Source organism: Citrobacter amalonaticus, assembly GCF_037053465.1.
GTDB lineage: Bacteria > Pseudomonadota > Gammaproteobacteria > Enterobacterales > Enterobacteriaceae > Citrobacter_A > Citrobacter_A amalonaticus_H.
In genome coordinates this window covers 1-52344 of sequence record NZ_JBALIF010000021.1, presented here as the reverse complement: position 1 = coordinate 52344, position 52344 = coordinate 1, and the positions used below count along the sequence as shown (strand labels likewise).

Here is a 52344-nt window from a genome sequence, read left to right as displayed (position 1 = left end):
TACGGAGCAGGCGATGCCGCCCTGGCTGCCGATCAGCACGGTACGTGAACCCTGCACAATCTGACCATTCGCCACGCCGTCGCTTATCCGGCTCGCGGGTTTTCCACTCATGGCTCAATTCCTTTTAATATAATTCATCAGTCCGGTATTGTTTGCAGCGGCAAGAATAACAGGCACGGTTATTTATGAACCGGAATACGCCTTTTTTGAATTATTTTTTTTGATGAATATCAATGAGTCAGATGAACAGACAGAATATTCAGTAAAGTATAACTGGCGTCACTCCCGATATATATTTAAATAAAATAAACAGTCTCTCAGTATTCATGCCGTCACTGTATTTAATCTGCATAATGATTATATTCCGTGCCGTCACACGCCAGGTTACTTGCGGTGAGTCGCTGCCGGATATGGGAGAATGAATGCCGCTCACTCAAAGCAGATTAAGCGGACGGTATTATGTCTGGACGTTTTTTTACTTTGCAATCAGAAGATAAAAACGCGAAAAATCTCATTTACGCGCTGCGTTTCACTTCCGGTGACGGCAACACACGTGAAAAATTCTGTGACCTCCCCCCGCAATCCTGACGGAAAGCATTTCATTGATAATTTATAGGGAAAAACTTTAGCTATCCTTATCTGACATGTTTACGGGAGATCCGACAGATGATGACAACGCTTGCTCCACCATCTGTACTTTCAGCTCCCCAGCGCCGTTGCCAGATCTTGCTGACACTTTTTCAGCCGGGGCAAACTGCCACCGCAGAAACGTTCAGTTCGCTCAATGGCGTCGATGATGCTATTGCCCGTGAAGATATCCTTGAGACGGGACAGGAGATCCAGCGCTATCATCGACTGAGCATTAGCCCTGGTGCGAACGGGTGCTACCGGATTGAAGGTACAGCGCTTGACCAACGCCTCTGTCTGCTGCACTGGCTCAGGCGCGGCATACGGCTGTGCCCGACATTTATTACCCAGCAGTTTGCCCCCGCGTTAAAAACCGAGCTGAAGCAGCGGGGAGTCCTGCGCACGCTCTACGATGATACCAATCTGCATGCGCTGATTAACCTGTGCGCGCGCCGTCTGCAAAAACCGTTTGAGTGCCGCGACGTTCAGTTTTTGCGCCTGTATCTGCAATATTGCCTCTGGCAGCATCACGCGGGTATCTCCCCGGAATTTAACCCTGTTCAGCAGCGCTGGGCACAGTCCTGCGCCGAATACCCGTTGGCCCAGGAGATTGGCCGCCACTGGCAGCGGCGGGTAATGCAAAACGCGCCGCTTACGGAATCGCTGTTTATGGCGCTGCTGTTTTCGATGATCCGCATCCCGGATCCAGTACGCGATAACCATCAACAAAACCGGCGATTGCGTCTGGCGATTGCCCGCCTGATCCTGCGTTTTCGGGAACTGGGCGCGGTGCGATTCAATGACGAACCTGGACTTAACGCCCAGCTTTATATCCATCTTGCTCAGGCGCTGAACCGCAGCCTGTTTTCTATCGGCATTGATAACACGCTCCCGGAAGAGTTCGCACGCCTCTATCCGCGCCTGATGCGCACCACCCGTGACGCCTTACGCGGTTTTGAGGCCGAGTATGACGTGGTGTTTTCTGAAGAAGAAACGGGTCTGGTGGCGGTGATTTTCGGTGCGTGGTTGATGCAGGATAATGACCTGCATGAGAAACAGATTGTCTTACTGACCGGGGATAATCCGCAGCGGGAACGGGAAATAGAGCAGCAACTGCGCGAACTGACGCTGCTGCCGCTGAATATCAAACCGTTACCGATGCAGACTTTTCAGCAGGAAGGTTCGCCGCGCGGCGTGGCGCTGATTGTCACGCCCTACGCCACGCTTCTGCCGCTGTTTTCACCGCCGTTAATTCACGCCGATCGGGCACTGACCGCGCATCAACAGCAACAGATCCGTAAAATGCTGGAATCAGGTTGAGGCGGTCACTTTTGGCCGCAATACTATCGCCGGTAACGCCACCAGCGCCATCACCCAGAAGACGCCGTTGCCGAGATGCTGATAGAGGAAACCGGCAAATACGGTCATGATGGCAATGCTGCCGCCCATCGCCACCGCGGAATAGACCGCCTGCAAACGAATGACTTCACTGCCCTGACGCGCCGCGATATAGCGCATCGCCGCCAGGTGGCAGACGGTAAACGTGCCGCAATGCAGGATCTGCACCACAATCAGCCACGGTAGCGCCGTCGTCCAGCCCATCAGCCCCCAGCGAATCACCCCGCAAACGGCGGAAAGGAGTAACAGATCGCGCGCGCTGAAACGACGAAACAGCTTATGGCTCAGGGCAAAAATGATCACTTCCGCCACCACGCCCAACGACCAGAGATAACCCACCGCCGAGGCGGAGTAACCCGCCCCTTGCCAGTAAATCGCACTAAAGCCGTAGTACGCGGCATGCGCGCCCTGCAGCAGGCAGACGCAGGCCAAAAAGCGCCAGCTCTGGGTGACGAGCGCACGCCAGGCGGGCCATCCTGAGCTCTCCTGATGTCGGCTTTCCCCCTGGGGCAATATGCTGGGACGAATCAGCATCCCCAGCAGCATCGACGCCACGCCAAGCGTCAGCAGCACCAGAATCGCCCGGTAATCAAACAGGCTGACCAGCTTTCCGGTCAATGCGGAACCAATGACGAATGCGACCGATCCCCACAGCCGCACCCGGCCGTAGTCCATCGTGATCTGCTTTTGCCAGGTATTCGCCAGCGCATCCGTCAGCGGAACCAGCGGTGAGAAAAAGAGGTTAAATCCAACCATTACCACCATCAGCCAGGCGACGTGGGTTCCGGCCCAGAAAGCGAGCGCGAAGACAAGCGTCAGTAGCGCCAGAATGCGCAGTGCGTTAATCAGACGTGAGGGATCGCTTACCCGAGGGGCAATCATTAAACTGCCGAGAAAACGCGCGACCAGACCGGCGCCGAGTAGCAGGCCGATCGTTTCCGGCGTCAGGCCAAGCCCTTTCAGCCAGACGCTCCAGAAGGGAAGAAAAATCCCGTAGCTAAAAAAGTAGGTGAAGTAACCGAGCGCCAGCCAGCGCGTGGAATACAAAGACATGTTTCCCTCCCGTGTGGAGGCGATAGTCTGGCGATAAACGCAGGCTGGCGCAAGTGAACATTAACAGAGACATAACATGTTATTGCCGCTAATCCACACGGATTTGCATCGCAAAATGGCATGATTCCTCAGCGCCTAACAGACGTAATCCCGGCTGCCCCGGCATGTGGTGGGCGTTCACCGGATGGGTCTGTGGTTCGAGGCACAGGAATGACTGACCCGACATTCTGAAAAGCATCAGCCAGGGAGTTTGCGCAGAAATCGTGACATTCATCACATCATGCCGGATAACCGCCTGCCCGCTCCAGCCGGAATACCCCACGTTCAGCCAGCGATCCGCGCCATATTGCGCATGGGTAAAATCCGCCTCTTCCGGAATATCACGCTGCCAGGCGAGCGGTAAATGATCTTCACCTTCCGGCCAGTAGCCGCTGGCAGAGAACTGTACGGTGCTGTTGGCAGCAAACGCAAAAAAGGGATGAAATCCGCAGCCGTACAGCATTGGGCGGTTACCCATATGCGTTATCGAGAGCGATACCCTGAGCACAGAGGCGTCCAGTTCATACCGAAGCTGCGCGAGATAGTCATAGCCACAGGCGTGCTGGCTACGCAGGCGTAACCGGCAGCTTTCGTCGGTGACAGCCTCCACCGCCCAGCGTTTCAGCCACCCGTCACCGTGCAGGAAAAACTGCGCATCGGCATGGTGATTCGGCAACAGCACCTCGGTATCGCGCTGGCTGAAGCGATTGCCCGCCACGCGATTTGCCACCGGTAGCATCGGAAACAGCCCGCAATCACCGGCGGTGTTCCCCTCACCTTCGCGCAACACCGGCTGTTGATGCGCTAATGAAAACAGCGCCAGCAGCGCCCCGCCCTGAGGATCCACGCGCATCCGCAGATGCGCGTTATGCAGCGTCAGTGGCGCGGTCATCAGCGGATACTACGCTGCTGTGCTGACGGAGCGGTTTTCAGATGTCGGGCAGCCAGTTGCTCCTCAAGCGCTTCCAGCGTGACGCCTTTGGTTTCCGGAACATTGCGTAGCACGTACAGGTAGCCCATCGCGCAAATCACGCCATAAAGCAGGAAACTCCCGGCAGCTCCCAGCCCGGCATTGAGCAACGGGAAAGTGTAGGTCAGCAGGAAACAGGCAATCCACAGCGCCAGCGTCCCTAATGACATCGCCAGTCCGCGCACGCGGTTAGGGAAAATTTCCGACAACAGCACCCAGGTCACCGGCGCCAGAGTCAGGGCATAAATCGCAATCGCCGCCAGCACCAGGACCAGCACCGGCCACCCCATAATCCCCATGCCGTAGGCAGCGGCAATCAATACATAAATCACCGTCAGCCCGGATGCGCCGAACAGCATCAGCTTGCGGCGGCCAATTTTGTCCACCAGCGGCAGCGCGGCAAGGGTAAAGACAAGGTTGATGATGCCGGTGGCGACGATGGATTTCAGCGTCCCGTTAATGTCGAAACCGGCGGAGGCGAAAATCTCCTGTGCATAGTTAAAGATCACGTTGATCCCACACCACTGCTGGAAGACCGCCAGCACCATGCCGATTATCACGATCGGTTTGATCTGCGGTTGCAGCAGCGTTGACCACGCCACCTTGTGATTATCTTTGAGCAGCGTGTGCTCGATCTCTTTCAGCGTCTGACCGGCGTACTGCGCAGAACCAATGCGTTGCAGCATGGCGCGCGCACGTTCCGGCTTTCCGGCCTTCACCAGCCAGCGCGGGGATTCCGGCACAAAAAACATCAGCACCAGGAACGCCAGCGCGGGGACCAGTTCTGCGCCAAACATCCAGCGCCAGCCCATTTGCCCGTTCCAGCTCTCCACAATCGCCTGCTGAGTGGCTCCGGTGGCAACGGGTTCGGCAATCATCAGGTTGATTAACTGTGCCGCCAGAACGCCAATGACGATGGTCAACTGGTTCACCGCCACGAAACGCCCGCGTTTTTCGGCCGGACTGACTTCTGCGATGTACAGCGGACTGAGCGCGGAGGCCAGGCCAATCCCGACGCCGCCGACGATACGATAAATGACAAACATGTCGAAGTGAGTCGCGACAGCGGTTCCCCATGCCGAGGCGCTGAACAGAATAGCCGAGAGGATCAGCGGCACCTTTCGACCAAATTTATCCGCACACCAACCGGAAATCAGCGCGCCAAAAATACACCCTACCAGCGCCGAGCTCATCGCCCAGCCCGACTGCGCCGGATCGGTGATCGAGAAGTACGCTTCATAAAAGGGTTTTGCCCCGCCAATCACCACCCAGTCATAGCCAAACAGTAAACCACCACAGGCCGCCACCAGACAGATGGTCCAGACATAGCCAATTTTCAAGTGTGTCTGCGCGTTATTCATTATGATTCCTCTTTCAGGGAAACGCAGGGAACATCAGGTTTCCGGCAGCGTTTCCGCCACCGGTTCAGGGTTTAGTGCAAGAGATCCCGTTTGATGACATGACGCAGCAACAGGGCTTTGTCATGCGCCGGATTTTGTTGCAAAAGTGCGTCAAGCGCCTGCTGGCAGGCAGGAAGATCTCCCTGCCCCAGATGGCCTAACGCCGTGATAAACAGACAGTGTTGTTGATGCTTTGCCTCGGCCGGGGTGTCCAGGACCACCAGATCCGGTAACGAAACGGCAAAGAAATCCACTTCCGGTACGTTGTCGCCCTGCGACGCTACCCATTGCAGGAAGCTGCGGAAAAGTTGTTCCGCTTCGCCCTTTTCGCCCAGCGCTTTCAGCGCCATTCCCTGCCAGAAGAGATAATCCACGGGTTGATCGTTGTAGTAACGTCCGGCATCAAGCGTACTTTCGCCACGCGTGGCCCGGGCAAAGTAGCGCTGCGCCTCATCGTGATATCCCTGACGCTGTGCGCAATAGCCCAACAGATACCAGATATCGTTATCGGTTTGTCCCGGCAGACGTCCTTCGCCGAGGTTGTGCGGATAGCTCAGCGCCTGCTGCAACAGGCTGACTGCCTGGTGGAAATCCGCCTTCCCTATCGCGTCCAGCGCCCGATGCATCTGGTTTAGCAAATATTGCCCGGTCGCTTTCCCCTCGCCGCCTTCCCAGGGATGGAACATGCGCGCCTCCAGTACCCCGGCGGCTTCAGCGTAATGGCCCAGACCGTTCCATAAACTGAGCAGTTCTACCGTCAAATCGTCACGCAGTAATACCACCGCTTTGCGTGATTCAAGCTGGCGTAGACGCTGTTCGGTCGGCGTCGCCAGCAGCTTATTGAGATAGTCCAGTTCAAACAGGAAGCGCGCATTTTGGGGTTCCAGCGCCACCGCCTGCGACAGATACTGCCGCGCCTGCAATCCATCCTGCTGTTTATTCCACGCATAAATCCCCAGCAGACGATGCACTGGCGCAAATTCAGGCTCCTGTTCAAGGGTGAACTGCCAGCAGGAGAGCGCATCTTCGTAGCGACGTTTGCTGTACCAGAAACAGCCCAACAAATAGCGGGCATAGGCGCTATCCGGCAGTATTTGCAGCATCTGCACTTCATCGAGGGTATTCGGGAAACGCACCCGGTTATGCAGACAGGCACGCGCCTGGTCGATAAGCGGCTGCGAGTTGTCGCAAAGCGACGCCCGCCACAGCAGCGGTAGCGTTTCCTGGCTGTCCAGCAGTTCCAGTAGTTCGCGTGCCGCCGCTTTCTGACCGAAAGAGAGTAACCAGCCCGCCAGTTCGCAGGCGTTGGTGCCGCGTCGCCCGGTGATGGCGATCAGCGCCTCTTTTGCCACATCATCCCTGCGGACCGCCCAGCGAGCGTAATGCAGCGCGTAGCTGAGAGGATAATCCACAAGTTGCTGTTCAATGTACTTCAGCGCCTCGGCTGTGCGCCCCAGTGTCGCCAGCACCAGCGCTTTCAGCCCCATCGCCAGGTTGTTGCTACCGTTAAAGCGCAAACTCTGCGTCACTTTTTCCAGTGCATCGGCACAATCGCCACGCGCCATCGCAATCCGGGCCAGCGCCCAAAATGCCGCATCGCGACAGTTTCCGCTCCAGCTTGCTTTGTAATAACTATCCCAGGCGCGCTCACGATCGCCCTGACGCTCCAGCGCCGCGCCAAGCAGCATACTGGCTTCTCCGTCACGCGGATTTTTGTTCAGCGAGTGTGCCCGCTCCAGTGCCGCCCGCGCGCAACGCTCAGCCAGCGGCCAGTCAGCGCGATTCAGCGCCAGGGTTCCCAGCGCGACATTATTACGGTAATCCCGTGGATCAAGTTCCAGCGCCCGGCGGTAGTAATCCTCGGCGTAGCGGCTGGCATGGTTGTACTGCTCCAGATGTTGCCCAATAAAATAGAGTTCATCCGTATTGGATAACTGTGCCGGGAGCGCTGGCGCCGTTGCCGCCGAAGGCAGAGGAAGATCCTCAGCGATATGCTCTTTGTACTTCAGCAACGGCTGTCCGTCATGGCGCATGACCGTCATGGTGATCCGCGCATAGCCTGTATCGGCAAGCGTGGTCAGCCAGCTTTGACCCGGCGTTAGCGTCAACGTCGTTTCAAAGAAAGGCTCGCCGCCAGCACTCAGTGTGACCTGAACATCATTGAGCGGCGCTATCGCATAGACACCCACGGAGAGTTGGTTTTCATCCCGCACCAGACGCAGCGCCAGTTCGGTACTGGCGTTTTGCACCATCCCTAATTCGCTGTAAGGCAGGAAATTCTGCACGAACACTTTCTCTTCATAGGGCGCAAGCCAGGTGAAATCCGGCTGGTTGTCAGTAAACACGCCGGTCATTAATTCGATGTACGGACCATTTTCATCAGTCAGGTTGCGATCCCAGGCGACGCCAAAATCGCCATAGCCCCAGCTCCACTGTTTTTTCCCCGGCGAGATGTGGTGGTCGGCGACGTGCAGCAGTCCGCCGCGTTCGCCATGATGCCAGGCGCCGACAAAGTCGTAGTCTGATTTTTCCGCCATGTATGAGGTCGGTACGGGGACGTTTTTATAACGGGAGATATCAACGCCCGCCGAGTAATCGACTTTGTAATAGGTGCCGGTGGCGATCGGGAAAGCCGACACATCACGCTTGCCATGATCGAATACCGCCGTGACATCGGGAGGGAAGACACTTTGATGATCGTCGCCGCCCTTCACCGCCGGGTTAGCCCACCATAAGAAGTGGCGCGGCGTGGCGTTGCCGTTGAACACTTTACCGGTGATTTCAATCAACGCACGATCCGGGTAGAGCGTAAACCCGGTCATTACCTGCAGGCCCCGCATCGGCTCCACTTCACCCATCCAGACGGTTTGTTCGCCGTGCTCCCCTGCCCGCTGCGTAAAATCCACGGGCATAAACGTGGTTGGGCGATGGTGCTGCGGCCAGTTGAACTCGATTCCACCGGATATCCAGGGCCCCAACAGCCCGACCAGCGCAGGTTTGACCACGTCGTTGTAATAGACAAAATCGCGCTGTTTGACCTTGTCGTAGGCGCGATGAATACGTCCACCCAGTTCCGGCAGCAGCATGACGCGGATAAAATCATTTTCCATCCACACCGCCTGATACTCACGCATTTCACGTTTGCCGGTGAGGGTGTCAATCACACCATAAGGGTAAACCGCGCCAGAAGAACCCTGATAAACCCGCTTTTCCAGGAACATCGGGTTGGGATCTTCCTCGCCTGCCGTCCAGGTCGGAAGTGAGAGGGTTTCCTGCCAGACCTTAACTGAACCGTACATGCTGCCTCCACTCAATAAACAAAAGTAAAACTTCAGTAAGGAGCTATTGTGCGGGACTTAACTGGCGGTAAAATGCGCAATGCTCACGCAATATAGTTAAGGGAGTTAAGTGTATGCAGCGTACAGGATTCAATAACGCCCGGGTCAGACAGGCCAATAAACAGATTTTCCTGGCGCATTTATGGCGTGAGAAGCAGCTTAGTAAATCGCAACTGGCGCAGCTTACGGGGTTGTCGATTCCGGCAGTGAGCAACATTCTGCAGGAATTGCTTGATGAGGGACGGATTTGCCACTCCAGAGAGACATTGAGCCAGCGTGGGCTCAGTAGCGGTAGCTTTCATCTGCCGGAACGGGGCGCGTGGACGCTGTGTATGAACGTCACGCCCACCAGCCTGACCAGCCAACTGGCGGATGCCCGGCTGGTCGCCGTTGGCGACTGGCAGCATGAGACGATTAACGCCGCGACGCCAAAAGCGCTTCTCACGGCGTTAGCCCGGCACTGGCGCAACTACCGGCAGCGCTATCCCGACATCACGCTCAACCTGGCGTTGGGTGTACATGGTCAGGTTGATCCCATTACCGGTGCGTCGAAAACCATGCCGCAGGCGCCGTGGAAAACCCCGGTGGAGATAAAGTATCTGCTGGAAGAGATGCTTGGCGTGCAGGTTCGCCTGGACAACGACTGCGTTATGCTGGCGCTGGCGGAAAAGTGGCAAAACCCGCACGCCAGCGACGATTTTTGCGTCATCAATGTCGACTATGGCATAGGTTCATCGTTTGTCATTAATGACAGCATCTGGCGCGGTAGTCTGTACGGCAGCGGTCAGATAGGCCATACCATCATCAACCCGGACGGCATTGCCTGTGACTGTGGCCGCTACGGCTGTCTGGAAACCGTCGCCTCGCTGAGCGCGCTGAAAAAGCAGGCCAGAATCTGGCTGAAAGCACAGCCGGTGCCGGGAATGAACCCGGAAACACTGACCACTGACGCGTTGATTGCCGCCTGGAAACAGGGCGATGTACGCATTCAGGCATGGGTGGAACATGCCGCCAGCGCAATTGGCTTAAGTCTGTATAATTTTCTCAATATCTTGAATATTAACCAGATATGGCTGTACGGTCGCAGTTGCGCCTTTGGCGAATCCTGGCTTAATACGTTACGCCAGCAGTCAGGATTTAATCCTTTCGATCACGGCGATAATCCGCGGGCAAAAGCGACACAAATTAACGTCGGGACCCTCAGTCGTACTCAGCAATTGATGGGGATCGGTTATCTGTATGTGGAGTCGCAGCTCAACGAAATTTAAGCGCAGTCAGCAAATGGCGAGGTGAATCACGCCATCTGTTTTTATTCAATCTCTCCAGGCCCGATAAGCTTGCGCCATCGGGCATCTCAGGTCTTGCCGGATGGCGGCTGACGCCTTATCCGGCCTACGAACGACCGTAATATCAATTCGTTATTCAACCTTGTAGGCCCGATAAGCTTGCGCCATCGGGCATTTCAGGTCTTGCGGATGGCGGCTGACGCCTTATCCGGCCTACAACGACCTTTTGTTTACTGTCGTACCTGACTTACGCGTAAACCGGGAAGCGTGCGCAGATATCCAGAACTTTACCTTTGACGCGCTCGATTACCGCTTCGTCATTGATGTTGTCGAGGATGTCACACATCCAGCCTGCCAACTCTTTCACTTCCGCTTCTTTGAAGCCACGACGCGTCACTGCCGGAGAACCGATACGAATACCGGAGGTCACAAACGGGCTCTTCGGATCGTTTGGTACGCTGTTTTTGTTCACGGTGATGTTGGCGCGGCCCAGGGCGGCGTCAGCCTCTTTACCGGTCAGGTTTTTATCCACCAGATCCAGCAGGAACAGGTGGTTTTCCGTGCCGCCAGACACCACTTTGTAACCACGGTTCAGGAACACTTCCACCATCGCTTTGGCGTTTTTCGCAACCTGCTGTTGGTAGACTTTGAATTCTGGCTCCATCGCTTCTTTCAGCGCAACCGCTTTACCCGCGATAACGTGCATCAGCGGACCACCCTGAGCGCATGGGAAAACGGCAGAGTTCAGTTTTTTGTACAGCTCTTCGCTACCGCCTTTCGCCAGAATCAGGCCGCCACGCGGACCTGCCAGCGTTTTGTGCGTGGTGGTGGTGACAACGTGCGCATGCGGAACCGGGTTCGGATAAACACCTGCGGCAATCAGACCGGCAACGTGCGCCATATCAACGAACAGATATGCACCGATGCTGTCTGCAATTTCACGCATTTTGGCCCAGTCAACCACGCCAGAGTAAGCGGAGAAACCACCGATGATCATCTTCGGTTTGTGGGTCTGCGCCTGCTTCGCCATATCGTCGTAGTCGATTTTGCCAGACTCATCGATACCGTAAGGGATGATGTTGTACAGTTTGCCAGAGAAGTTAACCGGAGAGCCGTGAGTCAGGTGTCCGCCTTGCGCCAGGTTCATCCCCAGAACGGTATCACCCGGTTGCAGCAGCGCGGTGTAGACGGCGAAGTTAGCCTGAGAGCCAGAGTGCGGCTGCACGTTAGCGTAGTCTGCGCCAAACAGTTCTTTCGCGCGATCAATCGCCAGTTGTTCAACGATATCAACGTATTCGCAACCGCCGTAGTAGCGCTTGCCCGGGTAACCTTCAGCGTATTTGTTGGTCAGCTGAGAGCCCTGCGCCTGCATAACGCGCGGGCTGGTGTAGTTTTCGGAGGCGATCAGTTCGATGTGCTCTTCCTGACGTACTTTTTCCTGCTCCATAGCCTGCCACAGTTCGGCATCATAATCGGCAATGTTCATTTCACGCTTTAACATCCGCATCTCCTGACTCAGCTAACGATAGAATTTTTGGCCTTTTAAGGCGGTCCTGTTGGACAACGGGCAACAGTATAACTGAATCATTCTGCGATAACAGGTCTTGACAAAGGAATTTACGCAAACGATTACCTTCACACCACGTAAGGGTTCGCTGAATTAAGACCTTACGAATTTCAACGGATTTCTTTTCAGGTTTGTGATGCAGATTTTTCACGTTGTAACGGTTAAGACGCAAAGCGACAAGGAACCATTTACAACGCGGGGGTATTTTTTATAAGATGCATTTGAAATACACCATTAAAGATTCACATAAAGGAAGACCGTATGCTTGACGCCCAAACCATCGCCACTGTAAAAGCCACCATCCCTCTGCTGGTTGAAACGGGTCCAAAACTGACCGCCCATTTTTACGATCGTATGTTTGCTCATAACCCTGAGCTCAAAGAAATTTTTAACATGAGCAATCAGCGAAATGACTCTCAGCGTGAGGCGCTGTTCAATGCCATTGCCGCTTATGCCAGCAACATTGAGAATCTCCCTGCCCTGCTGCCTGCGGTGGAAAAAATCGCCCAGAAGCACACCAGCTTCCTGATAAAACCCGAACAGTACAACATCGTGGGAACCCATTTGCTGGCGACGCTCGACGAAATGTTCAGTCCAGGCCAGGAGGTGCTGGATGCGTGGGGCAAAGCGTATGGCGTGCTGGCAAACGTCTTTATCAACCGTGAAGCGCAAATTTACCACGATAACGCCAGTAAGACCGGCGGCTGGGAAGGCACACGTCCGTTCCGCATCGTGGCGAAAACGCCGCGCAGCCAGCTTATTACCAGCTTTGAATTTGAGCCGGTTGACGGCGGTTCCGTAGCCGAATACCAGCCAGGCCAGTATCTGGGGGTCTGGATGAAGCCGGAAGGCTTTCCGCATCAGGAGATTCGTCAGTATTCTCTGACCCGTAAAGCGGATGGAAAAGGCTACCGTATTGCCGTTAAACGTGAAGACGGCGGTCAGGTATCAAACTGGCTGCATGACCATGCAAACGTCGGAGATGTGGTGCATTTAGCGGCGCCAGCGGGGGATTTCTTCCTGGATGTTTCCCGCGATACGCCGGTGTCGCTGATTTCTGCTGGCGTTGGGCAAACGCCGATGCTGGCGATGCTCGATTCGCTGGTTAACGCGGATCATACGGCGCAGGTCAACTGGTTCCACGCCGCGGAAAATGGCGATGTCCATGCGTTCGCCGATGAGGTGAGCGAACTGGGTAAAGCGCTGCCGCGATTTACGTCGCATACCTGGTATCGTGAACCGAGTGAGACAGATCGCGTGAACGATACCTTTGACAGCGAAGGTCTGATGAATTTGAAGGCAATGGAAGCGGCTATCTCGATGCCGGGAATGCAGTTCTATCTGTGCGGCCCGGTAGGATTTATGCAGTTCGTTGCGAAGCAGCTTGTTGAGCTGGGTGTGAAAAACGACAACATTCATTACGAATGTTTCGGCCCGCACAAGGTCTTGTAATTACGTCATGCCTGATGGCGCTGCACTTATCAGTGGGGATGCTGTAGGCCGGATAAGGCGTTTACGCCGCCATCCGGCAAGCACGGCGCGGCTTAAATTGCCGCGTCGTCTTCTTCACCGGTACGGATACGCACCACGCGCGCCACATCAAAGACGAAAATCTTACCGTCACCGATTTTGCCGGTTTGCGCCGTGCGGATAATGGTATCCACGCAGGTCTCAACGATGTCGTCCGGCACGACGATTTCAATTTTCACCTTCGGCAGAAAGTCCACCATGTACTCCGCGCCGCGATACAGCTCGGTATGCCCTTTCTGACGACCAAAGCCTTTCACTTCGGTCACCGTCATCCCGGTAATACCAACTTCCGCCAGCGCTTCACGCACATCATCGAGTTTGAAGGGTTTAATAATCGCATCAATCTTTTTCATGCTAGTCCTTGAAAAGGTCGCCTGTCTTTGAATCGGATAAACGTAACATATTACGCAAAGTTATTCTTTGAAATCGTTTGCATCGAGCTCATGACGTGAAAGCAACTTATAGAATTCCGTCCGGTTGCGCCCGGCCATTCTTGCCGCATGGGTGACATTCCCTTTGGTGATTTGCAGCAGTTTTCGCAGATAGTTCAGTTCAAACTGATTACGCGCTTCGACAAACGTGGGCAAGGCGGTGTTTTCCCCTTCCAGCGCCTGCTCGACCAGCGCGTCGCTGATCACTGGCGAAGAGGTCAATGCCACGCACTGCTCAATGACGTTGACAAGCTGACGCACGTTGCCCGGCCAACTGGCTGTCATCAGCCGCTTCATTGCATCTGTCGAAAACGCCCGCACAAACGGTTTATGCCGTTCCGCTGACTGGCGTAACAGATGATTCGCCAGTAGCGGAATATCCTCTGTGCGCTCCGCAAGCGTCGGGATCTTCAGGCTCACCACATTGAGACGGTAGTATAAATCTTCGCGAAATTCGCCGCGCGACATCGCTTTGGGCAGATCACGGTGCGTTGCCGAGATAATGCGGACATCAATGTCGAGATCGCGGTTACTGCCCAACGGCCTGACTTTGCGCTCCTGCAACACGCGCAGCAGTTTGACCTGCAGCGGCGCGGGCATGTCGCCAATCTCGTCGAGAAACAGCGTCCCGCCTTGCGCGGCCTGAAACAGACCTTCACGGTTACTCACCGCGCCGGTAAACGCGCCGCGTGAGTGACCGAAAAGCTCCGACTCCAGCAGTTGCTCTGGTAACGCCCCGCAGTTGATAGCGATAAACGGCTTGCTGCTGCGCGGGCTGGCATTGTGAATAGCCTGAGCGAAAATCTCTTTCCCTGTGCCGCTCTGACCATTGATCAACACGCTGACGTCGGACTGCGCCACCATACGCGCCTGCTCCAGCAAACGCAGCATCAGCGGGCTACGGGTGACAATGGCTTCACGCCAGCTATCATCCGTGGCCGGCGCCGACTGCTCAAGGGCTTCATCAATTGCCTGATACAGCGCGTCTTTATCCACCGGTTTGGTGAGAAAGCTAAAGACGCCTTTTTGCGTGGCGGCGACCGCATCCGGAATCGAACCGTGGGCGGTCAAAATGATGACCGGCATTCCTGGCTGAACCTTCTGGATTTCACTAAACAGTTGCATCCCATCCATTTCATCCATGCGCAGATCGCTAATGACCAGATCGACTTTTTCGCGATTCAGTACGCGCAAACCTTCGGCCCCACTTTCTGCGGTGACCACGCTAAAACCTTCACTGGTCAGGCGCATACCCAGCAGTTTCAGCAGGCCCGGATCGTCATCAACGAGCAGTAAATGCGCCGGTTTACGACTCATTATGGCGTCACCTCATCTTGTGATGGCACAGGCGCTTGTCCGTCAGACTTGCCATCGCCGTGCGTCGCATCCGGGTTGTAATTGCCCGCCGGTTTACGTGTCGAAAGCTGGCGCTCGATATCCGTCAGGTTTTCCAGCTTGCGCGTAGTAAGATCAAGCTGCGCCTGCATAGACTGATGTTGCTGGCGCAGGGTATCGAGTTCACTGTCGCTGGTCTGTTGCAATTTGCTGTAGCGCTGGCGTTCTTCGGCAAGCTGGAGCTGTAAGCTCTGGCCGTCTCGCCAGACCTGATACAGCGGTCGCACCTGCGCCGGAATTTGCAGACTGAACGTATCTAATCGGGAAACATTGTCGCGACGCTCAAGCGGGGTGATTTTGGCATTCGCCAGCAAGATGCCGCGTTTGAATGCATTCTGCCAGGTGTCATCACGCAATGTGCGCGCCTCAGTGCGTGACTGCACCGGTGAAAGACGGTCTGCACAGTCAATCGCCCGCAGCCAGTACAGCGGGTTAGTGTCAGTTGATTGCCCCTGCAGTGCCCAGATATCGGAACACTCAACGGACAGATAGTCTGCCAGTTGGTGTGTCGGAATTTTATCCTGGGGCGCATTGCCCGGGGCGTGTTTAACCGCATGTGGCGCACAGCCCATCAGCGCCAGACAGGGCATTCCCGCCAGCATGACCTGACGGGAGAATAAACGTTGAAAAATGTGGACAAAAACGTGTGGCATTATTCACCAGACTTAGTGTTATTTAGTCGTGTTTCGATGCTGATAGCGGCAGCTCTATGCGAAAGCAAACCTCTTGCGGGTTTTCATCGACAAGATACAGTTCCCCCTGCATACGGCGGATGCCATCTCTGGCGATGCTTAACCCCAGCCCGCTGCCCTTCACCGCCCCTTTTCGTTGATGACTTCCCTGGAAGAAAGGCTCAAAAATCATGGTCCTTTCTGCTTCAGGAATGGGCGTTCCGGTATTGATAACATCGATGCAGACCGTTGTTCCCCGTAAACGACTATGAATACGGATGTTACCGGATTCAGCCCCGTAGTGCACCGCATTGGAATAAAGATTGTCCAGGACGCTCATCAACAGCATCGGTTCAGCCAGACAACTTTCCGCCTCAAGGGCAACGTCGGTATGCATCATTTTAGCGCGAGCCGGTAGACTGTGAGCGGAAATCACCATATCCACCAGCGGCGCAATCTCCACCCTCTCCATTTCAATAGCGCTGTCAGCCAGTTTGCGGTTGTAATCAAGCAGTTGCTCAATCAACTTTTGCAGATTGCGGCTGCTGTCATCCAGAATATCAACCACCTCTTTTTGTTCCGGCGTCAGCGGTCCCACCACCTGATCCGCCAGCAGTTCAGTGCCTTCACGCATGCTGGCCAGCGGGGTTTTCAGCTCATGAGAAAGATGGCGTAAAAATTGATGGCGCTGGGCTTCCAGCCAGGAGAGACGCTCGCTCAGCCAGATGATCCGCTGCCCGACAGAGCGCAATTCTCGCGGTCCGGTAAACGTCACGGTATTGCCCAGTGAACGTCCTTCCCCCAGACGGTTAATCATACGCTCAATCCCTTTCACCGGGCCGATAATCATCCGGGTGAATAACAGTACCATTGCCAGACTGACCAGAAACAGCACCAGCGCCTGCCAGCCAAAGAACTGCCCGCGTTCGGCAATTTCCTGCTGCAACTGCTGTCCGCGCGAGAAAACCACCGTGCGCGTCGCTTGCACCATTTCGGTATTGGCGCTGGCAAATGCTTCCAGCCGCGCGGCGGCAGCCGTGTCAGGACCGCTGTTGTGGCATTGCAGTTGCGCCAGATCGTTTAAATCCTGACGCAACGCCTGGTAGAGTTTATCGTCCGGCAAGACGCCCGCGTGGGCGTCCAGCATTTCGCTATAGCGCTTGCGTTGGCTCTGGTACACCTTCGCGAGCGTGGGATCGTCAAGCACGCAATACTGTCGATAGCTGCGCTCCATCTCCAGGGCGGCGTTGGTCATCGCCTCACTACGACGCGCGTCAATGAGTGTGGTTCGGTTGGTCATCGCCGCCTGCGCGCTGAGCGCATTCAGGCTCTGCCACGCCTGCCAGGCAAGCACCAGAAGCGGCAACAGGATCAGCAGGAATGCCAACATAACCAGTTGTCGTAACGAGCGGGGAAAAACAGACCAGCGCTTCAAAGCGTGACTCTCACATAACAAGAATAGAAAGATGCTAACTGAGGGGGACGCCAGATACAACAAAGCCGGGCTTAACCCGGCTTTGTTATGGAATAAGGCGGTGCCTAACTCGACGTTTCGCCCGATGGTTGATAAAGCAACGCTGTTATCAGAAGTTGGACGGCAGGCACCTTGTTGTGCGTCATTCGAAGTTTATGTAGCACGTCCCGAAGGGGCTGACATAAGAAGGTGAATGAGCCACTGCCGGTTATTATGCAGTAACTATGCCAACTTGCAAAACACTTTATTAATTCGTTGAATTAAAGAGATTTTATTATCATTCCACACTATAAATCGATTGAATGCTTTTTAATCAGAGTGTCGCTAATTAGCAACACCATAAAAGAAACATTGTTATATTACATAAAATCAATAAGTTAAATGTCTCCTTTTGGAGACACTTATAACAGATCTTTGTCGCACTTTCCCGACACCAAAAAAAAGCCCGGTGAACATCACCAGGCTTTTTAGCGTCAGGGGGATTAACCCAATTGCTTACGCGCGTTACGGAAGATACGCATCCACGGACTGTCCTCGCCCCAGTTTTCCGGATGCCAGGAGTTACTGACGGTACGGAACACACGCTCCGGATGCGGCATCATAATCGTTACCCGGCCATTTTCTGTGGTAACGGCGGTAATGCCGTTCGGTGAACCGTTCGGGTTAGCCGGGTAGGTTTGCGTCACGTTGCCAAAGTTATCGACAAAACGCAGCGCCACCAGGCCTTTGCTTTCCAGCGCAGCCAGATGCGCGGCATCGCGAACTTCCACACGCCCTTCCCCGTGGGAAACGGCAATCGGCATATGTGACCCCACCATGCCCTGCAACAGCAGGGACGGGCTCTGGGTCACTTCAACCAGGCTGAAGCGCGCTTCAAAGCGATCCGAATGGTTACGCACAAAGCGTGGCCACAGGTTACTGCCCGGGATCAGTTCACGCAGGTTCGACATCATCTGGCAGCCGTTACACACGCCGAGTGACAGCGTTTGCGGACGGTGGAAGAAAGTTTCGAACTCATCGCGCACGCGGTTGTTGAACAGAATCGATTTCGCCCAGCCTTCACCCGCGCCCAGCACGTCCCCATAAGAGAAGCCGCCACAGGCCACCAGCGCCTGGAAATTCCCCAGACCGGTACGTCCTCCCAGTAGATCGCTCATGTGCACATCGATGGCGTCAAAGCCCGCACGCTGGAACGCTGCTGCCATTTCCACGTGGGAGTTAACGCCCTGCTCACGCAGTACGGCAACTTTCGGACGCGCCCCGGTCGCAATGTAAGGTGCCGCAATATCTTCGTTGATATCAAAGGTCAGCTTAACGTTGAGGCCCGGATCGGCATCGTTGGTTTTGGCGTCGTGTTCCTGATCGGCACACTCCGGGTTGTCACGCAGACGCTGCATCTGCCAGGTGGTTTCCGCCCACCAGATTCGCAGCGTGGTGCGGCTTTCGCTGAAGACAGCCTGACCGTCGGCTTCGATAACAAAGCGATCGCCTGCCACAGCCTGCCCCAGATAATGTACGCAGTCGCCCAGACCGTATTGCGCCAGCAGCGCTTCCACCGCCTCACGATCTGCCGCACGCACCTGAATAACCGCGCCCAGCTCTTCGTTAAACAGCGCCGCCAGACGATCGTCACCCAGTGTGGCGATATCCGCCTGAATACCGCAGTGACCGGTAAAGGCCATTTCCGCCAGCGTGACCAACAGGCCGCCGTCAGAGCGGTCGTGGTAAGCCAGCAGTTTGCGTTGAGCCACCAGCGCCTGAATCGCGTCGTAGAAGCCTTTCAGTTGTGCAACATCACGAACGTCTGCTGGTTTGTCGCCAAGTTGACGGTACACCTGCGCCAGCGCGGTGGCGCCCAGCGCGTTGTGTCCTTTGCCCAAATCGATCAACAGCAGCGCGTTCTCTTCAGTAGAAAGCTGCGGGGTGATGGTATGGCGCACATCTTCCACACGGGCAAAGGCGGAGATCACCAGCGACAGCGGTGACGTCATTTCGCGCTGCTCATTACCTTCCTGCCAGCGGGTTTTCATCGACATAGAGTCTTTGCCCACCGGAATGGTCAGGCCCAGCGCCGGACAGAGTTCTTCACCTACCGCTTTCACCGCTTCGTACAGACCCGCGTCTTCACCCGGGTGACCCGCTGCCGCCATCCAGTTTGCGGAAAGCTTAATGCGTTTGATATCGCCGATCTGCGTAGCGGCGATGTTGGTCAGCGCTTCGCCAACGGCCAGACGGGCGGAGGCGGAGAAGTCGAGTAAGGCCACCGGCGCACGTTCGCCAATCGACATTGCTTCACCGTAGTAGCTGTCGAGGCTGGAGGTGGTCACGGCACAGTTAGCCACGGGTACCTGCCACGGCCCCACCATCTGATCGCGGGAAACCATTCCGGTTACCGTACGGTCGCCAATGGTCACCAGGAAGGTTTTCTCTGCGACTGTCGGCAGATGCAGAACGCGTTTCACGGCATCAGCAAGGGTGATATCCGCGCGATTGAGCGCATCGCCTTTCGCTTTCAGCGTTTGCACGTCGCGGGTCATTTTCGGCGTTTTACCGAGCAGTACGTCCAGCGGCAGGTCAATCGGCTGATTATCGAAATGGCGATCGTTGAGTGACAGGTGCATTTCTTCCGTCGCCTCGCCAATGACCGCATAGGGTGCGCGCTCACGCTTACACAGCTCGTCAAATAACGGCAGTTGATCCGCCGCCACGGCCAGTACGTAACGCTCCTGGGATTCGTTGCACCAGATCTCAAGCGGGCTCATACCCGGCTCATCACTGAGAATATCGCGCAATTCAAATTTGCCGCCGCGCCCGCCGTCACTCACCAGCTCAGGCATGGCGTTGGATAAACCGCCCGCGCCCACATCATGAATAAACAGGATCGGGTTGGCATCGCCCAACTGCCAGCAGCGGTCAATCACTTCCTGGCAGCGGCGTTCCATCTCCGGGTTATCACGCTGTACGGAAGCAAAATCGAGATCGGCATCAGACTGACCCGACGCCATCGAAGACGCCGCGCCGCCGCCCAGCCCAATATTCATCGCCGGGCCGCCGAGAACGATCAGTTTCGCGCCAACCACAATCTCGCCTTTCTGTACGTGATCGGCACGGATATTACCGATCCCCCCCGCCAGCATGATCGGCTTGTGGTAACCGCGCAGTTCTTCGCCGTTGTGGCTGTTCACTTTTTCTTCGTAAGTACGGAAATACCCGTTCAGCGCCGGGCGACCAAATTCGTTGTTGAACGCCGCGCCACCCAGCGGGCCTTCGGTCATGATATCCAGCGCCGTGACAATACGCTCCGGCTTGCCGAAGTCCTCTTCCCACGGCTGTTCAAAGCCCGGAATACGCAGGTTAGAAACGGAGAAGCCCACCAGACCCGCTTTCGGTTTCGCGCCGCGTCCGGTTGCCCCTTCATCACGGATTTCACCGCCAGAACCGGTGGCTGCGCCTGGCCACGGCGAGATCGCCGTCGGGTGGTTATGGGTTTCCACCTTCATCAGAATATGCGCGGGCTCCTGGTGGAAGTCATAACGACCGGTCGCATGATCAGCAAAGTAACGTCCCACTTCCGATCCTTCCATCACCGCCGCGTTGTCTTTATAGGCAGAAAGTACGTGGTCCGGGGTGGTTTCGAAGGTATTTTTGATCATTTTAAACAGCGACTTCGGCTGCGGTTTACCGTCAATCACCCAGTCGGCGTTGAAAATTTTATGACGGCAGTGCTCCGAGTTCGCCTGCGCAAACATGTAGAGTTCGATGTCATTCGGGTTGCGCCCCAGCCGGGTGAACGCCTCCTGGAGGTAATCAATTTCGTCTTCCGCCAGCGCCAGGCCAAGACGCAGGTTAGCATCAATCAGCGCCTGGCGGCCTTCACCGAGCAGGTCCACACTGGAAACCGGTGCGGGCTGGTGATGAACGAACAGTTTTTCCGCGTCGGTTAATGAAGAGAACACCGTCTCCATCATCCGATCGTGTAATTCAGCAGCCACCTGCTGCCACTGATCAGCGGTCAGCGTGGAGGCCTCAACGTAATATGCAACGCCGCGCTCAAGACGATCAATCTGCTTAAGACCGCAGTTATGCGCGATATCTGTCGCTTTGGAAGACCAGGGGGAGATGGTGCCTGGACGAGGCGTCACCAGCAGTAGCTTTCCTTGCGGGGTATGGCTACTCAGGCTCGGGCCATATTTCAGCAGACGGGCAAGCTGCGCGTGCTCATCCTCGTTCAATGGTGCGTTCAGGTCAGCGAAATGGACGTACTCGGCGTAAATATTGCTTACCTGGAGGTTGGCAGCCTGAAAACGTGCCAGCAGTTTGTTAATACGGAATGCGGACAGTGCAGGCGAACCACGCAGAATTTCCATCATAAGTCTCTCGTCTTCTAAGCTTTCGGTGTGCCCAAGTGGGGAAACGGGCGTCATTATAAAGAATCTGGGCCGCTGACGAAACCGTTTGCGTCGAAATAAAATCACGCCGCATTGTTGTCCTGCGATGCGGTCAATTGCTCTAATTAGTTGCCAACTGGCGCAAGTTTAAGCAAAATGCCGCTCACTAAAGAACATTCCTGGTTTATCTGTTTCTATTCCCATCCTGAGACAACGCACGGTACAGAGAATTAACTAATTGAAAAAATTAAAGATTAATTATCTGTTTATCGGCATATTGACCCTGCTGCTGGCGGCGGCGCTTTGGCCCTCAATCCCCTGGTTCGATAAAGCCGACAATCGTATCGCCGCGATCCAGTCGCGGGGAGAGCTGCGCGTCAGTACTATCGAATCGCCGCTCACTTTCGCCACGCTCAACGGTAAACCCTCCGGCCTCGATTATGAACTGGCGCAACAGTTCGCCAGTTATCTGGGTGTGAAGCTGAAAGTGACCGTGCGTCAGAACATCAGCCAGTTGTTTGACGATCTGGATAACGGTGACGCCGACCTGCTGGCGGCAGGCCTGGTCTACAACAGCGAACGGGTGAAAAGCTATCAGCCGGGGCCGACCTATTATTCGGTGTCGCAACAACTGGTCTATAAAGTGGGCCAGTATCGCCCCCGGACACTGGGTAGCGTAACGGAAAGTCAGCTCACCATCGCACCAGGCCATGTTGTGGCAAACGATCTGCAAACGCTGAAAGAGACAAAGTACCCGGATCTCACCTGGCGAATCGACGAGAAAAAAGGCTCGACTGAGCTGCTTGACGCGGTGATTGCCGGCAAACTGGATTACACCGTCGCTGACTCTGTGGCCATCAGTCTGTACCAGCGCGTGCATCCTGAACTGGCCGTTGCGCTGGATATCACTGACGAACAGCCCGTGACCTGGTTTAGTCCGCTGGATAACGACAACACGCTTTCCGCCGCGCTGCTCGATTTCTTCAACCGTATGAATGAAGACGGCTCGCTGGCACGCCTGGAAGAGAAGTATCTCGGGCATGGCGATGACTTTGACTATGTGGATACCCGCACGTTCCTGCGCGCGGTGGATGCCATGCTTCCGGAGCTAAAACCGCTGTTCGAAAAATACGCCGAGGAGATTGACTGGCAACTGCTGGCCGCCATCGCCTGGCAGGAGTCGCACTGGGATCCGCAGGCCACCTCGCCGACCGGCGTGCGCGGCATGATGATGCTCACCAAAAACACCGCCCAAAGCCTGGGGCTGACTGACCGGACCGATCCGGAACAGAGTATCAGTGGCGGGGCGCGTTATTTGCAGGACATGATGAGTAAAGTCCCGGAAACCGTTCCGCAAGATGAGCGCATCTGGTTTGCACTGGCGGCTTACAACATGGGGTATGCACATATGCTGGATGCGCGAGTGCTGACAGCTAAAACGAAGGGGAACCCGGACAGTTGGGCGGATGTCAAACAACGTCTGCCACTACTCAGCCAAAAACAGTATTACAGCAACTTGACCTACGGCTATGCCCGTGGGCACGAAGCCTACGCTTACGTTGAGAACATCCGTAAATATCAGATCAGTCTGCTCGGCTATTTGCAGGAGAAAGAAAAACAGATGGCAGAAGAGATGAAGCTGGCGGAAGAGTACCCGGTCGTCTCACCAAAAGACTTTCACAAGCAGCGCCTGCCGCTCGCCTCCTTCCTGTCGCAATCATCGTCCGGGTATCTGACACACTCGCCGTCGCTGACGCGCTTGCCGCAAAAGAAAGACAAAGAGTAAAACTACTGGCTCGCCGCTTTCTTTAACGCTTTGATTTCCTGACGCCGCATACGGAAGAAATCGCTGAGCAGCGTCGCGCACTCCTCACGTAAAACCCCTTCCGTTATCTCCACCCGGTGATTCATGCCCGGATGATGCAAAACATCGATCAGTGAACCGGCGGCGCCGGTTTTGGCATCGCGCGCGCCAAATACGACATGACGGATGCGGCTGTGCACCATTGCACCGGCGCACATCACGCACGGCTCAAGCGTTACGTACAACGTGGCGTCAATCAGACGATAGTTTTGCAGGACAAGGCCGCCCTGGCGCAATGCCATGATCTCGGCGTGGGCGGTCGGATCGTGATGACCAATCGGGCGGTTCCACCCTTCGCCTATCACACGGTTGTTATGCACCAGTACCGCTCCAACCGGGACTTCACGCTCATCCCACGCGCGCTTCGCCAGCGTTAACGCATGACGCATCCAGTATTCGTGGCTAAATTCAACATCTGACAAAGGGGATACTCCGGTAATCATAGCGAGCGCATTATACAATGCTTTCAACTATTCCAGTTGCTGAAGTTCTCCCTGTGGTGTTACCCGCCAGCGATGCTGGCAAAAGTAGAGCAGCGGATTGTCCTGGTTGCTGTCGCTGTAGCCGCTGTATAAACGCAGCGGTGTGCCGATTTTACGTTCAAGCTGCGCCACTTTTTCATGTCCCAGACAGCGCAGCGTCAAAACCCATCCGCCATAACCCCGCGCCATCTGGCTGGCGATCAGATTCACGCGCGGCAGCCACGGGGTATCAAAATAGACCTGTTCCACCAGCGACTGCGGAGAACCGGTGATAAGCCAGATGTCAGCATCAGAACTTAACAGATAAGTGGTCAATCGCTCCTGCACCTGCGGAAACGCCGTGACGCTCTGGCGAAACCAGCGAACAAAATCGGCCTGCTTTGCCTGCAAACTGGCTTCGCTGTGACCAAACGTACATCCCCACAGCAACAGGCTCATCGGCCAGCGCGCGGCGCGCCCTTTGATGAGCAGCGCACCAATAATCACCGGCAATAATGGCAGCACGAGCAGCGCATTCAGCGGCTGGCGACGCAACAGGTAGCGCAGAAAACTGCCGAACATATCCTGCTGATGTAACGTACCGTCCAAATCAAAAAATACGACACGACGCGCGTGATGGGTCAAACCTTACTCCTCGGGATCGTTGAATCCTAACAGCCAGGTAAAAAGGAACCCGGCAATAACCGCTACTAAATAGCCTAACAGATAGAACATCACTTTTCCGGCAACGATCGTTAATGCCAGCGGCAATCCGGAAATACCAAAGGTGATGACCGTGGCGACTTTCCAGTAACAGATTAGCGCCCCACCGACCGCACCGCCCAGACAAGCGCCGATAAACGGCTTGCCCAGCGGCAATGTGACGCCAAAGATCAACGGTTCGCCAACCCCGAGCAAACCAACCGGTAGCGCCCCTTTAATCACTTTTTTCAACCGTGCGTTACGGGTTTTCATCAGCACGGCAATTGCCGCGCCGATCTGCCCGACCCCGGCCATCGCCAGAACGGGAAAGAGCGCGTTATACCCGTGCGCCTGTACCAGCTCAACGTGGATAGGCACCAGCCCCTGATGCAACCCGGTCAGCACCAGCGGCAGGAAGGTTCCTGCCAGTACAGCCCCTACCAGGAAACCACCGCGATCGATAGCCCACGTCGCGCCCTGGGCGATGGATTCCGAAATCCAGCCCCCCAACGGTTGCAGCGCCACAATCGCTATCGTCCCGGTGATGATCGTCGTCAGGAGAGGGTTGAGGATAAGCTCCAGCGAGCCGGGTAAAATGTCGCGGAATTTGCGCTCAATCCAGCACATCAGCGCTACCACCAACAACACCGCAATTACCCCGCCGCGCCCTGGCTGTAGCGCCTCGCCGAAGAGGGTAATTTGCGCCAGTTGCGGGCTCGACAGAATCCCCGCCATCACGCCGCCCATCGCCAGCGAACCGCCGAAGACCTTAGCGGTATTCACCCCAACCAGGATGTTCATGATGGCAAAGACCGCGCTGCCGAAGATCCCCATGAGTCCCAGCATATTAGGGTAATGGGTCGCAAAATCGCCCACGATGTCCGGGCGCTTGAGGATGTTAATGATGCCGGTTATCAGCCCTGAAGCGATAAATGCCGGGATCAGGGGAATAAACACATTCGCCAGCTTACGCAGCGCATCGCTCATCGGCGCTTTATATTTCGCTTTCACCTGCGACGTTGTGCGCGCAATGTCATCGTCCACGGATTGCGCTGCGCCCTGCGCCAGTAATGACCGCATCGAATCTACAACCTTTGCCGCCTTACCGGGACCCACGATAAGCTGATGCTGCGCTCCCTGCTTCACGTAGCCACTGATGCCGGAAAGCTGTTTCAGACGCGGGATATCCAGCGCCGCGTCGTCTTTTACCTCAACCCGGACGCGCGTCATGCAATTTTCCAGGCGCAGAATATTGTGCTCTCCGCCTATCCCCAGCAAGATATTGCTGGCAAGCTCCACCGTTTTATCCATCGCTACCTCGTTGAATCAGCCAACGCCGCGCGCAGGAATCCCTGATGAGCGGACAGTCTCTCCCGTGCCGCGCCGGCGTCAATCCCGGTTAGCGCCATTAAAATCGCAGGTTTCACTTCAAAATCAGTCTGTTTTAGCAACGCTTCTGCTTGCGCTCGCGCAATCCCCGTCGCTTCAACGACCATCCGGCACGCGCGATCGATCAGTTTGATATTGGTGGCTTTCATATCTACCATCAGGTTCTGGTAAACCTTGCCAAATTTCACCATCGCCCCGGTAGAGATCATGTTGAGCACCAGCTTTTGCGCAGTGCCGGATTTCAGGCGGGTGGAACCTGTCAGCGCCTCTGGCCCCACTACGGGTGAAATGGCAATATCTGCGGCCTGCGCAATGGGAGAATCCGGATTACAGGAAATAGCCACCGTGGTGCATCCGGTTTTACGGGCATATCTCAACCCGCCAATAACGTATGGCGTACGCCCTGACGCCGCCAGACCCACAACCAGATCCTGCGGTTTGAGGCTGAGAGCGATCAGATCGTCTTCACCGAATTGCGCATTATCTTCCGCCCCTTCAATGGCTTTCAGCAGCGCGCCCGGCCCCCCGGCGATGAGCCCCACCACCAGTCCATGAGGAACGCCAAACGTCGGTGGACATTCAGAGGCATCCAGTACGCCGAGTCGCCCGCTGGTTCCCGCCCCCATGTAAATAATACGTCCGCCGGATTTTAACGCTTCAGCCGCAGCATCAACGGCGCTCGCAACATCGGGCAATGTGGCTTTTACTGCTTCCGCTACCAGCGTATCCTGTTGATTAAAACGGTGAACCAGTTCAAGCGTGGACAACGCATCGAGGTCCATCGTTTGTGGATTACGGGTTTCTGACACTAATGCGCCGAGATTCATAACTGCTCCTCAGGAATTTTTAATTCATCTTAGTTGCCAATAATGGAATATAATATTCGCACAGGCGAGTGAAATTTCGTTTTGCAGCCGCTATCACGTTTTCGTCGGGAGAGACCATGAACTGTTTGATTCGCATTCGTCAGCGTTACCAGGGATTTGCGCAGAGCGATAAAAAACTTGCGGACTACCTGCTCGCTCATCCCGATGAAGCCCGTCATCTCAGCTCTCAGCAACTGGCGGCTGAAGCGGGCGTCAGCCAGTCAAGCGTGGTGAAATTCGCGCAAAAGCTCGGTTATAAAGGCTTTCCGGCGCTGAAACTGGCCATGAGTGAAGCACTGGTCAGCCGCCCGAATCCGCACTCTGTGCCGGTGCATAATCAGATCCGTGGTGACGACCCCTTGCGCCTTGTCGGTGAGAAATTGATCAAAGAAAACGTGGCAGCCCTGCATGCCACGCTGGATATCAACGCGGAAGAGAAGTTAATCGACAGCGTGACGATGCTGCGCAACGCCCGCCGGATCGTGGTAACCGGGATAGGCGCCTCGGGACTGGTGGCGCAGAATTTCGCCTGGAAGCTGATGAAAATTGGCCTGAATGCTATTGTTGAGCGCGATATGCATGCGCTGCTGGCGACGGTTCAGGCGCTGACGCCGGACGATCTGCTGCTGGCAATTTCATACAGCGGTGAACGTCGGGAGCTGAATCTGGCGGCAGATGAAACATTACGCGTTGGCGGGCAGATCCTGGCCATCACCGGGTTTACCCCTAATGCGCTACAGCAACGCGCCAGCCACTGTCTGTATACCATCGCCGAGGAGCAGGCGACGCGCAGCGCGGCGATCTCCTCGACCCACGCGCAAATGATGCTGACCGACCTGCTGTTTATGGCGCTGGTACAGCAGGATCTGGAACACGCGCCTGAACGTATTCGCCACAGTGAGGCGCTGGTAAAAAAACTGGTCTGAGCAAAGAATGCGCGTATAATGCCCGCCCGGTTTGTGTTGTTTTGAGAGTTTCCTGATGGCCCTGTTAATCACTAAAAAATGTATCAATTGTGATATGTGCGAACCCGAATGCCCTAATGAGGCGATTTCAATGGGTGACAGCATTTATGAGATTAACAGCGACAAGTGCACCGAGTGCGTGGGCCATTACGAAACCCCGACCTGTCAGAAGGTGTGCCCGATCCCGAATACTATTCTGAAGGATCCGGCACATGTGGAAACGGAAGAACAGCTTTGGGACAAGTTTGTCCAGATGCACCACGCCGATAAGATTTAACTTTCGATAATCACCGTGGCGCAGGCGTAGTGACGTTCATCAGCCAGTGTCACGTGCAGATGGGCAACGCCCAGTTTTTCCGCCAGCGCTAACGCCTCCCCCCATAACCGCAGGCGCGGTTTCCCGAGTTCGTCGTTAAACACTTCAAACTGATTAAACGCCAGCCCATTGCGAATACCTGTGCCAAAGGCTTTGGCGGCGGCTTCTTTGACGGCAAAACGTTTCGCCAGAAAACGCACCGGCTGCTGGTGCGTTTCCCAGATGGCCCACTCGTTGTCGCTGAGCACGCGTCTGGCGAGACGGTCACCGGAGCGCGAAATCACCGCGTCAATGCGCGCGATCTCCACGATGTCAGTGCCTAACCCCAGAATCGCCATTAGCCACGCGCTTCCAGCATCAGGCGCTTCATTTCCGCCACGGCCTCTTTCAGGCCACTCATCACCGCACGCCCGATAATCGCATGACCGATATTCAACTCATGCATCTCTGGCAGCGCTGCGATAGCTTTGACGTTATGGTAAGTCAGACCGTGCCCCGCATTCACCTTCAATCCCAGGCTCGCGGCAAAGGTCGCGGCTTTGGCAATGCGTGCCAGCTCCTGCGCCTGTTCAGCGTCGGTTTTTGCATCGGCGTAGCAGCCGGTATGAATTTCAATGTACGGTGCGCCAACGTCAGCCGCCGCTTTGATTTGCGCATCATCGGCATCGATAAACAGCGACACGAGGATCCCGGCATCCGCCAGACGTTTACAGGCATCGCGCATTTTGTCGCGCTGCCCCGCTACATCCAGACCGCCTTCTGTCGTCACTTCCTGACGCTTTTCCGGCACCAGGCAGCAGAAATGCGGCTTCGTATCAACGGCAATCGCCAGCATCTCTTCCGTTACCGCCATTTCCAGATTCATGCGGGTGTCCAGAGTCTGGCGCAAAATACGGACGTCGCGGTCGGTAATATGACGACGATCTTCACGCAAGTGGACCGTGATGCCATCGGCACCCGCCTGCTCTGCGATGAACGCCGCCTGCACCGGATCCGGGTACGCTGTACCGCGGGCATTACGTAATGTCGCAATGTGGTCAATGTTGACGCCTAACAGTAATTCAGCCATGACAATCCTCGTTATTTTATGTTCGCTTCGGCATAAACTGCCGGAATAATTCGCGGCTCTTTAAGGGCTTACCACCAAGATACGGCTTTAGGGCTATGCGGGTAAAGCGTTTCGCCGCGCGTAGTGTATCTCCATCGGGAAAGTCGCGCTCGGCAAGCGCCCGCAGATGACGGCCGGTAAAGGTATTGTTGTCGATTACCACGCTGGCGATAAAGCCTTTCTCTTCACGGTAACGGTAGGTCATGGTGTCCTCCACCGGCTCGCCACTCCCGGCGCAATGCAGGAAATCGACCCCGTATCCAAGATGACCCAGCAGCGCCAGTTCAAAACGGCGAAGCGTCGGTTCCGGCGTTCCGGTCGCCCCGGCCAGCGCCTGAATACAGTGCAGGTAATCAAAGAAAAGTTCAGAAAAACGGGTTTCATGCTCCAGCACGCGGGCAAGCAGTTCATTAATGTACAAACCGCTGTACAAGGTAATACCGCTCAGGGGAAGCGCCAGAGAAACCGCTTCCGCGCTACGCAGCGTTTTCACTTCGCCACGTCCGCCAAAGCGTACTAACAGGGGGGTAAAAGGCTGAAGAGCGCCTTTGAGAGAAGAACGTTTGGAACGTGCGCCCTTGGCAACAAGGCGCACGCGACCCGATTCTTCCGTGAAAACATCCAGCATCAGGCTGGTTTCGCTCCAGGGACGACTATGGAGGACAAATGCGCGCTGCCAGCCCTCCATCATAATACTCGTCGTCTTTCAAGTTGCAGGTCCGTTGGCTGCGCCCGATCACCCCAGTCACTTACTGGAGTAAGCTCCCGGGGATTCGCGGTCTTGCCGCCTTCCTGCACCTCGAAAGCCATAGAGTATTACTACTAGTCTTCGCCGTAACCGAGACTGCGCAGCGCGCGTTCGTCATCGGCCCAGCCGGATTTCACTTTCACCCACAGTTCCAGGTGAACCGGGGCTTCAAACATTTCCTGCATGTCTTTGCGCGCTTCAATACCGATGGTCTTGATTTTGGCCCCTTTGTTGCCAATGACCATCTTCTTCTGCCCTTCACGCTCAACGAGGATCAACCCGTTGATGTCATAACCGCCACGCTCGTTCGACACAAAGCGCTCGATTTCCACGGTCACAGAATAGGGAAGTTCAGCGCCGAGAAAACGCATCAGCTTTTCGCGAATGATTTCAGACGCCATAAAACGCTGTGAACGGTCCGTAATGTAGTCTTCCGGGAAGTGATGAACCGCTTCCGGCAGATGCTTACGCACAATGGCTGCAACGGTATCGACGTTCATTCCGGTTTCTGCGGAAATCGGCACGATGTCGAGGAAGTTCATCTGGCTTGCCAGGAACTGCAAATGCGGTAACAGATCGGCTTTTTCCTGCACGTTATCCACTTTGTTTACCGCCAGGATCACCGGTGCCTTACCGTCACGCAGTTTGTTAAGCACCATCTCGTCATCCAGCGTCCAGCGGGTTCCTTCAACCACGAAGATCACCAGCTCAACGTCGCCAATCGAGCTACTGGCGGCTTTGTTCATCAGACGGTTAATGGCGCGCTTCTCTTCCATGTGCAGACCCGGGGTATCGACATAAATCGCCTGATAAGCCCCTTCGGTATGGATCCCGACAATACGGTGACGCGTGGTCTGCGCTTTCCGGGAGGTGATCGAAATCTTCTGCCCGAGCAGGTTATTCAACAGCGTGGATTTGCCAACGTTCGGACGTCCGACGATAGCAATAAATCCGCAGTAACTTTTCTCGTCGCTCATTCCAGCTCCAGTTTTTTCAGCGCCTGTTCGGCGGCAGCCTGTTCCGCCTTGCGACGGCTCGAACCTGTGCCAACCACCGGTTCACTCAGGCCGCTGACCTGGCAGTGGATAGTAAATTCCTGATCGTGGGCTTCACCACGAACCTGCACCACCAGATAGGACGGCAGCGGCAGATGGCGACCCTGCAAATATTCCTGCAAACGTGTTTTCGGATCTTTTTGCTTATCGCCCGGGCTGATTTCGTCCAGACGAGTCTGATACCAGTTGAGGATCAGCTTTTCGACGGTCTGAATATCGCTATCAAGGAACACGCCGCCAATCAGTGCTTCGACGGTATCGGCCAGAATCGACTCGCGACGGAAACCGCCGCTTTTTAATTCGCCTGGCCCTAAGCGCAGACATTCACCCAAGTCGAACTCACGGGCTAATTCAGCCAGTGTATTTCCCCGAACCAGCGTCGCGCGCATGCGGCTCATATCCCCTTCATCCACGCGTGGGAAACGGTGATACAGCGCATTCGCTATCACAAAACTTAAAATTGAGTCGCCAAGAAATTCTAAACGCTCATTATGCTTGCTGCTGGCACTGCGGTGGGTTAATGCCTGCTGCAACAACTCCTGATGAGTAAAAGTGTAGCCCAGCTTCCTTTGAAGCCGATTAATTACGATGGGGTTCATGCGATACCAATAAATAAATGCGTCAACAATTCAGCACACGAAACAGACCTGATACACATAACGTTCTACGGACCGCATGAATGCAGTTCCGGTACGCTTGTATAGGGGGACCAACGCTGTTTCGTGTGCCGTGGCGACCAGGGGGCGCCAACCTGAAACTTCGGGGGAATATTCTATACACAACGACAGGGGATGTCGTTAGCCAGGACGGAATTATCTAATAAATAATTCATGTTGCCGCCACAATGACGGCAACATGAACGATTCGCAGCAATTAGTGGATGCCACCAATGCGGCTTAAACGAACGCCAGTCGGCCATTCGCCTTCTTGTTTGTCGAAACTCATCCAGATAGCGGTGGCTTTACCCACCAGATTCGCTTCCGGAACAAAGCCCCAGTAACGGCTGTCCGCGCTGTTATCGCGGTTATCGCCCATCATGAAATACTGTCCCGGCGGCACAATCCAGGTCGCCAGTTGTTGCCCCGATTGCTGGTAATACATCCCCACCTGATCCTGCGCAATTGGCACGGTCAAAATGCGGTGCGTCACCTCGCCCAGCGTCTCTTTACGTTCTGTCAGACGAACACCATTTTCTTTCGTTTCGCTCAGTGGAATCTCAAAGAAACCGCTGGTTGCTTCACCACCGTTACGGCGTGCAAATGTCTGAACAAAATCGCTCGGTTGCACATCGCTATAGGTCACCGGCAGTGCGTTTTCACAGGCCTGACCCGACTTACAGCCAGGCTGAATGGTCACTTCTTTCGCGACCGGATTGTAGGTCACTTTATCGCCCGGTAAGCCAACTGCGCGTTTGATGTAATCCAGACGAGGATCTTCCGGGTATTTAAACACCACGATATCGCCACGTTTCGGATGACCGGTTTCGATCAGGGTCTTCTGATAAATCGGATCTTTAATACCGTAGGCGAATTTCTCCACCAGAATAAAATCGCCGATTAACAGCGTCGGCATCATCGAACCTGACGGGATCTGGAAAGGCTCATAAATAAATGAACGCACAACCAGCACAATCGCCAGCACCGGAAAAACCGAAGCGCCCGTTTCCAGCCAGCCAGGCTTTGGCGAGACTTTCTTCAGCGTGGCTTTATCCAGTGAATCTCCGGCAGCAGCCTGTGCTGCCGCCTGACGCTCCCGACGTTTTGGTGCGAAGATAAACTTATCCACGCACCACAAAATGCCCGTGACCAAGGTGGCAATCACCAGAATCAGGGCAAACATATTCGCCATGCCAACTCCTTAAGGATTATTTGCTGTCTTTACCGACATGAAGAATGGCGAGGAACGCTTCCTGAGGCAGCTCAACGTTACCGATCTGCTTCATACGCTTCTTACCTTCTTTCTGCTTCTGCAGCAGCTTTTTCTTACGGCTGATATCACCGCCATAGCATTTTGCCAGAACGTTTTTACGCAACTGTTTCACGGTTGAACGCGCGATAATATGCGTTCCGATAGCCGCCTGAATTGCGATATCAAACTGCTGACGAGGGATCAGATCTTTCATCTTCTCCACCAGCTCACGACCACGGCTCTGGGAGTTATCACGGTGCGTAATCAGCGCTAACGCATCGACGCGTTCGTTGTTGATCAACACATCGACACGCACCATGTCGGACGCCTGGAAGCGTTTGAAGTTGTAATCCAGCGACGCATAGCCACGGGAGGTCGATTTCAGACGGTCAAAGAAGTCGAGCACCACTTCCGCCATCGGAATCTCATAAGTCAGCGCCACCTGGTTACCGTGGTACACCATGTTGGTCTGCACGCCGCGCTTCTCAACGCACAGGGTAATGACGTTACCGAGATAGGCCTGCGGCAGCAGCATGTGACACTCTGCGATCGGCTCGCGCAGCTCATAGATATTATTCAGCGGCGGCAGTTTTGAGGGGCTGTCGACGTAAATAATCTCTTTCGCGGTGGTTTCCACTTCATAAACTACCGTTGGCGCAGTGGTGATCAGGTCCAGATCGTATTCACGCTCCAGACGCTCCTGAATGATCTCCATGTGCAACAGGCCAAGGAAGCCACAGCGGAAACCGAAGCCCAGCGCGGTTGAGCTCTCCGGCTCATAGAACAAAGAGGCGTCATTGAGGCTCAGCTTGCCAAGCGCATCGCGGAAGTTCTCGTAGTCATCAGAGCTGACCGGGAACAAACCTGCGTAAACCTGCGGTTTTACCTTTTTGAAGCCTGGCAGCGCTTTTTCTGCCGGATTACGCGCCTGGGTCAGGGTATCGCCCACCGGTGCGCCGAGAATGTCTTTAATGGCGCAGACCAGCCAGCCTACCTCGCCGCATTTCAGCTCGGTACGGTCAACCTGTTTTGGCGTGAAGATCCCCAGACGGTCCGCGTTATAGACCTGACCGGTGCTCATCACCTTAATTTTGTCGCCCTTGCGCAGGGTGCCGTTTTTAATACGCACCAGCGACACAACGCCAAGATAGTTATCAAACCAGGAGTCAATGATCAGCGCCTGTAACGGCGCATCCGGATCGCCTTCCGGCGGCGGAATATCGCGCACCAGACGTTCCAGAACGTCGGTCACGCCCACGCCGGTTTTCGCCGAGCAGCGCACAGCATCGGTCGCATCAATACCGACGATGTCTTCAATCTCTTCGGCGACACGCTCGGGATCGGCGGCTGGCAGGTCAATTTTGTTCAGGACCGGCACCACTTCGAGATCCATTTCCATCGCGGTATAGCAGTTCGCCAGGGTCTGCGCCTCTACGCCCTGCCCGGCATCCACCACCAGCAAAGCGCCTTCACAAGCGGCAAGAGAACGGGAAACTTCATACGAGAAGTCGACGTGGCCTGGAGTGTCAATGAAGTTAAGCTGGTAGATTTCACCATCAGAAGCTTTGAAATCGAGCGTTACGCTCTGCGCTTTGATAGTAATACCGCGCTCACGCTCAAGATCCATCGAGTCGAGAACCTGCGCTTCCATTTCACGGTCAGACAGGCCACCGCAGATCTGAATAATACGGTCAGACAGCGTCGATTTACCGTGGTCGATGTGAGCTATGATCGAAAAGTTACGTATGTTCTTCATATAATGTAATTATTGTGCCTTACGACAGGTTGGACAGGCTCTGAGAAGTCGCTGTTCTGAGCTTAACGTCTTGTTTAACTGAAACGCCGCATTCTACACTACAACGCTGAGGCGAGGAAATGGTCATAGAGTAAGGATAGCGGGAACGGGAAACGGTATCGCTTTTCTGATGTAAAACAGAGTAAGAGGGGCATAATGCCTGATGGCGCAAGCTTATCAGGCCTGGTGGGCTTACTGATTGTAGGTAGGCCGGATAAGGCGAAGTCGCCATCCGGCAAGAATATCATGGAGTCGTTTCGGTAGAGGATGTTTCAACGCGCACCAGACCGGGCGCCAGGGCGACGCTTAAAATCACCGGCTGCCAGGCTTCTCGCGTGGCAAGCTTGCGGGAGAAACCACGCGCAATCAGGAATCCGCCCACGCCCCCCAGCACTGCGCCACTTAACGCTGCGAGATCCGAGCCGAACATTACCTGAAATAACGATGCAACAAGGAATAACCCCACCAGCGGCGACAGGTAAACCAACATGGCCGAGCCCAGCAAGCTGCCTTCGGCAATTCCCAGTTCCACTTTCTGACCCGGCACTAAAGGCTCTTCGCTCGGCACCACAATCGTATGCGTGGTCTGTGGCCCCAGCTTGTTCAGTACGCGGCTGCCGCAACCGGCGCGTGAGGCGCAACTGCTGCACGACGCTTTCACATCGCAACTGACCAGCGCCTCTCCGTTTTGCCAGGAGACAACGGTTGCCCACTCTTTAATCACTGTGCGGCCCCAAATTTGAGGGTGTCCGCAATACGTTTCGCGGTTTGCGGCGGTAATTCTCCCACGATAGTGATTTCCGCGTTATCGCGCACGGTAGTGCTTACCGTTCTGCGCCCTGTCCTCAACATCTGCTCGGTGCTGGCCCGGGTCGCACGGTTTACATTCACCGAGAAGCTGAACAAACCATCCGAATAAAGACGCGACTCAATCGGCATATTATCCATCGTTGGCAACGGTCTGCGCCCACTGGAGACTTCGCTAAACCCTTGCGGAAGCCAGGTGGGACTCCAGTTGAATTTCGCTTTTTCACCCACAGGAACAGAGAGCAGCGGCGGGAGATTGGCTTTTGCCAGCGTCTGCATGCTACTGCCTGGATCCTGATTGACGGTAAAAGCGATGACCCGGAATTGTTCTAACGTTTCGCCATCACGATCGAGGAGATCGACCCGCATTGGTAACTTCGATTCGGTATCCATCCAGACAATATAGCTGTAACGCGTGCCATCACGCGCGACAACGCGAATCACCTCGCACAGACGATCAGCGATGCGCGTACGGCCCACTGAGATGAAATCATAATAGGGGGCGAGACGTTTGAAATCGGTGTAGATAAGCGATGGCAGGGAGTCAACGATATAGTCACCGTTCAGCGTGAACGGCTCAAGGCCAGGTTCAAAATAGCTGATTTCATTACCGCGCTGTACCACCTCACGACGGGGACCATCCATTTGCAACAACTGCGCAAGCGGGCGGTTATCCAGGCGTGCATGCCGATAACGCAGTGACTCAACACCTTGTTTAGTAATGCTGACGAATGACAGCTCGTAATTGAGTGACTGGCTGGCCACGTTCATCTGCTGCAATAACGCCCCGGACGCAGTGTTGGCCGAGGCGTTTACAGAGAAGAACAGGCTACCCGCCACAAGTGACATGGCAAACCAAAGTTGCTTCATTACTGCGATTGCGTTCCTAGAGTTTGAATTCCTGGCACCTGGACAGCAGCTTGCTGTGTTTGTGCCTGCTCAAACTGAAGCTGTTCGGAGTGCAGTCGGCGTTGCAGTTCGTAATCCTGCAACATGGCATTAATACGACGACGCTGCTCCTGTACCTGCTGCTGTTGCCCACCGTTCGCGGTAGCATCAGAAGGTACTCCCAGGCTGACCGGGCTGGCTTTACCCATCATCGGCAAAGTGTTAAAGACCGGGGTCTCAGGCTGCTGGGACGTTTCAGATTGTCCATTATAGTGCTGGACACCAACAATAACTGCAAGCGATACGCATGCAGCGACACCCATTTGCGTGAGTTGTGCTGCCCACGGACGCATTTTTTGCCAGAATGGCATTTTTTGCCACTGATGCGGTGCGGGCTGGGCCTCAGGAATTAATGGCGCCGTCTGGCGTACTGGCTCATTTTCAATGGCAGCCATCACGCGAGCGGAGATATCGAAATGAAGCACGTCAGGTGTATCACCCCGCATAGAATCGCGGATCAGGTGATAACCTTCCCAGGTTTTTTGCATTTCCGGGTCATGAGCCAGTTCTTTGAGCAGCTCATTGTCCAGCGTTTCGCCATCCATTAAAGCGGAAAGTTTTTCTTTCTGCATGCCTAATACCTTTTCCAGTATCCCGCTATCGTCAACGCCTGATAAGCGGTTGAACTTTATTATCAATAGCTTCCCGCGCCCGGAAAATACGTGAACGCACCGTACCCACCGGACAATCCATGATAGCGGCTATCTCTTCATAGCTCAGACCATCAAGCTCCCGTAAGGTGATTGCCATACGTAAATCTTCCGGGAGGGACTCAATAGTTCGGAAAACTATCTGTCTCAGTTCTTCTGACAACATTAAGTTCTCAGGGTTCGAAATTTCTTTCAGCGCACCGCCACTTTCGAAGTTTTCTGCTTCAATCGCATCCACATCGCTGGATGGCGGACGACGCCCCTGAGCGACCAGGTAATTCTTTGCGGTATTGACCGCAATACGATACAGCCAGGTATAAAAAGCACTATCCCCCCGGAACGATTCCAGCGCACGATAGGCTTTAATAAATGATTCTTGTACCACATCGGGAACATCCCCCGACGGGACATAGCGGGAAACCAGACTCGCCACTTTATGCTGGTAGCGCACCACCAGTAAGTTAAAGGCTTTCTGATCTCCCTTCTGGACCCGTTCAACCAGGACCTGGTCCGTTAACTGCTCGCTCATCCGAGGTAAAGTCTCCCCAAACCAAATTTCCACGCGTCTGCGAAACGCCACTCCTTAAGCTGCACTACGAGCAAGCAACAGGTTAGAGTGTCTTGTTTTTGTAAAGTTCCGTTACGCATCTGTTTTTTGTTTGTCATGTTGTAGACGATCATTATCTCTCATTATAAGTCTACCGGGTCCGAACAACGCACAATCTTTCAAAATGCCCATAAACCGGTTGCAGAGTAACCCAACGGCCGCTTTATTTCATCCTCTAATCTGAGGCTTACGGTCCGCCACGCAAAATTTGTGCCGACGAGTCTCTTTCGGAAAGCCCGACTTTTTGTTTAGCCATTACAACAAAACCAAAATAAAACGTGCTGAATCGCGCATTGTGGTGCTATGCTGACCAAACACTGTTTAGTAAATTAAACAAACATCATGAAAACCACTCCAGAATTTTCTTGTGACGTGTTAATTATCGGTAGCGGCGCTGCCGGACTCTCCCTGGCGCTGCGACTTGCCGAAAAACATCAGGTCATCGTCCTGAGCAAAGGTCCCGTCAGCGAAGGCTCCACTTTCTACGCACAAGGTGGAATTGCCGCCGTGTTCGATGAAACCGACAGCATTGATTCACACGTGGAAGATACGCTGATTGCCGGCGCCGGGATTTGCGATCGCCATGCGGTGGAATTTGTCGCCAGCAACGCTCGACCCTGTGTACAGTGGCTTATCGATCAGGGGGTGCTGTTTGATACCCAGGTTCAGCCTAACGGCGAAGAGAGCTATCACCTGACGCGGGAAGGTGGTCATAGCCATCGCCGCATTTTGCATGCCGCTGACGCCACTGGCAAAGAGGTAGAAACCACGCTGGTCAGCAAAGCGCAAAGTCATCCGAACATCCGGGTGCTGGAACGCAGTAACGCCGTCGATCTTATCATCTCTGACAAAATCGGCCTGCCGGGTACGCGTCGGGTTGTCGGCGCATGGGTCTGGAACCGGAATAAAGAGGCGGTAGAAACCTGCCATGCAAAATCTGTTGTGCTGGCGACCGGTGGCGCATCCAAAGTGTATCAATATACCACCAACCCGGACATTTCATCCGGCGACGGAATTGCCATGGCGTGGCGTGCAGGATGTCGGGTCGCCAACCTCGAATTCAACCAGTTCCATCCCACGGCGCTGTACCATCCTCAGGCGCGCAACTTCCTGCTCACAGAAGCGCTGCGCGGCGAAGGTGCGCATCTCAAACGTCCGGATGGTACACGCTTTATGCCGGACTTTGATGAACGTGCAGAGTTGGCACCGCGCGATATCGTCGCCCGAGCGATCGACCATGAAATGAAACGCCTTGGCGCGGACTGTATGTTCCTTGATATCAGCCATAAGCCCGAAGCGTTTGTACGCCAGCATTTCCCAATGATTTATGAGAAATTACTCGGCCTTGGGATCGACCTGACTAAAGAACCGGTTCCCATTGTCCCCGCCGCGCACTATACCTGCGGCGGCGTGATGGTGGATGACTTTGGCCGTACCGATGTGGATGGTTTGTACGCCATCGGTGAGGTGAGCTACACCGGTCTGCACGGAGCGAACCGGATGGCTTCAAACTCATTACTGGAGTGTCTGGTGTACGGTTGGTCCGCAGCGGAAGATATCGACCGAAGAATGCCTTATGCGCGAGGCGTCAGTACCCTGCCCGCCTGGGATGAAAGCCGCGTTGATAACCCTGACGAACTGGTCGTTATCCAGCATAACTGGCATGAACTGCGGCTATTTATGTGGGACTACGTGGGCATTGTGCGCACCACCAAACGACTGGAACGCGCCCTGCGTCGCATCACGATGTTACAGCAGGAGATCGACGAGTATTACGCCCATTTCCGCGTCTCAAATAATCTGCTGGAGCTACGCAACCTGGTTCAGGTCGCCGAGCTGATTGTACGCTGTGCCATGATGCGCAAAGAGAGCCGGGGTCTGCATTATACGCTCGATTATCCGGCGTTGTTGGCAGAGTCAGGGCCGTCGGTGCTTTCGCCGCTACACGCTCACATGAACAGATAAAATGCCTGGGTCAGCGCCGTATAGCCTTCGGAATAACGCTGATCCGGCCCGCGAATGACCAGTCTGTCGCTAAAGCACTCCCCCTGTTTTGGGGAGAATGCCAGCAGTACCCGATGCGGTAATCGCGCTTCTGTTTCGGCAACATCGGTCCGTAAGCGCAAATGCCACCCCATACTCAGCGCCTGCCGGGTAAAGATGTTGCCAACATTTTCCGGCAGTACCACACACAAGAACCCCTCTTCGGTAATAAGCCCTGTCGCGGTGGAAAGCAGCGTGGAATGATCCAGACTCGTGGTATAGCGCGCCTGTTCACGCTGCGGCGTGGCGCAATCGACGCCCTGCTGGTAATAAGGCGGATTACTAATGATAAGGTCATATTTGACGGTCTGACGTTCCGCCCAGGACTGAACATCTTCCGCCTGAACCGCCACTCGATCCGCCCACGGTGACTGGGCGATGTTTTCTTGCGCCTGCGCGGCGGCGTCACCATCCAGTTCGACGGCATCGACAGTGACGCTTTGATCGGTTCGCTGGGCCAGCATTAGCGCCAACAGCCCACTGCCGGTACCAATATCCAGTATCCGCTTAACGCCAGCCACCGGCGCCCACGCCCCCAGCAGAATGCCGTCCGTTCCGACTTTCATGGCACAACGATCATGCGCGACAAAAAACTGCTTAAACGTAAATCCATTACGACGTTGAACGGATGTAGACTGAGGCATGAATTAAAAACCTTGCAGGAAAAACGGCAACAGCACCTGGAGAAAACAATACCTGAGAAGCGATATCCATACAAACAGATGAAGATTACAGCCGTAACGTCTATAATCAGCGCCCCACACAGAGGTAGAACATGACTGTAACGACTTTTTCCGAACTCGAACTCGATGAAAGCCTGCTGGATGCCCTCCAGGAAAAAGGTTTCACTCGCCCGACCGCCATTCAGGCTGCCGCCATTCCGCCTGCGCTCGAAGGCCGTGACGTACTCGGTTCTGCGCCGACAGGCACCGGTAAAACGGCGGCATATCTGCTGCCCGCGTTGCAGCACTTGCTCGACTTTCCGCGTAAAAAATCCGGGCCGCCGCGCATTCTGATCCTCACTCCTACGCGCGAACTGGCGATGCAGGTAGCCGATCACGCCCGTGAACTGGCGAAAAACACCCATCTGGATATCGCGACCATCACCGGCGGCGTCGCTTATATGAACCACGCCGAGGTGTTCAGCGAAAACCAGGATATCGTGGTCGCGACCACCGGGCGTCTGCTGCAATATATTAAGGAAGAGAATTTTGACTGCCGCGCCGTGGAAACGCTGATCCTCGACGAAGCGGATCGTATGCTTGATATGGGCTTTGCCCAGGACATCGAGCACATTGCCGGTGAAACGCGCTGGCGTAAACAGACGCTGTTGTTCTCTGCCACGCTGGAAGGCGATGCCATTAAAGATTTTGCTGAGCGTCTGCTGGAAGATCCGGTTGAAGTCTCTGCGAATCCATCGACCCGCGAACGTAAGAAGATCCACCAGTGGTATTACCGGGCGGATAACTTCGAACACAAATTTGAACTGCTCAAACATCTGTTAAAACAAGATGACGCCACGCGCACTATCGTGTTCGTCCGTAAACGCGAGCGTGTGCATGAGTTAGCTGAGATGCTGCGCCTGGCGGGGATCAATAACTGTTATCTCGAAGGTGAGATGGCGCAGATCAAACGTAACGAAGGTATCAAACGTCTTACCGATGGCCGCGTTAACGTCCTGGTTGCGACCGATGTTGCGGCCCGTGGGATTGATATTCCTGACGTGAGCCACGTGATTAACTTTGACATGCCGCGAAGTGGAGACACCTACCTGCACCGCATTGGCCGTACGGGCCGCGCAGGTCGTAAGGGCACCGCGATTTCGCTGGTTGAAGCGCACGATCATCTGTTGCTGATGAAAATTGGTCGCTACGTCGAAGAACCGCTGAAGCCCCGCGTCATTGATGAACTGCGTCCGACCTCACGCGCACCGAGTGAAAAAATGACGGGCAAACCGTCGAAGAAAGCGCTCGCCAAACGTGAAGAGAAGAAAAAAGAGAAAGAAAAAGAGAAACCGCGTGTGAAGAAACGCCATCGCGATACCAAAAATATTGGTAAACGCCGTAAGCCGAGTGGCGCAACTACAGCACAGCAGACAAACGAAGAATAAAAAAAACGCCGGGAAATCCCGGCGTTTTTTTTGATTCGCTGAACCTTACAGGCTTTCAGTAAAGGTACGTGCGATAACGTCGCGCTGCTGTTCCGGCGTCAGAGAGTTAAAGCGCACCGCATAGCCAGAAACACGGATGGTCAGCTGCGGATATTTTTCCGGATGTTTAACCGCATCTTCCAGCGTTTCACGGCGCAGAACGTTAACGTTCAGGTGCTGACCGCCTTCCACACGCACTTCCGGTTTCACTTCCATCGGGATTTCGCGGTACTCAATGTCACCCAGTTTGTTTACCGCAACCACTTCATCTTCTGCAAAACCTGCTTTGGCTACGATACAGCGTGCTTCGCCTTTTTCGCTGTCCAGCAGCCAGAAGGAATTCAGCAGGTCGTCATTGGCGGCTTTAGTAATCTGGATACCTGTAATCATGTGATGCCTCCCCGGCAAAATTATTTGATTAGGGTTGGCCGGCTCGCGGCCAATTGGTAAAACCATTGTTGCTTGAGTGTATATATACCCCCCTGACACCCTTGATTCTTTGATTTAAATCAACAAAAACCACACCACAACTGTGGTGATGTAGTGAATTTATTGTTTTACATCAACTTACGCGGTGTGCGCGCATCAACTTTTTACACAAATTTTCAACTTAATTAATCGCTTAACATGCGTTATTCAGGAGAGGATGTTGCGCCACCGACAGAAGCAGTTAAGCTATGACGATTGAGAATTCGCAGGAGAGCGAGATGGCCACTGAATTAACCTGGCACGATGTGCTGGCTGAAGAAAAACAGCAGCCCTACTTTATCAATACGCTGCATACCGTCGCGGGTGAACGTCAGTCCGGAATGACGATTTATCCACCGCAAAAAGATGTATTTAATGCGTTCCGCTTCACCGAGCTGGGTGACGTCAAAGTCGTGATCCTGGGACAGGACCCGTACCACGGTCCTGGACAAGCACATGGTCTGGCGTTTTCTGTGCGACCAGGAATTGCCCCGCCGCCCTCGTTGTTGAATATGTATAAAGAGCTGGAGGGATCTGTTCCCGGTTTTACGCGTCCCGCGCATGGTTATCTTGAAAGCTGGGCGCGCCAGGGCGTGTTATTGCTCAATACGGTACTCACAGTTCGGGCGGGCCAGGCACACTCTCATGCCAGTCTGGGTTGGGAAACGTTCACCGACAAAGTGATTAGCCTGATTAATGAACATCGCGAAGGCGTGGTTTTCCTGCTCTGGGGCTCTCATGCGCAGAAGAAAGGGGCGATCATTGACAAGCAACGCCATCATGTTCTTAAAGCGCCGCATCCGTCACCGCTCTCAGCGCATCGGGGATTCTTTGGCTGTAACCATTTTGTGTTGGCGAACCAGTGGCTGGAACAACGTGGAGAGAAGCCAATCGACTGGATGCCCGTATTGCCAGCAGAAAGCGAATAAAAGAAAAGCCAGCGATTCCGCTGGCTTCAAATAGTTAACAACCCCTGTAAAGGTCTTGCCGGATGGCGGGAGACGCCTTATCCGGCCTCTACATCAGATTGTAATACCGATACGTGATACCATCTTTCCAGGCCCGATAAACTTGCGCCATCGGGCATTTTATCGGTTGTCTGCTTTTCCCTGTCAGGCTTTATTCTGACGCCACCATTCGGCGAGCAATACACCGGTTGCCACGGAGACGTTCAGACTTTCAACGTTACCCGTGCCATCGATTTTCACACACAAATCGCTGGCATCACGCGCCGCGTCCGGCAAACCGTCGAATTCCTGACCTAACACCAGCACCATTTTCGCAGGCAGTTCGCTTTTAAACAGCGGCTTACCGCGCTCGCTGGAGGTTGTCACCACGGTGTAACCCGCCTGGCGGAAATCATCCAGAACATCCACAATGCTGTCGCCGGTAATCGGCTGAACATGTTCTGCGCCGCCTTCCGCAGTACGGATCGCCGCGCCGGATTCCAGCAGAGCCGCATCCTGCACCACCACGCCTGTCACGCCAAAGTGCGCACAGCTACGCATCATGCCGCCGAGGTTGTGCGGGTTGGAAACATCTTCCAGCGCTAACACACAGTCCTGCGCACCCGCCTGGCTCACCCACTGCTTCACGGTCGTGCCGTTACGTTTTTTAATCAGGAAGCAGACACCGCCGTGGTGCTCGGTACCCGAGGCTTTCGCCAGCTCAGCTTCATCCACTACGTGATACGCTTTGCGGTTTGCCGCCATCCAGCGTAATGCTTCTTTAAAGCGCGGGGTGACGCTCTGGATGAACCATGCGCGGACAATGGCTTCCGGACGGCTCTGGAACAGCGCCTGACATGCATTTTCACCGTAAACGCGGGTCTCTTCCGCACGTTGACGACGTAAGACTTCAGGGTCGATAAAACTTTTACCGCTGATACCACCGTGATCGGCTTTTTCAGGCGTTTCGTCGCCTGGCGCACGAGACACTGTCCGCCACGGGGAATCTTCACGCTTGCGATCGCGGCTCTGAGGGGGTCTTTCATCGCGGGCGGGGCGACGGCCACCGTCAGCACGAGACTTTCCTGGACGACCGCCACCTTTCCCGGTACGCGGGTTATGGGTACGTTTATCAGAATCATCATCACTGCGGACATACATCACTTTGACCTTGCCGCTTTTGTTTTTCAATTCATCGTTCATGCTTTTCTCCACCAGCGCTGCGCGAAGCGCGCAGATTACCCGATGTGCTCCCGGTTAGCCATGATTTCATTTAAAAGCTTATGACTATTGTACTCATTGAATAAAACGCATTGCTGTTTAAAACAGTCTCACCAATAATATGTAACATACTGGAAACATACCGGCAGGATTGCCCGAAAATCCATTCATTCATCCAGAGGTTAGTTATGAATACCGTTTGTACCCGTTGCCAGGCCATCAACCGCATTCCCGACGATCGGGTTGAGGATGCGGCAAAATGCGGACGCTGTGGCCACGACCTGTTCGACGGCGAGGTGATTAATGCGACCGGTGAAACGCTGGATAAACTGCTCAAAGACGATCTGCCTGTGGTGATCGACTTCTGGGCGCCGTGGTGCGGTCCGTGCCGTAATTTCGCGCCCGTCTTTGAAGATGTCGCCGAAGAACGCAGCGGCAAAGTTCGCTTTGTGAAAGTCAACACGGAAGCAGAGCATGAGTTAAGCGCCCGCTTTGGTATCCGTAGTATTCCGACCATTATGATTTTCAAACACGGTCAGGTTGTCGACATGCTGAATGGCGCGGTCCCTAAAGCGCCGTTTGACAGTTGGTTGAACGAATCACTGTAATCTCATCGGGGCGCATCTTGTGCCCCGTTTTCTCCTCTGCGACAATAGCGTTTTTCAACACATTCTTATGACTGAAAACGCAGTTCTCACGCTTCGCGCTGAACGTATGGCGCGCGCCACACGACCTTTTCTCGCCCGGGGAAATCGCATTCGTCGCTGTCAGCGCTGTTTGCTCCCGTTGAAACTCTGCCTGTGCAATACGCTGTCGCCGTCCCACGCAAAGAGCCGTTTCTGTCTGGTAATGTTTGATACTGAACCGATGAAACCGAGCAATACCGGGCGACTTATCGCCGATATTTTGCCGGAGACCACCGCCTTTCAGTGGTCGCGAACGGCGCCGCCGCAGGCCTTGTTGGATCTGGTGAAAAACCCGGACTATCAGCCAATGGTGGTCTTCCCCGCGTCTTATGCCACAGACACGCGTGAGGTTATTTTTACGCCGTCGTCAGGTAAACCGCCGTTGTTTATTATGCTCGACGGTACCTGGCCGGAAGCGCGTAAAATGTTCCGCAAAAGCCCCTGGCTTGATCACCTGCCGGTTATCTCGGTCGATTTATCACGACTGTCAGCCTATCACCTGCGTGAAATTCATGCCGAAGGACAATACTGCACGGCTGAAGTCGCCATCGCGCTGTTGGATCTGGCGGGCGATAATGCTGCGGCAGAGCGTCTTGGTGAACATTTTACCCGCTTTAAAACACGCTATCTCGCAGGAAAAACCCAACATCAGGGAAGCGTCACAGCAGAATCCGAAGAAAGCGTTTAGAATCATTCAGTCACTACTGCGCAAAGGGAAACCGGAATGAGTCAGCGAGGACTGGAAGCGCTTCTGCGACCAAAATCGATCGCAGTTATCGGTGCATCAATGAAGCCCAATCGGGCGGGTTACCTGATGATGCGCAACCTGTTGGCTGGAGGTTTTAATGGCCCCGTCTTACCCGTCACGCCCGCCTGGAAGGCCGTATTAGGCGTCCTGGCGTGGCCCGATATTGCCAGCCTGCCTTTTACCCCCGATCTCGCCGTGTTATGCACCAATGCCAGTCGAAATCTGGCATTGCTGGAAGCATTAGGCGAAAAAGGCTGTAAAACCTGCATTATTCTTTCTGCGCCTGCACCGCTTCATCAGGAATTACTTGCCTGCGCTCAGCGTTATAAAATGCGTTTGCTTGGACCCAACAGTCTCGGGCTTCTTGCACCGTGGCAGGGGTTGAACGCCAGTTTTTCCCCCGTTCCCATAAAACGCGGTAAGCTCGCGTTTATTTCTCAGTCGGCCGCCGTGTCTAACACTATTCTTGACTGGGCCCAGCAGCGCGAGATGGGGTTTTCCTATTTTATTGCACTCGGTGACAGCCTGGATATCGATGTCGATGAACTGCTGGATTATCTGGCGCGCGACAGCAAAACCAGCGCGATATTGCTGTACCTCGAACATCTCAGCGACGCGCGCCGCTTTGTATCTGCCGCGCGTAGCGCCGCACGCAATAAGCCGATCCTGGTGATTAAGAGTGGTCGAAGCCCGGCGGCACAGCGTCTATTGCATACCAGCGCCGGAATGGACCCCGCGTGGGATGCCGCCATCCAGCGCGCCGGTTTGCTGCGCGTCCAGGATACGCATGAACTCTTTTCTGCGGTGGAAACCCTCAGCCATATGCGCCCTCTGCGTGGCGACAGGCTGATGATTATCAGTAATGGCGCCGCACCTGCGGCGTTAGCGCTGGATGAGCTCTGGTCACGCAACGGTAAACTGACCGCCTTAAGTGAAGAGACAGCCCGGAAACTGCGTGAAATCCTGCCAGATCATGTTGAGATCGCCAACCCTCTGGATCTGCGTGACGATGCCAGTACTGCGCATTACACCCATGCGCTGGACATTCTGCTCGCCAGCCAGGATGCTGACGCGCTGATGGTGATTCATTCTCCGAGTGCCGCCGCACCTGGTACCGAGACCGCACAGGCGTTAATTGAAACCGTCAAGCATCATCCACGCGGCAAGTTTATCTCGCTGTTGACTAACTGGTGTGGGGAATATTCCTCACAGGAAGCGCGTCGACTGTTCAGCGAGGCGGGGTTACCTACCTATCGCACACCGGAAGGCACCATTACTGCATTTATGCACATGGTCGAGTACCGGCGTAATCAGAAGCAGCTACGGGAAACGCCCGCGCTACCGGGCAATCTGACGGCCAATACCGCAAAGGCGCATGACCTTCTTCAGCAGGCGATTGCCGAGGGTGCGACCTCACTTGATACCCACGAAGTTCAGCCTATTTTGCAGGCGTATGACTTACATACGCTCCCGACCTGGATTGCGAGTGACAGTACCGAGGCTGTACATATTGCTGAACAAATTGGCTACCCGGTGGCGCTGAAACTGCGTTCCCCTGATATCCCACATAAGTCCGAAGTTCAGGGGGTGATGCTGTACCTGCGAACGGCAAACGAAGTTCAGCAGGCGGCGAATGCGATTATTGATCGTGTGAAAATGGCCTGGCCGCAGGCGCGGATCCACGGACTGCTGGTGCAAAGTATGGCAAACCGTGCAGGTGCGCAGGAACTGCGTGTGGTGGTTGAGCAGGATCCCGTCTTTGGTCCTTTGATTATGCTCGGTGAAGGAGGCGTTGAGTGGCGTCCAGAAGAGCAGGCGGTAGTTGCGTTACCTCCGTTGAACATGAACCTGGCACGCTATCTCGTGATTCAGGGGATTAAGAATAAAAGGATCCGTGGCCGCAGCGCATTACGTCCGTTGGATGTTGCGGGGTTAAGCCAGCTTCTGGTGCGGGTGTCCAACCTGGTTGTGGACTGCCCCGAGATCCAGCGTCTGGATATTCACCCGCTGCTGGCTTCAGCGGGCGAATTTACCGCTCTTGATGTCACGCTGGATATCGCCCCCTTCGAGGGTGATAACGAAAGCCGACTCGCCATTCGTCCCTATCCGCATCAGCTTGAAGAGTGGGTGGAGATGAAAAATGGTGAACACTGCCTGTTTCGCCCTATTCTGCCGGAAGATGAACCTCAGCTTCAGCAGTTCATTTCCCAGGTTACAAAAGAAGATCTTTATTACCGTTATTTCAGCGAGATCAATGAATTTACTCATGAAGATTTAGCTAACATGACGCAGATCGACTACGATCGGGAAATGGCCTTTGTTGCCGTGCGGCGCGTTGAACAAACGGAAGAAATTCTTGGCGTGACGCGCGCAATCTCCGATCCGGATAATATCGATGCGGAATTTGCCGTGCTGGTTCGTTCCGATCTTAAAGGGTTAGGATTAGGTCGTCGGCTACTGGAAAAATTGATTACCTATACACGAGATCACGGACTTCAACGTCTGAATGGTATTACGATGCCAAACAATCGCGGTATGATCGCGCTGGCCCGTAAACTTGGCTTTAACGTCGATATCCAGCTTGAAGAGGGCATCGTTGGGCTGTCGCTGAATCTGGCCCCGCCCAGGGAATTGTAAGTAAGATACTGGAAATGTTGACCACTTTAACGGGGACAGTGTTATTATTACCCGCTTAAGTCGTCTGCATTGCACAGAGGACCCTTCAATGAACAGAGAAGAAATGCACTGTGATGTTGTCTAAATTTAAACGCAATAAACATCAACAACACCTTGCCCAACTACCAAAGATTTCTCAATCAGTTGATGATGTCGATTTCTTTTATGCTCCCGCTAATTTCAGGGAAACGCTGCTGGAAAAGATAGCCAGCGCGAAACAGCGTATTTGCATTGTTGCCCTGTATCTGGAGCAGGATGATGGCGGCAAAGGCATTCTCAGCGCGCTTTACGAGGCGAAACGACAGCGGCCTGAGCTGGATGTCCGGGTGCTTGTCGACTGGCATCGCGCGCAGCGTGGACGCATTGGGGTCGCGGCATCCAATACCAATGCCGACTGGTATTGCCGGATGGCGCATGAAAACCCGGGAGTTGATGTGCCGGTATACGGCGTGCCGATCAACACCCGCGAAGCCCTCGGCGTACTTCACTTCAAAGGCTTTATCATTGATGACAGCGTCCTGTACAGCGGTGCAAGTCTGAACGATGTCTATCTGCATCAACACGATAAATATCGCTATGACCGTTATCAGTTGATCCGCAATGCCCGTATGGCCGACATCATGTTTGAATGGGTAACCCAAAACCTGATGAATGGTCGTGGCGTCAATCGCCTGGACAATACGCAACGCCCCAAAAGCCCGGAGATTAAAAACGATATTCGTTTGTATCGCCAGGAGCTACGTGATGCGGCTTACCATTTTCAGGGCGATGCCGATAATGAACAGTTATCCGTCACGCCGTTGGTCGGTCTGGGTAAATCCAGCCTGCTTAACAAAACTATTTTCCATCTTATGCCCTGCGCAGAGCATAAGCTCACGATCTGTACCCCTTATTTCAACCTGCCGGCGATTCTTGTGCGCAATATCATCCAGTTGCTGCGCGAAGGTAAGAAAGTTGAAATCATCGTGGGAGATAAAACCGCGAACGACTTTTATATTCCGGAAAATGAGCCTTTTAAAATTATCGGCGCACTGCCTTATCTCTATGAGATTAACCTGCGTCGTTTCCTGAGCCGATTGCAGTATTACGTGAACACCGATCAGTTAGTCGTTCGCTTGTGGAAAGATGACGACAATACCTATCATCTCAAAGGCATGTGGGTCGATGATACATGGATGCTGCTGACCGGGAATAACCTTAATCCACGCGCCTGGCGACTGGATCTGGAAAATGCGATCCTGATTCACGATCCTAAGCAGGAACTGGCTTTACAGCGCGAAAAAGAGCTGGCGCTGATTCGAACCCATACGACGATCGTTAAGCACTATCGTGACCTGCAGAGCATTGCCGACTACCCGGTCAAAGTTCGCAAGCTCATTCGTCGACTGCGTCGCATTCGAATCGACAAGCTGATCAGCCGCATTCTGTAAGCAATCCCTCGTCCTGTACGGGGGTTTTTCTATGGAGGGTTCGGTGCGCGTTCTGTTTCTTTTTATGACACTGAGTTTGTCTGGCTGTAGCCATATGGCGCAGGACAACTGGAGCGGGCAGGACAAGGCTCAGCATTTCATCGCGTCCGCGATGCTTTCAGCCGCGGGTAATGAATATGCGCAGCATCAGGGAATAAACCACGATCGAAGCGCCGTTGTTGGTTTGATGTTTTCGGTAAGTCTTGGCGCATCCAAAGAACTTTGGGATAGCCGCCCGGCGGGGAGCGGCTGGAGCTGGAAAGATTTTGCCTGGGATGTCGCCGGTGCAACCACCGGCTATGCGCTCTGGCAAATGGCACACTATTAAAGACGTAGCCCTTTTCCTTTACGATGCAACATCAATGAGACCAGAAACGCCACGATCGCCATAACGGTGACATACCAGAAGAATGACGTCTCCATACCCACAGATTTCAGCGACAGCGCAACGTATTCCGCAGAACCGCCAAACAGCGCATTCGCCACGGCATAAGAGAACCCCACGCCTAATGCGCGAACCTGTGCCGGAAACATTTCCGCTTTCAGAATACCGCTAATGGAAGTGTAGAAACTGACGATCAGCAAGGCACACATCACCAGGCCAAACGCCGCGTAAGGTGAAGTCACGTTCTGAAGCGCAGTCAGGATCGGCACCGTAAACAACGTTGCCAGCGCGCCAAAGCATAGCATGGAGGTACGACGGCCAATTTTATCGGACAGCGCGCCAAATAATGGTTGCACCAGCATGTAAACAAACAGCGCGGCCGTCATAATTCCGCTGGCAACGTTCGCATGCATGCCTGCCGTGTTAACCAGATATTTTTGCATGTACGTAGTGAAGGTGTAGAAGCACAGCGATCCTGCTGCTGTGAAGCCCAACACCATGATGAATGCTTTGCGGTTACGCCATAATCCTTTCAATGACCCTGCTTCTTTCAGCGCACGCGTCTCTTGTTTCGACGTTTCATCAAGCTGGCGACGCAACCAAAGCGCAACAATTGCCAGCACCGCGCCTAAGGCAAACGGAATACGCCAGCCCCACTCCCTGAGCGCGGAATCCTCCATCGTTTGCTGTAAAACAACCACAACCAACAATGCCAGCAACTGACCGCCAATGAGCGTAACATATTGAAAAGACGCATAAAATCCTTTCCGACCTTCTACAGCGACCTCACTCATATAGGTTGCGCTGGTACCATATTCTCCACCGACGGATAAGCCCTGAAACAAACGCGCCATCAGCAACAGCGCAGGCGCCCAGGTTCCAATCGTTTCATAACCTGGCAGGCAGGCGATCACGAGCGACCCCATACACATCATGCAAACAGACAGGAGCATAGATTTTTTACGCCCATGCTTATCGGCAATTCGCCCAAATAACCAACCGCCGATGGGACGCATTAAAAACCCGGCAGCGAAAACACCTGCGGTTTGTAATAGCTGAGTGGTGGTGTTTCCGGAGGGGAAAAAGATGTGGGCAAAATAGAGTGAGCAAAACGAGTAGACATAGAAATCAAACCATTCAACCAGATTCCCGGATGAGGCCCCCACAATTGCCCATACACGACGGCGGGTATCACTGTCAGTCAGTGACCCGTTCGCAGTTACACTGCTTTCAGTCATCAGAATTACTCTCCTGCCAAAGAACCGATTGTGCTCGTTGGTTGTGCTTTATGTTATTTTTAGTGAATTAAATGTTATATAATTGTTATTAGTTGTTGTGGGATAAAGATCACGGTTTTAATTAGCAGGAAAAGAATTTAGGAGAAAGCTTAGCCCTGGACGGGCATATCCGATATTGCATATACGCTACAGCGGCGTCTCGCTCCGCCACCTGCCCGGATAAGACGAAGCCGCCATCCGGCGATTTTTCACATAACGCAAAAAGACCCGGTCTTTCGACCGGGCCTTTCGCTTTATTTGATGCCTGGCAGTTCCCTACTCTCGCATGGGGAGACCCCACACTACCATCGGCGCTACGGCGTTTCACTTCTGAGTTCGGCATGGGGTCAGGTGGGACCACCGCGCTACAGCCGCCAGGCAAATTCTTTATACTCTGTCCTGTGTCTTTTGTGCTGATACTGCGTTGGCTGCTCTGGCGAGCGTCAGTCACATACTCATGTATGCTCCTTCCGTCGCTGCGTTTGCCGCCTTGTCTCAGCGCAAAATCCTTCGGACTCT

At 54.4% G+C, this 52344-nt stretch carries 43 protein-coding genes, 1 rRNA gene and 1 pseudogene; 14 read left to right on the top strand and 31 right to left on the bottom strand.

Annotated elements, in window-relative coordinates:
- Window positions 1–666: 666 nt before the first annotated feature.
- On the top strand, window positions 667–1947 hold the full coding sequence (csiE, locus tag WB371_RS21905) for a stationary phase inducible protein CsiE (protein WP_336222097.1): 1281 nt from the start codon (window positions 667–669) through the stop codon (window positions 1945–1947).
- Here the strand turns inward: csiE and WB371_RS21900 are convergent.
- From WB371_RS21900 to WB371_RS21885, 4 genes are all read right to left on the bottom strand, one after another.
- Window positions 1939–3078, bottom strand: coding sequence for a 3-phenylpropionate MFS transporter (locus WB371_RS21900; protein ID WP_336222096.1), 1140 nt, complete (start codon window positions 3076–3078; stop codon window positions 1939–1941). The two genes, csiE and WB371_RS21900, sit on opposite strands and share 9 nt — an antisense overlap.
- A gap of 88 nt (window positions 3079–3166) precedes the next feature.
- Window positions 3167–4009 (bottom strand): aldose 1-epimerase, encoded by an 843-nt coding sequence (locus WB371_RS21895; protein ID WP_336222095.1) that lies wholly within the window; start codon window positions 4007–4009, stop codon window positions 3167–3169.
- Window positions 4009–5448, bottom strand: a complete 1440-nt coding sequence (locus WB371_RS21890; protein ID WP_336222094.1) for a sugar porter family MFS transporter — start codon at window positions 5446–5448, stop codon at window positions 4009–4011. The genes WB371_RS21895 and WB371_RS21890 overlap by 1 nt, the downstream gene beginning before the upstream one ends.
- A gap of 71 nt (window positions 5449–5519) precedes the next feature.
- Window positions 5520–8786, bottom strand: a complete 3267-nt coding sequence (locus WB371_RS21885) for a DUF5107 domain-containing protein (RefSeq protein ID WP_336222093.1) — start codon at window positions 8784–8786, stop codon at window positions 5520–5522.
- A gap of 113 nt (window positions 8787–8899) precedes the next feature.
- On the opposite strand from WB371_RS21885, the gene WB371_RS21880 reads away from it, so the two are divergent.
- On the top strand, window positions 8900–10093 hold the full coding sequence (locus tag WB371_RS21880; RefSeq protein WP_336222092.1) for an ROK family transcriptional regulator: 1194 nt from the start codon (window positions 8900–8902) through the stop codon (window positions 10091–10093).
- A 265-nt stretch (window positions 10094–10358) separates the two neighbouring features.
- Here WB371_RS21880 and glyA read toward each other — a convergent pair whose 3' ends face one another.
- Window positions 10359–11612 (bottom strand): serine hydroxymethyltransferase, encoded by a 1254-nt coding sequence (gene glyA / locus WB371_RS21875; RefSeq protein ID WP_336222091.1) that lies wholly within the window; start codon window positions 11610–11612, stop codon window positions 10359–10361.
- A gap of 327 nt (window positions 11613–11939) precedes the next feature.
- On the opposite strand from glyA, the gene hmpA reads away from it, so the two are divergent.
- Complete coding sequence (hmpA, locus tag WB371_RS21870) at window positions 11940–13130, top strand: NO-inducible flavohemoprotein (RefSeq protein ID WP_336222090.1); 1191 nt, start codon at window positions 11940–11942, stop codon at window positions 13128–13130.
- 92 nt (window positions 13131–13222) lie between these two features.
- Here hmpA and glnB read toward each other — a convergent pair whose 3' ends face one another.
- From glnB to purL, 5 genes are all read right to left on the bottom strand, one after another.
- Window positions 13223–13561 carry a nitrogen regulatory protein P-II gene (gene glnB / locus WB371_RS21865; RefSeq protein ID WP_012906673.1) on the bottom strand — a complete coding sequence of 113 codons (339 nt, stop codon included), beginning with the start codon at window positions 13559–13561 and terminating at the stop codon, window positions 13223–13225.
- 60 nt (window positions 13562–13621) lie between these two features.
- Window positions 13622–14956: a two-component system response regulator GlrR gene (gene glrR, locus WB371_RS21860; protein WP_336222089.1), complete on the bottom strand. Its 1335-nt coding sequence runs from the start codon at window positions 14954–14956 to the stop codon at window positions 13622–13624.
- Window positions 14956–15687, bottom strand: coding sequence for a two-component system QseEF-associated lipoprotein QseG (gene qseG / locus WB371_RS21855; protein ID WP_336222088.1), 732 nt, complete (start codon window positions 15685–15687; stop codon window positions 14956–14958). Before qseG ends, glrR begins: the two co-directional genes overlap by 1 nt.
- A 22-nt stretch (window positions 15688–15709) precedes the next feature.
- Complete coding sequence (qseE, locus tag WB371_RS21850; protein ID WP_336222087.1) at window positions 15710–17140, bottom strand: two component system sensor histidine kinase QseE/GlrK; 1431 nt, start codon at window positions 17138–17140, stop codon at window positions 15710–15712.
- Between the two features lie 521 nt (window positions 17141–17661).
- Window positions 17662–21549: a phosphoribosylformylglycinamidine synthase gene (gene purL, locus WB371_RS21845; protein WP_336222086.1), complete on the bottom strand. Its 3888-nt coding sequence runs from the start codon at window positions 21547–21549 to the stop codon at window positions 17662–17664.
- 256 nt (window positions 21550–21805) lie between these two features.
- Between purL and mltF the strand changes: the two genes are divergently transcribed.
- The gene (gene mltF / locus WB371_RS21840) at window positions 21806–23353 is read left to right on the top strand and encodes a membrane-bound lytic murein transglycosylase MltF (RefSeq protein ID WP_336222085.1); all 1548 of its coding nucleotides are present in this window, start codon (window positions 21806–21808) and stop codon (window positions 23351–23353) included.
- Between the two features lie 2 nt (window positions 23354–23355).
- On the opposite strand, the gene tadA is transcribed toward mltF, so the two are convergent.
- The 4 genes from tadA to murQ are packed head-to-tail and all read right to left on the bottom strand — an operon-like array spanning window position 23356 to window position 26810.
- Complete coding sequence (tadA, locus tag WB371_RS21835) at window positions 23356–23874, bottom strand: tRNA adenosine(34) deaminase TadA (RefSeq protein ID WP_336222084.1); 519 nt, start codon at window positions 23872–23874, stop codon at window positions 23356–23358.
- Between the two features lie 27 nt (window positions 23875–23901).
- Window positions 23902–24537, bottom strand: a complete 636-nt coding sequence (gene yfhb / locus WB371_RS21830) for a phosphatidylglycerophosphatase C (protein ID WP_336222083.1) — start codon at window positions 24535–24537, stop codon at window positions 23902–23904.
- A 3-nt stretch (window positions 24538–24540) separates the two neighbouring features.
- The gene (locus tag WB371_RS21825) at window positions 24541–25905 is read right to left on the bottom strand and encodes a PTS transporter subunit EIIC (protein WP_336222082.1); all 1365 of its coding nucleotides are present in this window, start codon (window positions 25903–25905) and stop codon (window positions 24541–24543) included.
- A 2-nt stretch (window positions 25906–25907) separates the two neighbouring features.
- Complete coding sequence (gene murQ / locus WB371_RS21820; RefSeq protein ID WP_336222081.1) at window positions 25908–26810, bottom strand: N-acetylmuramic acid 6-phosphate etherase; 903 nt, start codon at window positions 26808–26810, stop codon at window positions 25908–25910.
- Window positions 26811–26926: 116 nt separating this feature from the next.
- On the opposite strand from murQ, the gene WB371_RS21815 reads away from it, so the two are divergent.
- Window positions 26927–27775 (top strand): MurR/RpiR family transcriptional regulator, encoded by an 849-nt coding sequence (locus tag WB371_RS21815; protein ID WP_336222080.1) that lies wholly within the window; start codon window positions 26927–26929, stop codon window positions 27773–27775.
- A 55-nt stretch (window positions 27776–27830) separates the two neighbouring features.
- On the top strand, window positions 27831–28091 hold the full coding sequence (gene yfhL, locus WB371_RS21810; protein ID WP_336222079.1) for a 4Fe-4S dicluster ferredoxin YfhL: 261 nt from the start codon (window positions 27831–27833) through the stop codon (window positions 28089–28091).
- Here yfhL and acpS read toward each other — a convergent pair.
- The 12 genes and pseudogenes from acpS to rseD all read right to left on the bottom strand — a co-directional run bounded on the left by acpS (window position 28088) and on the right by rseD (window position 37840).
- Entirely contained in the window at window positions 28088–28468 is a 381-nt protein-coding gene (gene acpS / locus WB371_RS21805; RefSeq protein ID WP_336222078.1) for a holo-ACP synthase, read from the bottom strand. The two genes, yfhL and acpS, sit on opposite strands and share 4 nt — an antisense overlap.
- Window positions 28468–29199, bottom strand: a complete 732-nt coding sequence (pdxJ, locus tag WB371_RS21800) for a pyridoxine 5'-phosphate synthase (RefSeq protein ID WP_336222077.1) — start codon at window positions 29197–29199, stop codon at window positions 28468–28470. Before pdxJ ends, acpS begins: the two co-directional genes overlap by 1 nt.
- A 16-nt stretch (window positions 29200–29215) precedes the next feature.
- Entirely contained in the window at window positions 29216–29926 is a 711-nt protein-coding gene (recO, locus tag WB371_RS21795) for a DNA repair protein RecO (RefSeq protein WP_336222099.1), read from the bottom strand.
- Between the two features lie 134 nt (window positions 29927–30060).
- Window positions 30061–30963 (bottom strand): GTPase Era, encoded by a 903-nt coding sequence (gene era / locus WB371_RS21790; protein WP_336222076.1) that lies wholly within the window; start codon window positions 30961–30963, stop codon window positions 30061–30063.
- On the bottom strand, window positions 30960–31640 hold the full coding sequence (rnc, locus tag WB371_RS21785; protein ID WP_042291512.1) for a ribonuclease III: 681 nt from the start codon (window positions 31638–31640) through the stop codon (window positions 30960–30962). Before rnc ends, era begins: the two co-directional genes overlap by 4 nt.
- A 274-nt stretch (window positions 31641–31914) precedes the next feature.
- Entirely contained in the window at window positions 31915–32889 is a 975-nt protein-coding gene (gene lepB, locus WB371_RS21780; RefSeq protein WP_336222075.1) for a signal peptidase I, read from the bottom strand.
- Between the two features lie 16 nt (window positions 32890–32905).
- Window positions 32906–34705: a translation elongation factor 4 gene (lepA, locus tag WB371_RS21775; protein WP_336222074.1), complete on the bottom strand. Its 1800-nt coding sequence runs from the start codon at window positions 34703–34705 to the stop codon at window positions 32906–32908.
- Window positions 34706–34988: 283 nt separating this feature from the next.
- Window positions 34989–35468 carry a SoxR-reducing system protein RseC gene (gene rseC, locus WB371_RS21770; RefSeq protein WP_336222073.1) on the bottom strand — a complete coding sequence of 160 codons (480 nt, stop codon included), beginning with the start codon at window positions 35466–35468 and terminating at the stop codon, window positions 34989–34991.
- Window positions 35465–36421 (bottom strand): sigma-E factor regulatory protein RseB, encoded by a 957-nt coding sequence (gene rseB / locus WB371_RS21765; RefSeq protein WP_336222072.1) that lies wholly within the window; start codon window positions 36419–36421, stop codon window positions 35465–35467. The genes rseC and rseB overlap by 4 nt, the downstream gene beginning before the upstream one ends.
- Entirely contained in the window at window positions 36421–37071 is a 651-nt protein-coding gene (rseA, locus tag WB371_RS21760) for an anti-sigma-E factor RseA (RefSeq protein WP_336222071.1), read from the bottom strand. The genes rseB and rseA overlap by 1 nt, the downstream gene beginning before the upstream one ends.
- Window positions 37072–37102: 31 nt before the next feature.
- A complete protein-coding gene (gene rpoE / locus WB371_RS21755) occupies window positions 37103–37678 on the bottom strand; it encodes an RNA polymerase sigma factor RpoE (protein ID WP_336222070.1) in 576 nt (191 codons plus the stop codon).
- Window positions 37675–37840 (bottom strand): annotated as a pseudogene (gene rseD / locus WB371_RS21750) (rpoE leader peptide RseD). Before rseD ends, rpoE begins: the two are co-directional and overlap by 4 nt.
- A 258-nt stretch (window positions 37841–38098) precedes the next feature.
- On the opposite strand from rseD, the gene nadB reads away from it, so the two are divergent.
- Window positions 38099–39721 (top strand): L-aspartate oxidase, encoded by a 1623-nt coding sequence (nadB, locus tag WB371_RS21745; RefSeq protein ID WP_336222068.1) that lies wholly within the window; start codon window positions 38099–38101, stop codon window positions 39719–39721.
- Here nadB and trmN read toward each other — a convergent pair.
- Window positions 39706–40443, bottom strand: a complete 738-nt coding sequence (trmN, locus tag WB371_RS21740) for a tRNA(1)(Val) (adenine(37)-N(6))-methyltransferase TrmN (protein ID WP_336222067.1) — start codon at window positions 40441–40443, stop codon at window positions 39706–39708. The two genes, nadB and trmN, sit on opposite strands and share 16 nt — an antisense overlap.
- 131 nt (window positions 40444–40574) lie before the next feature.
- Between trmN and srmB the strand changes: the two genes are divergently transcribed.
- Window positions 40575–41909 (top strand): ATP-dependent RNA helicase SrmB, encoded by a 1335-nt coding sequence (gene srmB, locus WB371_RS21735; protein ID WP_336222066.1) that lies wholly within the window; start codon window positions 40575–40577, stop codon window positions 41907–41909.
- Between the two features lie 45 nt (window positions 41910–41954).
- Here srmB and grcA read toward each other — a convergent pair whose 3' ends face one another.
- The gene (gene grcA, locus WB371_RS21730) at window positions 41955–42338 is read right to left on the bottom strand and encodes an autonomous glycyl radical cofactor GrcA (RefSeq protein WP_042291706.1); all 384 of its coding nucleotides are present in this window, start codon (window positions 42336–42338) and stop codon (window positions 41955–41957) included.
- 317 nt (window positions 42339–42655) lie between these two features.
- Between grcA and ung the strand changes: the two genes are divergently transcribed.
- The gene (gene ung / locus WB371_RS21725) at window positions 42656–43345 is read left to right on the top strand and encodes a uracil-DNA glycosylase (RefSeq protein WP_336222065.1); all 690 of its coding nucleotides are present in this window, start codon (window positions 42656–42658) and stop codon (window positions 43343–43345) included.
- Between the two features lie 183 nt (window positions 43346–43528).
- Here ung and WB371_RS21720 read toward each other — a convergent pair whose 3' ends face one another.
- The gene (locus WB371_RS21720; RefSeq protein WP_336222064.1) at window positions 43529–44566 is read right to left on the bottom strand and encodes a tRNA/rRNA methyltransferase; all 1038 of its coding nucleotides are present in this window, start codon (window positions 44564–44566) and stop codon (window positions 43529–43531) included.
- Window positions 44567–44772: 206 nt separating this feature from the next.
- Between WB371_RS21720 and trxC the strand changes: the two genes are divergently transcribed.
- The 5 genes from trxC (at window position 44773) to WB371_RS21690 (ending at window position 50491) form a co-directional block, all read left to right on the top strand.
- Complete coding sequence (gene trxC / locus WB371_RS21715) at window positions 44773–45192, top strand: thioredoxin TrxC (RefSeq protein ID WP_336222063.1); 420 nt, start codon at window positions 44773–44775, stop codon at window positions 45190–45192.
- 67 nt (window positions 45193–45259) lie between these two features.
- Window positions 45260–45958, top strand: coding sequence for a tRNA-uridine aminocarboxypropyltransferase (gene tapT / locus WB371_RS21710; protein WP_336222062.1), 699 nt, complete (start codon window positions 45260–45262; stop codon window positions 45956–45958).
- Between the two features lie 36 nt (window positions 45959–45994).
- Window positions 45995–48655: a bifunctional acetate--CoA ligase family protein/GNAT family N-acetyltransferase gene (locus WB371_RS21705; protein ID WP_336222061.1), complete on the top strand. Its 2661-nt coding sequence runs from the start codon at window positions 45995–45997 to the stop codon at window positions 48653–48655.
- 113 nt (window positions 48656–48768) lie between these two features.
- On the top strand, window positions 48769–50124 hold the full coding sequence (gene pssA, locus WB371_RS21695) for a CDP-diacylglycerol--serine O-phosphatidyltransferase (RefSeq protein ID WP_336222098.1): 1356 nt from the start codon (window positions 48769–48771) through the stop codon (window positions 50122–50124).
- 43 nt (window positions 50125–50167) lie between these two features.
- The gene (locus WB371_RS21690; RefSeq protein WP_336222060.1) at window positions 50168–50491 is read left to right on the top strand and encodes a YfiM family lipoprotein; all 324 of its coding nucleotides are present in this window, start codon (window positions 50168–50170) and stop codon (window positions 50489–50491) included.
- Here the strand turns inward: WB371_RS21690 and WB371_RS21685 are convergent.
- Window positions 50488–51786, bottom strand: a complete 1299-nt coding sequence (locus WB371_RS21685) for an MFS transporter (protein WP_336222059.1) — start codon at window positions 51784–51786, stop codon at window positions 50488–50490. The two genes, WB371_RS21690 and WB371_RS21685, sit on opposite strands and share 4 nt — an antisense overlap.
- Window positions 51787–52088: 302 nt before the next feature.
- Window positions 52089–52204: ribosomal RNA gene (gene rrf, locus WB371_RS21680) — 5S ribosomal RNA — on the bottom strand.
- Between the last annotated feature and the right edge of the window lie 140 nt (window positions 52205–52344).

Excerpts from the sequence above, each read along its gene's own strand:
- csiE (WP_336222097.1), top strand. The coding sequence starts at position 667 with ATGATGACAACGCTTGCTCCACCATCTGTACTTTCAGCTCCCCAGCGC.
- WB371_RS21900 (WP_336222096.1), bottom strand. The coding sequence starts at position 3,078 with ATGTCTTTGTATTCCACGCGCTGGCTGGCGCTCGGTTACTTCACCTAC.
- WB371_RS21895 (WP_336222095.1), bottom strand. The coding sequence starts at position 4,009 with ATGACCGCGCCACTGACGCTGCATAACGCGCATCTGCGGATGCGCGTG.
- WB371_RS21890 (WP_336222094.1), bottom strand. The coding sequence starts at position 5,448 with ATGAATAACGCGCAGACACACTTGAAAATTGGCTATGTCTGGACCATC.
- WB371_RS21885 (WP_336222093.1), bottom strand. The coding sequence starts at position 8,786 with ATGTACGGTTCAGTTAAGGTCTGGCAGGAAACCCTCTCACTTCCGACC.
- WB371_RS21880 (WP_336222092.1), top strand. The coding sequence starts at position 8,900 with ATGCAGCGTACAGGATTCAATAACGCCCGGGTCAGACAGGCCAATAAA.
- glyA (WP_336222091.1), bottom strand. The coding sequence starts at position 11,612 with ATGTTAAAGCGTGAAATGAACATTGCCGATTATGATGCCGAACTGTGG.
- hmpA (WP_336222090.1), top strand. The coding sequence starts at position 11,940 with ATGCTTGACGCCCAAACCATCGCCACTGTAAAAGCCACCATCCCTCTG.
- glnB (WP_012906673.1), bottom strand. The coding sequence starts at position 13,561 with ATGAAAAAGATTGATGCGATTATTAAACCCTTCAAACTCGATGATGTG.
- glrR (WP_336222089.1), bottom strand. The coding sequence starts at position 14,956 with ATGAGTCGTAAACCGGCGCATTTACTGCTCGTTGATGACGATCCGGGC.
- qseG (WP_336222088.1), bottom strand. The coding sequence starts at position 15,687 with ATGCCACACGTTTTTGTCCACATTTTTCAACGTTTATTCTCCCGTCAG.
- purL (WP_336222086.1), bottom strand. The coding sequence starts at position 21,549 with ATGATGGAAATTCTGCGTGGTTCGCCTGCACTGTCCGCATTCCGTATT.
- tadA (WP_336222084.1), bottom strand. The coding sequence starts at position 23,874 with ATGATTACCGGAGTATCCCCTTTGTCAGATGTTGAATTTAGCCACGAA.
- WB371_RS21825 (WP_336222082.1), bottom strand. The coding sequence starts at position 25,905 with ATGGATAAAACGGTGGAGCTTGCCAGCAATATCTTGCTGGGGATAGGC.
- murQ (WP_336222081.1), bottom strand. The coding sequence starts at position 26,810 with ATGAATCTCGGCGCATTAGTGTCAGAAACCCGTAATCCACAAACGATG.
- WB371_RS21815 (WP_336222080.1), top strand. The coding sequence starts at position 26,927 with ATGAACTGTTTGATTCGCATTCGTCAGCGTTACCAGGGATTTGCGCAG.
- yfhL (WP_336222079.1), top strand. The coding sequence starts at position 27,831 with ATGGCCCTGTTAATCACTAAAAAATGTATCAATTGTGATATGTGCGAA.
- acpS (WP_336222078.1), bottom strand. The coding sequence starts at position 28,468 with ATGGCGATTCTGGGGTTAGGCACTGACATCGTGGAGATCGCGCGCATT.
- pdxJ (WP_336222077.1), bottom strand. The coding sequence starts at position 29,199 with ATGGCTGAATTACTGTTAGGCGTCAACATTGACCACATTGCGACATTA.
- recO (WP_336222099.1), bottom strand. The coding sequence starts at position 29,926 with ATGGAGGGCTGGCAGCGCGCATTTGTCCTCCATAGTCGTCCCTGGAGC.
- era (WP_336222076.1), bottom strand. The coding sequence starts at position 30,963 with ATGAGCGACGAGAAAAGTTACTGCGGATTTATTGCTATCGTCGGACGT.
- rnc (WP_042291512.1), bottom strand. The coding sequence starts at position 31,640 with ATGAACCCCATCGTAATTAATCGGCTTCAAAGGAAGCTGGGCTACACT.
- lepB (WP_336222075.1), bottom strand. The coding sequence starts at position 32,889 with ATGGCGAATATGTTTGCCCTGATTCTGGTGATTGCCACCTTGGTCACG.
- lepA (WP_336222074.1), bottom strand. The coding sequence starts at position 34,705 with ATGAAGAACATACGTAACTTTTCGATCATAGCTCACATCGACCACGGT.
- rseB (WP_336222072.1), bottom strand. The coding sequence starts at position 36,421 with ATGAAGCAACTTTGGTTTGCCATGTCACTTGTGGCGGGTAGCCTGTTC.
- rseA (WP_336222071.1), bottom strand. The coding sequence starts at position 37,071 with ATGCAGAAAGAAAAACTTTCCGCTTTAATGGATGGCGAAACGCTGGAC.
- rpoE (WP_336222070.1), bottom strand. The coding sequence starts at position 37,678 with ATGAGCGAGCAGTTAACGGACCAGGTCCTGGTTGAACGGGTCCAGAAG.
- nadB (WP_336222068.1), top strand. The coding sequence starts at position 38,099 with ATGAAAACCACTCCAGAATTTTCTTGTGACGTGTTAATTATCGGTAGC.
- trmN (WP_336222067.1), bottom strand. The coding sequence starts at position 40,443 with ATGCCTCAGTCTACATCCGTTCAACGTCGTAATGGATTTACGTTTAAG.
- srmB (WP_336222066.1), top strand. The coding sequence starts at position 40,575 with ATGACTGTAACGACTTTTTCCGAACTCGAACTCGATGAAAGCCTGCTG.
- grcA (WP_042291706.1), bottom strand. The coding sequence starts at position 42,338 with ATGATTACAGGTATCCAGATTACTAAAGCCGCCAATGACGACCTGCTG.
- ung (WP_336222065.1), top strand. The coding sequence starts at position 42,656 with ATGGCCACTGAATTAACCTGGCACGATGTGCTGGCTGAAGAAAAACAG.
- WB371_RS21720 (WP_336222064.1), bottom strand. The coding sequence starts at position 44,566 with ATGAACGATGAATTGAAAAACAAAAGCGGCAAGGTCAAAGTGATGTAT.
- trxC (WP_336222063.1), top strand. The coding sequence starts at position 44,773 with ATGAATACCGTTTGTACCCGTTGCCAGGCCATCAACCGCATTCCCGAC.
- tapT (WP_336222062.1), top strand. The coding sequence starts at position 45,260 with ATGACTGAAAACGCAGTTCTCACGCTTCGCGCTGAACGTATGGCGCGC.
- WB371_RS21705 (WP_336222061.1), top strand. The coding sequence starts at position 45,995 with ATGAGTCAGCGAGGACTGGAAGCGCTTCTGCGACCAAAATCGATCGCA.
- pssA (WP_336222098.1), top strand. The coding sequence starts at position 48,769 with ATGTTGTCTAAATTTAAACGCAATAAACATCAACAACACCTTGCCCAA.
- WB371_RS21685 (WP_336222059.1), bottom strand. The coding sequence starts at position 51,786 with ATGACTGAAAGCAGTGTAACTGCGAACGGGTCACTGACTGACAGTGAT.